This is a genomic window from Burkholderia sp. E168m15, assembly GCF_016586105.1.
Classification (GTDB): Bacteria; Pseudomonadota; Gammaproteobacteria; order Burkholderiales; family Burkholderiaceae; genus Burkholderia; species Burkholderia orbicola.
Genome location: NZ_BCPO01000079.1, coordinates 1 through 55,949, shown reverse-complemented (window position 1 = coordinate 55,949; position 55,949 = coordinate 1). Strand labels below are relative to the sequence as shown.

53 protein-coding genes, 1 tRNA gene and 1 pseudogene (1 of these 55 running past the window's edge) are annotated in these 55,949 nt (G+C 67.7%); 30 read left to right on the top strand and 25 right to left on the bottom strand.

Translation table 11 applies throughout. From position 1 onward, the window contains the following. Positions 1-191: the 5' portion of a LysR family transcriptional regulator gene (locus JMF86_RS13245; RefSeq protein WP_011546133.1), read on the bottom strand. The gene continues 697 nt to the left of window position 1, outside the view; the window shows 191 of its 888 coding nt (coding positions 1-191); the start codon lies at positions 189-191; its stop codon lies off the left edge, out of view. A gap of 584 nt (positions 192-775) precedes the next feature. Here JMF86_RS13245 and JMF86_RS13240 point away from each other — a divergent pair. Next, a complete protein-coding gene (locus tag JMF86_RS13240) occupies positions 776-1,060 on the top strand; it encodes a PAAR domain-containing protein (protein WP_006477906.1) in 285 nt (94 codons plus the stop codon). A 58-nt stretch (positions 1,061-1,118) separates the two neighbouring features. On the opposite strand, the gene JMF86_RS13235 is transcribed toward JMF86_RS13240, so the two are convergent. Both JMF86_RS13235 and JMF86_RS13230 read right to left on the bottom strand, forming a co-directional pair. Beyond that, on the bottom strand, positions 1,119-1,430 hold the full coding sequence (locus tag JMF86_RS13235) for a cupin (RefSeq protein ID WP_011546132.1): 312 nt from the start codon (positions 1,428-1,430) through the stop codon (positions 1,119-1,121). Positions 1,431-1,503: 73 nt separating this feature from the next. Next, entirely contained in the window at positions 1,504-2,187 is a 684-nt protein-coding gene (locus tag JMF86_RS13230; protein WP_011546131.1) for a DJ-1/PfpI family protein, read from the bottom strand. A 114-nt stretch (positions 2,188-2,301) separates the two neighbouring features. Here JMF86_RS13230 and JMF86_RS13225 point away from each other — a divergent pair, with 114 nt between their 5' ends. Further along, positions 2,302-3,276: a GlxA family transcriptional regulator gene (locus JMF86_RS13225; RefSeq protein ID WP_011546130.1), complete on the top strand. Its 975-nt coding sequence runs from the start codon at positions 2,302-2,304 to the stop codon at positions 3,274-3,276. A gap of 176 nt (positions 3,277-3,452) precedes the next feature. Then, positions 3,453-4,427 (top strand): LysR family transcriptional regulator, encoded by a 975-nt coding sequence (locus JMF86_RS13220; protein WP_011546129.1) that lies wholly within the window; start codon positions 3,453-3,455, stop codon positions 4,425-4,427. Positions 4,428-4,535: 108 nt separating this feature from the next. On the opposite strand, the gene JMF86_RS13215 is transcribed toward JMF86_RS13220, so the two are convergent. The 4 genes from JMF86_RS13215 to JMF86_RS13200 form a co-directional block, all read right to left on the bottom strand. Then, positions 4,536-4,612, bottom strand: a tRNA-Met gene (locus JMF86_RS13215). Between the two features lie 161 nt (positions 4,613-4,773). Further along, positions 4,774-6,432, bottom strand: coding sequence for an MFS transporter (locus JMF86_RS13210; protein ID WP_011546128.1), 1,659 nt, complete (start codon positions 6,430-6,432; stop codon positions 4,774-4,776). A 227-nt stretch (positions 6,433-6,659) separates the two neighbouring features. Further along, entirely contained in the window at positions 6,660-8,213 is a 1,554-nt protein-coding gene (locus JMF86_RS13205) for a sensor histidine kinase (protein WP_011546127.1), read from the bottom strand. A 17-nt stretch (positions 8,214-8,230) separates the two neighbouring features. Next, positions 8,231-8,959: a response regulator transcription factor gene (locus tag JMF86_RS13200; RefSeq protein ID WP_006497347.1), complete on the bottom strand. Its 729-nt coding sequence runs from the start codon at positions 8,957-8,959 to the stop codon at positions 8,231-8,233. Between the two features lie 186 nt (positions 8,960-9,145). Between JMF86_RS13200 and recA the strand changes: the two genes are divergently transcribed. The 9 genes from recA (at position 9,146) to JMF86_RS13155 (ending at position 18,344) form a co-directional block, all read left to right on the top strand. After that, a complete protein-coding gene (gene recA / locus JMF86_RS13195; protein WP_011546125.1) occupies positions 9,146-10,216 on the top strand; it encodes a recombinase RecA in 1,071 nt (356 codons plus the stop codon). Next, complete coding sequence (gene recX, locus JMF86_RS13190; RefSeq protein ID WP_011546124.1) at positions 10,216-11,109, top strand: recombination regulator RecX; 894 nt, start codon at positions 10,216-10,218, stop codon at positions 11,107-11,109. Before recA ends, recX begins: the two co-directional genes overlap by 1 nt. Positions 11,110-11,255: 146 nt before the next feature. Further along, positions 11,256-11,864 carry a DUF2889 domain-containing protein gene (locus tag JMF86_RS13185; protein ID WP_011546123.1) on the top strand — a complete coding sequence of 203 codons (609 nt, stop codon included), beginning with the start codon at positions 11,256-11,258 and terminating at the stop codon, positions 11,862-11,864. A 68-nt stretch (positions 11,865-11,932) separates the two neighbouring features. Next, a complete protein-coding gene (gene sucC / locus JMF86_RS13180; protein ID WP_006477915.1) occupies positions 11,933-13,099 on the top strand; it encodes an ADP-forming succinate--CoA ligase subunit beta in 1,167 nt (388 codons plus the stop codon). A 69-nt stretch (positions 13,100-13,168) separates the two neighbouring features. Then, positions 13,169-14,050 (top strand): succinate--CoA ligase subunit alpha, encoded by an 882-nt coding sequence (gene sucD, locus JMF86_RS13175; RefSeq protein ID WP_006477916.1) that lies wholly within the window; start codon positions 13,169-13,171, stop codon positions 14,048-14,050. A 153-nt stretch (positions 14,051-14,203) separates the two neighbouring features. Then, a complete protein-coding gene (locus JMF86_RS13170) occupies positions 14,204-14,908 on the top strand; it encodes a TerC family protein (RefSeq protein ID WP_011546122.1) in 705 nt (234 codons plus the stop codon). 96 nt (positions 14,909-15,004) lie between these two features. Next, complete coding sequence (locus tag JMF86_RS13165; RefSeq protein WP_011546121.1) at positions 15,005-15,601, top strand: pilin; 597 nt, start codon at positions 15,005-15,007, stop codon at positions 15,599-15,601. A gap of 155 nt (positions 15,602-15,756) precedes the next feature. Continuing rightward, complete coding sequence (locus JMF86_RS13160; RefSeq protein WP_011546120.1) at positions 15,757-17,535, top strand: Wzy polymerase domain-containing protein; 1,779 nt, start codon at positions 15,757-15,759, stop codon at positions 17,533-17,535. Positions 17,536-17,993: 458 nt separating this feature from the next. After that, complete coding sequence (locus JMF86_RS13155) at positions 17,994-18,344, top strand: TonB family protein (RefSeq protein WP_041489244.1); 351 nt, start codon at positions 17,994-17,996, stop codon at positions 18,342-18,344. Between the two features lie 103 nt (positions 18,345-18,447). Here JMF86_RS13155 and JMF86_RS13150 read toward each other — a convergent pair whose 3' ends face one another. The 6 genes from JMF86_RS13150 to moaC all read right to left on the bottom strand — a co-directional run bounded on the left by JMF86_RS13150 (position 18,448) and on the right by moaC (position 26,652). Then, positions 18,448-19,647, bottom strand: a complete 1,200-nt coding sequence (locus tag JMF86_RS13150) for a hypothetical protein (protein ID WP_011546118.1) — start codon at positions 19,645-19,647, stop codon at positions 18,448-18,450. Continuing rightward, the gene (locus tag JMF86_RS13145) at positions 19,640-20,989 is read right to left on the bottom strand and encodes a glycosyhydrolase (RefSeq protein ID WP_011694389.1); all 1,350 of its coding nucleotides are present in this window, start codon (positions 20,987-20,989) and stop codon (positions 19,640-19,642) included. Before JMF86_RS13145 ends, JMF86_RS13150 begins: the two co-directional genes overlap by 8 nt. A 189-nt stretch (positions 20,990-21,178) precedes the next feature. Then, a complete protein-coding gene (locus tag JMF86_RS13140) occupies positions 21,179-22,345 on the bottom strand; it encodes a hypothetical protein (protein WP_011546116.1) in 1,167 nt (388 codons plus the stop codon). Between the two features lie 79 nt (positions 22,346-22,424). After that, positions 22,425-23,369, bottom strand: a complete 945-nt coding sequence (locus tag JMF86_RS13135; RefSeq protein ID WP_011546115.1) for a hypothetical protein — start codon at positions 23,367-23,369, stop codon at positions 22,425-22,427. After that, entirely contained in the window at positions 23,362-26,049 is a 2,688-nt protein-coding gene (locus JMF86_RS13130) for a type VI secretion system Vgr family protein (protein ID WP_011694388.1), read from the bottom strand. Before JMF86_RS13130 ends, JMF86_RS13135 begins: the two co-directional genes overlap by 8 nt. 114 nt (positions 26,050-26,163) lie before the next feature. Further along, entirely contained in the window at positions 26,164-26,652 is a 489-nt protein-coding gene (moaC, locus tag JMF86_RS13125) for a cyclic pyranopterin monophosphate synthase MoaC (RefSeq protein ID WP_011546113.1), read from the bottom strand. Between the two features lie 269 nt (positions 26,653-26,921). Here moaC and JMF86_RS13120 point away from each other — a divergent pair, with 269 nt between their 5' ends. Beyond that, a complete protein-coding gene (locus JMF86_RS13120) occupies positions 26,922-28,616 on the top strand; it encodes a M48 family metalloprotease (RefSeq protein WP_054928044.1) in 1,695 nt (564 codons plus the stop codon). A gap of 39 nt (positions 28,617-28,655) precedes the next feature. Here JMF86_RS13120 and JMF86_RS13115 read toward each other — a convergent pair whose 3' ends face one another. The 6 genes from JMF86_RS13115 to JMF86_RS13090 all read right to left on the bottom strand — a co-directional run bounded on the left by JMF86_RS13115 (position 28,656) and on the right by JMF86_RS13090 (position 33,214). Beyond that, positions 28,656-29,243 (bottom strand): DUF2946 family protein, encoded by a 588-nt coding sequence (locus JMF86_RS13115; protein WP_011546111.1) that lies wholly within the window; start codon positions 29,241-29,243, stop codon positions 28,656-28,658. Beyond that, positions 29,236-30,273, bottom strand: coding sequence for a YheT family hydrolase (locus tag JMF86_RS13110; RefSeq protein ID WP_011546110.1), 1,038 nt, complete (start codon positions 30,271-30,273; stop codon positions 29,236-29,238). The genes JMF86_RS13115 and JMF86_RS13110 overlap by 8 nt, the downstream gene beginning before the upstream one ends. 33 nt (positions 30,274-30,306) lie before the next feature. Continuing rightward, positions 30,307-30,753, bottom strand: a complete 447-nt coding sequence (locus JMF86_RS13105; protein ID WP_006477934.1) for a nuclear transport factor 2 family protein — start codon at positions 30,751-30,753, stop codon at positions 30,307-30,309. A 115-nt stretch (positions 30,754-30,868) separates the two neighbouring features. Continuing rightward, entirely contained in the window at positions 30,869-31,906 is a 1,038-nt protein-coding gene (gene waaF, locus JMF86_RS13100; protein ID WP_006477936.1) for a lipopolysaccharide heptosyltransferase II, read from the bottom strand. A gap of 140 nt (positions 31,907-32,046) precedes the next feature. Next, a complete protein-coding gene (locus JMF86_RS13095; protein ID WP_006482499.1) occupies positions 32,047-32,241 on the bottom strand; it encodes a zinc-finger domain-containing protein in 195 nt (64 codons plus the stop codon). Positions 32,242-32,290: 49 nt separating this feature from the next. Next, a complete protein-coding gene (locus JMF86_RS13090; RefSeq protein ID WP_011546109.1) occupies positions 32,291-33,214 on the bottom strand; it encodes a branched-chain amino acid transaminase in 924 nt (307 codons plus the stop codon). A gap of 205 nt (positions 33,215-33,419) precedes the next feature. Between JMF86_RS13090 and JMF86_RS13085 the strand changes: the two genes are divergently transcribed. The 3 genes from JMF86_RS13085 to JMF86_RS13075 all read left to right on the top strand — a co-directional run bounded on the left by JMF86_RS13085 (position 33,420) and on the right by JMF86_RS13075 (position 35,972). Further along, complete coding sequence (locus JMF86_RS13085) at positions 33,420-34,175, top strand: AzlC family ABC transporter permease (protein WP_012329152.1); 756 nt, start codon at positions 33,420-33,422, stop codon at positions 34,173-34,175. Further along, the gene (locus JMF86_RS13080) at positions 34,172-34,495 is read left to right on the top strand and encodes an AzlD domain-containing protein (RefSeq protein ID WP_006477942.1); all 324 of its coding nucleotides are present in this window, start codon (positions 34,172-34,174) and stop codon (positions 34,493-34,495) included. Before JMF86_RS13085 ends, JMF86_RS13080 begins: the two co-directional genes overlap by 4 nt. 280 nt (positions 34,496-34,775) lie before the next feature. Next, the gene (locus JMF86_RS13075; RefSeq protein ID WP_011694387.1) at positions 34,776-35,972 is read left to right on the top strand and encodes a phosphoglycerate kinase; all 1,197 of its coding nucleotides are present in this window, start codon (positions 34,776-34,778) and stop codon (positions 35,970-35,972) included. Positions 35,973-36,129: 157 nt separating this feature from the next. Here the strand turns inward: JMF86_RS13075 and JMF86_RS35295 are convergent, their stop codons facing one another. Then, complete coding sequence (locus JMF86_RS35295) at positions 36,130-36,258, bottom strand: hypothetical protein (protein WP_257785890.1); 129 nt, start codon at positions 36,256-36,258, stop codon at positions 36,130-36,132. Between JMF86_RS35295 and pyk the strand changes: the two genes are divergently transcribed. From pyk to JMF86_RS13045, 6 genes are all read left to right on the top strand, one after another. Further along, positions 36,257-37,693 (top strand): pyruvate kinase, encoded by a 1,437-nt coding sequence (gene pyk / locus JMF86_RS13070; protein WP_054928043.1) that lies wholly within the window; start codon positions 36,257-36,259, stop codon positions 37,691-37,693. The genes JMF86_RS35295 and pyk overlap by 2 nt on opposite strands. A 315-nt stretch (positions 37,694-38,008) precedes the next feature. Continuing rightward, positions 38,009-39,073, top strand: a complete 1,065-nt coding sequence (gene fba, locus JMF86_RS13065; RefSeq protein WP_006481730.1) for a class II fructose-bisphosphate aldolase — start codon at positions 38,009-38,011, stop codon at positions 39,071-39,073. Positions 39,074-39,307: 234 nt separating this feature from the next. Next, positions 39,308-40,198: a phosphoribosylaminoimidazolesuccinocarboxamide synthase gene (locus tag JMF86_RS13060; RefSeq protein ID WP_006477945.1), complete on the top strand. Its 891-nt coding sequence runs from the start codon at positions 39,308-39,310 to the stop codon at positions 40,196-40,198. 16 nt (positions 40,199-40,214) lie between these two features. Further along, on the top strand, positions 40,215-40,736 hold the full coding sequence (gene purE / locus JMF86_RS13055; RefSeq protein WP_006477946.1) for a 5-(carboxyamino)imidazole ribonucleotide mutase: 522 nt from the start codon (positions 40,215-40,217) through the stop codon (positions 40,734-40,736). 90 nt (positions 40,737-40,826) lie between these two features. Beyond that, positions 40,827-42,023, top strand: a complete 1,197-nt coding sequence (locus JMF86_RS13050; protein WP_011546105.1) for a 5-(carboxyamino)imidazole ribonucleotide synthase — start codon at positions 40,827-40,829, stop codon at positions 42,021-42,023. A gap of 11 nt (positions 42,024-42,034) precedes the next feature. After that, positions 42,035-43,063, top strand: coding sequence for an L-threonylcarbamoyladenylate synthase (locus tag JMF86_RS13045; protein ID WP_011546104.1), 1,029 nt, complete (start codon positions 42,035-42,037; stop codon positions 43,061-43,063). A 98-nt stretch (positions 43,064-43,161) separates the two neighbouring features. Here JMF86_RS13045 and JMF86_RS13040 read toward each other — a convergent pair whose 3' ends face one another. From JMF86_RS13040 to dacB, 3 genes are all read right to left on the bottom strand, one after another. Next, positions 43,162-44,301, bottom strand: coding sequence for an SGNH/GDSL hydrolase family protein (locus tag JMF86_RS13040; RefSeq protein WP_011546103.1), 1,140 nt, complete (start codon positions 44,299-44,301; stop codon positions 43,162-43,164). A gap of 95 nt (positions 44,302-44,396) precedes the next feature. Beyond that, positions 44,397-45,311 (bottom strand): sterol desaturase family protein, encoded by a 915-nt coding sequence (locus JMF86_RS13035; protein ID WP_011546102.1) that lies wholly within the window; start codon positions 45,309-45,311, stop codon positions 44,397-44,399. A 333-nt stretch (positions 45,312-45,644) separates the two neighbouring features. Continuing rightward, positions 45,645-47,177 (bottom strand): D-alanyl-D-alanine carboxypeptidase/D-alanyl-D-alanine-endopeptidase, encoded by a 1,533-nt coding sequence (gene dacB / locus JMF86_RS13030; protein WP_011546101.1) that lies wholly within the window; start codon positions 47,175-47,177, stop codon positions 45,645-45,647. Between the two features lie 183 nt (positions 47,178-47,360). On the opposite strand from dacB, the gene JMF86_RS13025 reads away from it, so the two are divergent. From JMF86_RS13025 to JMF86_RS13000, 6 genes are all read left to right on the top strand, one after another. After that, positions 47,361-48,023 (top strand): response regulator, encoded by a 663-nt coding sequence (locus JMF86_RS13025; protein ID WP_006481728.1) that lies wholly within the window; start codon positions 47,361-47,363, stop codon positions 48,021-48,023. Between the two features lie 3 nt (positions 48,024-48,026). Then, positions 48,027-49,373 (top strand): ATP-binding protein, encoded by a 1,347-nt coding sequence (locus JMF86_RS13020; RefSeq protein ID WP_011546100.1) that lies wholly within the window; start codon positions 48,027-48,029, stop codon positions 49,371-49,373. Positions 49,374-49,486: 113 nt separating this feature from the next. After that, positions 49,487-50,968 carry a DegQ family serine endoprotease gene (locus JMF86_RS13015; protein ID WP_006477953.1) on the top strand — a complete coding sequence of 494 codons (1,482 nt, stop codon included), beginning with the start codon at positions 49,487-49,489 and terminating at the stop codon, positions 50,966-50,968. A 104-nt stretch (positions 50,969-51,072) separates the two neighbouring features. Next, positions 51,073-51,510 carry a carboxypeptidase-like regulatory domain-containing protein gene (locus tag JMF86_RS13010; RefSeq protein ID WP_011546098.1) on the top strand — a complete coding sequence of 146 codons (438 nt, stop codon included), beginning with the start codon at positions 51,073-51,075 and terminating at the stop codon, positions 51,508-51,510. Between the two features lie 129 nt (positions 51,511-51,639). Then, positions 51,640-51,999: a DUF427 domain-containing protein gene (locus JMF86_RS13005; RefSeq protein WP_006477955.1), complete on the top strand. Its 360-nt coding sequence runs from the start codon at positions 51,640-51,642 to the stop codon at positions 51,997-51,999. Between the two features lie 28 nt (positions 52,000-52,027). Next, positions 52,028-52,735, top strand: a complete 708-nt coding sequence (locus tag JMF86_RS13000; protein ID WP_011546097.1) for a CoxG family protein — start codon at positions 52,028-52,030, stop codon at positions 52,733-52,735. A 56-nt stretch (positions 52,736-52,791) separates the two neighbouring features. Here JMF86_RS13000 and JMF86_RS12995 read toward each other — a convergent pair whose 3' ends face one another. Next, on the bottom strand, positions 52,792-53,817 hold the full coding sequence (locus JMF86_RS12995) for a helix-turn-helix domain-containing protein (RefSeq protein ID WP_011546096.1): 1,026 nt from the start codon (positions 53,815-53,817) through the stop codon (positions 52,792-52,794). A gap of 152 nt (positions 53,818-53,969) precedes the next feature. On the opposite strand from JMF86_RS12995, the gene JMF86_RS12990 reads away from it, so the two are divergent. Then, entirely contained in the window at positions 53,970-54,635 is a 666-nt protein-coding gene (locus tag JMF86_RS12990) for a cysteine hydrolase family protein (protein WP_011546095.1), read from the top strand. 43 nt (positions 54,636-54,678) lie between these two features. Here the strand turns inward: JMF86_RS12990 and JMF86_RS12985 are convergent, their stop codons facing one another. Next, positions 54,679-55,320 (bottom strand): TetR family transcriptional regulator, encoded by a 642-nt coding sequence (locus tag JMF86_RS12985; RefSeq protein WP_006486802.1) that lies wholly within the window; start codon positions 55,318-55,320, stop codon positions 54,679-54,681. A gap of 400 nt (positions 55,321-55,720) precedes the next feature. Between JMF86_RS12985 and JMF86_RS12980 the strand changes: the two are divergent. Then, a pseudogene (locus JMF86_RS12980) lies at positions 55,721-55,949 on the top strand (efflux transporter periplasmic adaptor subunit); the annotation flags it as partial.

Here is a 55,949-nt window from a genome sequence, read left to right as displayed (position 1 = left end):
AGGTGGCCTGCGTCGGTCAGCGACAGGCTGCGGGTGGTGCGATTCAGCAGGCGTGCGCCGAGCCGGTCCTCGATGCTCATGACGAGGCGGGTGGCCGACGAGTTGGAGATGTTCAGTTCCGTGGCGGCGCGCGCGAAACTGCGAAGTTCGGCGACCTTGACGAATAGTCGCATCGGTAGGAGTTCATCCATTTTTTTATCGATAAACAGAAAGCGTTGATTGAATTCTATCTATCGGCTTGCTTGATTTTAACGGCCTGTTTTCATGAATGTTTATTGTGGAGCCGCGTATTTATCGGGTATGCGAACGGCCGGAGAATGATGGGCTTTGAGATGTGAGGGGCGTCGAATGAATGATTCGAGGCGAATTGCCATTAAAACTTTTTGATGTATTTGTATTTAGTAATTGTACGAAAATCTAGGCTAATTTTTGGGTTAAAGCATCAGACATTATCGATGCGACGGCATGCCGAACCGGATGCGTCCCTGTCGCCATGGCAACGTCGCGCGATCGTGCCGGCACGAGCCTCGACGGAACAGTGGATCGGGTAGCCGCAGGCGATCGGGTTCGGCGCATCGCGGCGCGTGAACACGCCGTGGCGCCGAATCGCCATGCGCGGCGAATACCTGATGGAGCGACCGGCCGATGCGGAAGGCACGTGTCGCGGCCGCGGCGAGCGGTGATATGCTCGCGGGACGCCCGCGACCGACGGGCGGTTTCACGATGCCCGTGCGCGGTTGCGTTGCGCGGCGTTTCCGAGGGAAGAACCGACATCATGAGCCGCAAATTCATTCTGAAGGGCGACACGACCGATCACGGCGGCGTCGTGCTCGAAGGGATCGCCAATTCGTCGTTCGACGGGCGCGAACTCGCGTATCTCGGCGCAGCCGTGTTCTGCGCGGCGTGCAAGTCGCCGGGCGTGATCGTATCGGACGGCGGCGAGCGCACGATGACCGTGATGGGCAAGGTCGTCGCGCTCGAACACGACCTGTGCCAGTGCCAGTGCACGCCGCTACCGAAACTGATCCCCTCGCAGGCAACCGGGACGATCTCGGGGTGACCTTCGCCGCGCGACGGCGCTCGTCAGCCGCGCGACATCGAGACCCCGACGCCCGCCGTCAGACGCTGCCTTCGGTTTCGATCACGAGGATGCGCGCGGCGCCGAGCGGATGCGCGACGTGCTCGGTGCCGACCGTCGCATGGAAGACGTCGCCCGTTTCGAGCACCGTCGCGTGCTCGACGCCCGCTTCGCGGTAGCGCATCTCGACGCGGCCGTCGAGCACCGCGAACACCTCCTCGCCGTCGTTCACATGCCAGCGATACGGCTCGTCGGTCCAGTGCAGCCGCACCGTGATGCCGTTCAGGGTCGCGATGTCGAGGGCGCCCCACGCGCGGTCCGCCGTGAATGCGGCACTCCGGATGATGTTCATCGAGGTGTTCTCCGGCACGCGCGTGCGCTGCTTTCCAGTGATTTTTCCGGCATCCGCATCTCCCGTTCCGCATTCAGCGCGACGTGGCGCGCAGCGCCTGCTCGATGATCTGCTTGCGCTTCGCGAAGCCGGCGGCCGAACGTTCGGTGACGCGCTTCACGACCGCGGCCGGCGCGGTATCGGGCGAGCCCGCGTCGAACGGCGGCGCGGGCGCATATTCGAGTTGCAGCTGGATCGCCTGCGCGGCTTCGTCGCCGACCAGCTCCGCGGCGATCGTCAGCGCGAAGTCGATGCCGGCCGTCACGCCGCCGCCCGTGACGAGGTTGCCGTCACGCACGACGCGCTCGCGCACGGGTATCGCACCCAGCGGTTCGAGCAGCGCGTGGAACGCCCAGTGCGTCGTCGCGCGCCGCCCGCGCAGCAGGCCCGCCACGCCCAGCAGCAGCGAGCCCGTGCAGACCGACGTCACGTAGCGCGCGGTGGCCGCGCGCTGCTGCACGAACGCGATCGTTTCGGCATCGAGCAGCAGTTCGTTGATACCGATGCCGCCCGGGATGCAGATCACGTCGAGCGGCGGGCAGTCGTCGAACGTACAGGTCGGCGCGAGCGCGAGGCCGCTGCTCGACGCGACCGCGTCGCGGGACTTCCACACCAGATGGACGGTTGCGTCCGGCAGCGACGCGAGCACGTCGTGCGGGCCGGTGAGGTCGAGTTGCTGGACGCCCGGAAAGACGAGAAGGCCGATATGCAGGGTCATGCGAAGGCTCCGAGAGGGAAGGGGCGCGCCGTTCGGCACGGGATGGACAGGTCGATTCTAGGCGCGTAGTGTTTGGCGAAATTGCCATATCACCCACGTTTTCAGCCAATCGCCATGCCTGCCGCCGCCCCGCGTTCGATCCTGGTCCTCGCGTTTCCCCGTGCCCAATTGCTCGATGTGACGGGCCCGTTGCAGGTGTTCGCGTCCGTCAACGAGCTCGCGCTGGAGCGCGGGCAGCCGGCGCCGTATGCGCCGCGCGTCGTGGCCGTCGAAGCGGGGCCCGTCGAGACGTCGTCGGGCCTCGTCGTGATGGCCGAGTCGCTGCGCGCGGCCGCGCGCCGTCCCGACACGCTGATCGTCGCCGGCGGCAAGGGCGTGCACGCGGCGTCGAAGGACGCGCGGGTGGTGCGCTGGGTGCGGCAGCAGGCCGGGCGCGCGCGGCGCGTGGCGTCGGTCTGCACCGGCGCGTTCCTGCTCGCCGAGGCCGGCCTGCTCGACGGGCGGCGCGCGGTCACGCACTGGGCGCGCTGCGACGAATTCGCGGCGCGCTACCCGAACGTGCGTGTCGAGCCCGATCCGATCTTCATCCGCGAAGGCGCGCTGTGGACGTCGGCCGGCGTGACGGCCGGCATCGATCTCGCGCTCGCGCTGGTCGAGGAGGACCTCGGGCGGGCGACCGCGCTCGACGTCGCGCGCGAACTCGTCGTATTCCTGAAGCGCCCGGGCGGGCAGGCGCAGTTCAGCACGATGCTGTCGATGCAGCGCACCGCCGACCGGTTCGGCGAGCTGCACGCGTGGATGGCCGAGCACCTGACGGCCGACCTGTCGGTGCCCGCGCTCGCCGAGCGCGTGAGCATGAGCGAGCGCAGCTTCGTGCGCCACTATCGCGCGGAAACCGGCCGAACGCCCGCGCGTGCGGTCGAGCAGATCCGTGTCGAGGCCGCGCAACGCCTGCTCGGCGAAACGACATGGCCCGTCAAGCGGATCGCCGGGCGTTGCGGCTTCGGTTCGGAGGAGACGCTGCGGCGCAGCTTCGTGCGCGTGCTGGGCGTATCGCCGCAGGGATATCGCGAGCGGTTCGTGCGGTGACGTGCGACGAATGAGCGGAGCCGCGGCGGCCGCTACCCGGAACTGAACGGAAACCGGTCGGTTTCCAGTCCGAAGTGTCGAAACTATTCAGGATCGGAGAACAATAGGCGGGGGCTTGTGCCGTGCCCGCCGCGCGCTCTATTCTGTCCCGTTGGCGATTCGAAGGGGGAAGCAGCATGGACCGCATCCAGGCAATGGAGGTTTTTACCCGCGTGGTCGACGCGAACAGCTTCACGCGGGCGGCCGACACGCTCGCGATGCCGCGCGCATCGGTGACGACCATCATCCAGAATCTCGAGGCGCTGCTCGGCGTGCGCCTGATGCACCGGACGACGCGCCGGTTGTCGCTGACGCCGGAGGGCGCCGCGTACTACGAGCATTGCATGAAGATCATCGCGGAGATCGCCGAGGCCGACGCGAGTTTCCAGGCCGGCAACCGCAAGCCGAGCGGCGTGCTGCGCGTCCACATGCCGAGTTCGCTCGGGCGGCGCGTCGTGCTGCCGTCGCTGTCGATCTTCCGGCAGCGCTATCCGGACATCACGCTCGAGCTGGGGCTGTCCGACCGCTACGTCGATCCGGTCGAGGAGGGCATCGACTGCATGATCCGGGTCGGGCCGCTCGAGGATTCGTCGATGGTCGCGCGGCGCATCGGGATGCTCAAGCGCGTGACGTGCGCGTCTCCCGATTACCTCGCCCGTCACGGCGAGCCGAACGAGATTGCCGATCTCGTCGAGCATCACGCGGTGAATTTTCGCTCGAGCCACGGCGCGCGGGCGATTCCGTGGGTGTTCATGATCGACGGCAAGCCGTTCGAGGTGCGGATGAACGGCAGCGTCACGGTCAACGACTCGGATGCCTACGTGACGTGCGGGCTCGAAGGCTTCGGGATGATCCAGCCGACGCTGTTCATGGTGCTGCCGCACCTGCTCGACGGCTCGCTGGTCGAGGTGCTGCCGGACAGCAATCCGAAGCCGAAGCCGATCTCGATCGTCTACCCGCACAACCGGCATCTGTCGCAGAAGGTGCGCGTGTTCGCCGACTGGATCGCGGAGGTGTTCGAGTCGACGCCGGCGCTGGAGGGCGGGGAGAACTGGCGGGGGAAGCTGCGGGCGGAGACGCCGGATACGCAGCGCGGAGCGGTGGTGGCGTAGTCTGGGCGCAGCGCGCGGCCTGAAGGCGGGCAACGCGCGCCGCCGCGTGCGCCCGATGAAGCAATGAAAAAAGCCGCTGTTTCGAAAGAAACAGCGGCTTTTCGCATTTGGTGGCGAATCAGGGATTCGAACCCCGGACCTGCGGATTATGATTCCGTCGCTCTAACCGACTGAGCTAATTCGCCGTGAAGACTTGAATTATGTCGATCGGCCGGTCAGCTGTCAATACCTTTTTCCATCTTTCCCGAAAAAAGTTGCCGACGGTCCGTGCCGGCCTCCATCGCGGGCGGGAGCCGGGCGCCGGAAGGCGATCCTCCGTCGGCCCTCCCCCGCCGCGGACCCGACATCAATCCTGCGCGTAGATGTCCGAGTCCTTCGTCTCCTTGACGAACAGCAGGCCGATCACGAACGTGGCCAGCGCGATCACGATCGGATACCAGAGCCCCGAGTAGATGTTGCCCTTCGCCGCGACGATCGCGAACGCAGTTGCCGGCAGGAAGCCGCCGAACCAGCCGTTGCCGATGTGATAGGGCAGCGACATCGACGTGTAGCGGATTCGCGTCGGGAACATCTCGACCAGCATCGCGGCGATCGGGCCGTAGACCATCGTCACGAAGATCACGAGGATCGTCAGGATCACGATCGTCATCGGCCAGTTGAGTTGCGCCGGGTCGGCCTTCGCCGGGTAGCCGGCCCCCTTCAGCGTCGACGCGAGGGTCTTGTCGAACGCCGCGCCCTGCGCCTTCGCGTCGGCCGCCTTGCCGTCGTAGGTCTGGATCACCGTGTCGCCGACCTTGATTTCGGCCAGCGTGCCGGCCGGCGCCGCGACGTTCTCGTAGTTCAGGCCGGCCTTCGCGAGCGCGCTCTTCGCGATGTCGCACGAGGTGGTGAACTTCGACGTGCCCACCGGGTTGAACTGGAACGAGCAGGTAGCCGGATCGGCGACGACCGTGATCGGCGCCTTCTGCGTCGCGAGTTCGAGCTGCGGGTTCGCGTAGTGCGTGAGCGCCTTGAACAGCGGGAAGTAGGTCAGCGCGGCGATCAGGCAGCCGGCAAGGATGATCGGCTTGCGGCCGATCTTGTCCGACAGCGAGCCGAAGAACAGGAAGAACGGCGTGCCGATCAGGAGCGCGATCGCGATCAGGATGTTCGCGCTGGCGCCGTCGACCTTCAGCGTCTGCGTGAGGAAGAACAGCGCGTAGAACTGGCCCGTGTACCACACGACCGCCTGGCCGGCCGTCAGGCCGATCAGCGCGAGGATCACGATCTTCAGGTTCTTCCACTGGCCGAACGCTTCGGTCAGCGGCGCCTTCGACGTCTTGCCTTCCGCCTTGATGCGCAGGAACACCGGCGATTCGTTCAGTTGCAGCCGGATCCACACCGACACCCCGAGCAGCAGGATCGATGCGACGAACGGCACGCGCCAGCCCCAGTTGCCGAACGCTTCCTCGCCGATGAACGTGCGCACGCCCAGGATCACGAGCAGCGACAGGAACAGGCCGAGCGTGGCCGTCGTCTGGATCCAGGCGGTGTAGAAGCCGCGCCGGTTGGCCGGCGCATGCTCGGCGACGTAGGTCGCCGCGCCGCCGTACTCGCCGCCGAGCGCGAGGCCCTGCAACAGCCGCATCGCGATGAAGATCACGGGGGCGGCGATGCCGATCGACGCGTAGCCCGGGAGGAAGCCGACCACGAACGTCGAGACGCCCATGATCACGATCGTCACGAGGAACGTGTGCTTGCGGCCGACGAGGTCGCCGAGCCGGCCGAAGACGATCGCGCCGAACGGCCGCACCGCGAAGCCGGCGGCGAAGCCGAGCAGCGTGAAGATGAACGCGGCGGTCGGATTGACGCCGGAGAAGAAGCTCTTGCTGATGTAGGCCGCGAGCGAGCCGGCCAGGTAAAAGTCGTACCACTCGAACACGGTGCCGAGCGACGACGCGAAGATCACCTTCTTCTCTTCGCCCGTCATCGGCGAGTGCGAAATTTGCCCGCCTAACGTTGCCATGAATCGTCTCCAAGTCCCTTGATATAGATGTGCGGCCGCCTTGGGAGGGGCGGGCCTGTCGACGATTATTGGCACGGAAACTTACGGCGCACTGACTTGCGCGTACAAAACGACTGCGCGTTAACCCGTGTCGAATCGGTCGCTTCGCGTGTCGATCGTGGCGTGAACGTCCGGTAAAGCGCCGGTTTCTGCGTATTGGCGCCGTGCCGTGGCGGCGCGCGTCAGGGTTAATCCGGGGCGGTATCGGTGAGCGGCAGGCTGATGCGCACCAGCGTGCCGGCGAGGCGCGGCGCGTGCTGGTAGACGTGATCGTCGAGCGTCAGCGTGCCGCCGTGCTGCGTGGCGATCTCGCGCACGATCGCGAGCCCGAGGCCGCTGCCGTCGCCTTCGCGGCCGAGGATCCGGTAGAAACGCTCGACGACGCGCTCGCGCTCGCCGGCCGGGATGCCGGGGCCGGTATCCTCGACTTCGAGATGCACGCGCCGCGCCGCGCGCTCGGCCCGCACGCGCACCGTGATGCGGCCGCCTTCGGGCGTATAGCGGATCGCGTTGTCGACCAGGTTGCCGAGCATCTCGCGCAGCATCACCGGGTTGCCGTCGACCTCGAGCGGCGCATCGTCGTCCGGGCCTTCGTACCCGAGGTCCATGCGTTTCGCGAGCGCGGCCTGCACCCAGTCGCGCACGGTGCGCCGCGCGAGCGAACCGATCTCGACCGGCTCGAACGTCAGCCCGCTCGCGCGGTTCTCGGCGCGCGCGAGCGCCAGCAGTTGCGTGACGAGCCGCGCGGCCTGCTCGGAGCTCGTCGCGATCTGCTCGAGCGAGCGCTGCACGTCGGGCGGCACCGGGTGGCGCAGCGCGAACTCGGCCTGCGTGCGCAGGCCCGCGAGCGGCGTCTTCATCTGGTGCGCGGCATCGGCGATGAAGCGTTTCTGCAGCGCCATGTTTTGTTCGAGGCGCGCGAGCAGGTCGTTGAACGACGTGACGAGCGGCTCGATCTCGGGCGGCGCGCGCTGCGCCTCGACGGGCGACAGGTCGTCGGGCCGCCGCGCGCGGATGTGCGCCTGCAGCGCGTTGAGCGGCGCGAGCCCGCGCGACAGCCCGAACCAGACGAGCAGGATCGCGAGCGGCAGGATCACGAATTGCGGCAGGATCACGCCCTTGATGATGTCGTTGGCGAGCGCATTGCGCTTGTCGAGCGTCTCGCCGACCTGCACGAGCACGGGCTGCGCGCCGCTCGTCTGCGGCAGCGCGACGGTCGTATACGCGACGCGCACGTCGTTGCCGCGCAGCAGGTCGTCGCGGAACACGACGACGCCCGGCGGCGGGCGGTCCTCGTCACGCGGCAGCGGCATGTCGGCCTCGCCCGCGACCAGCTCGCCGCGCGTGCCGAGCACCTGGAAGTAGACGCTGTCGATGTTGTCCGCGCGCAGGAAGTCGCGCGTCTGCTCCGGCAGCGTCAGCTCGGCGACGCCGTTGACCGGATGGATCTGGCGCGCGAGCACGTAGGCGTTGGTCTCGAGCGCGCGATCGAACGGGCTGTTCGCGATCGTCTTCGCGACGAGATAGGTGACGGCGATGCTCATCGGCCACAGCAGCAGCAGCGGCGCGAGCATCCAGTCGAGGATTTCGCCGAACAGCGAGCGCGGGCGCGGCGTTTCGGGCGATTCGGTCTCGTCGGGCGGCGCGAACGGGTTCTCGTAGCGCGCGTCGCGCGCCTCGTCGGCAGCCGACGACGGCGCGCCGGTCGGGTGGCGGGAAGGGGAATGGGCCGGCGTGGCCATCGCGGCGCCGCCCGGCGTCAGCGCAGCGGCGTGCCGGCCGCCGCGGGCTGGGGCGCCGCCGTGTCGGCCGGCGTCGCGGGCGCGACCTTCTCGAGGCAATAGCCGAGGCCGCGCACGGTCGAGATCCGCACGCCGCTCGGTTCGATCTTCTTGCGCAGCCGGTGCACGTAGACTTCGATCGCGTTGTTGCTGACTTCCTCGCCCCATTCGCACAGGTGATCGACGAGCTGTTCCTTCGACACGAGCCGGCCGATCCGCTGCAGCAGCACCTCGAGCAGGCCGAGCTCGCGCGCGGAGAGATCGAGCACGTGATCGTTCGCGTACGCGATGCGACCGACCTGGTCGAACGCGAGCGAGCCGTGGCGCACGACGGTCGGGCCGCCGCCGGCGCCGCGCCGGGTCAGCGCGCGCACGCGCGCCTCGAGCTCGTTGAGCGCGAACGGCTTGGCCATGTAGTCGTCGGCGCCGAGGTCGAGCCCCTTCACGCGTTCGTCGACGCTGTCGGCGGCGGTCAGGATCAGCACGGGGAGATTGGAATTGCGCGCGCGCAGGCGCTTGAGCACGTCGAGCCCGGACATTTTCGGCAGCCCGAGATCGAGGATCAGCAGGTCGAAAGTCTGCATCGACAGCGCGGTGTCGGCGTCGACGCCGCTCTTCACGTGATCGACGGCATAGCCCGATTGGCGGAGTGACCGGGTGAGGCCGTCCGCGAGTATGCTGTCGTCTTCGGCGATGAGAATTCGCATGTTGCTGACCGGTGCCGGCAGGGCGTTCGCGCCGGCGCGGCTGTCTCCGAAGTTATTCGTGCACAACGCTTTGCATTGCGGGCTTGCACAAAACACTGTTTTTTTATACAGTGTCTGCATTCGTGGGCAGCGCTTGAAGCGGGCGCGCCTCCAACAGACGCTGCTCATCATAGCAAAGGACGATTCATGGAAGATAGCAAGAAGGGCTCCGGGATGACCGCCGAGAAGAGCAAGGCGCTGGCGGCCGCACTCGCACAGATCGAGAAGCAGTTCGGCAAGGGCTCGATCATGCGCATGGGCGACGGCGAGGCGGCCGAGAATATCCAGGTCGTCTCCACGGGGTCGCTGGGTCTCGACATCGCGCTGGGCGTCGGCGGCCTGCCGCGCGGCCGGGTGGTCGAGATCTACGGTCCGGAATCGTCCGGTAAGACCACCCTCACGCTGCAAGTCATCGCTGAACTGCAGAAGATCGGCGGCACCGCGGCGTTCATCGACGCCGAGCACGCGCTCGACGTCCAGTACGCGTCGAAGCTCGGCGTGAACGTGCCGGAACTGCTGATCTCGCAGCCGGACACCGGCGAGCAGGCGCTCGAAATCACCGATGCGCTGGTGCGCTCGGGCTCGATCGACATGATCGTCATCGACTCGGTCGCGGCGCTCGTGCCGAAGGCCGAAATCGAAGGCGAGATGGGCGATTCGCTGCCGGGTCTGCAGGCTCGCCTGATGTCGCAGGCGCTGCGCAAGCTGACCGGCACGATCAAGCGCACGAACTGCCTGGTGATCTTCATCAACCAGATCCGGATGAAGATCGGCGTGATGTTCGGCAACCCGGAAACCACCACGGGCGGCAACGCGCTGAAGTTCTATTCGTCGGTGCGTCTCGACATTCGCCGGATCGGTTCGATCAAGAAGAATGACGAGGTGATCGGCAACGAAACCCGCGTGAAGGTCGTCAAGAACAAGGTGTCGCCGCCGTTCCGCGAAGCGATCTTTGACATCCTGTACGGCGAAGGTATTTCGCGTCAGGGCGAGATCATCGATCTCGGCGTGCAGGCGAAGATCGTCGACAAGGCCGGCGCCTGGTACAGCTACAACGGCGAGAAGATCGGCCAGGGCAAGGACAATGCGCGTGAATTCCTGCGCGAGAATCCGGAAATCGCACGCGAGATCGAAAACCGCATCCGCGAATCGCTCGGTGTCGTCAGCATGCCCGATGGCGTAGCCAACGAAGCCGAGGCGTTGGACGAAGAAGAGTAATGGTTGTGCGCCGAGGTCAGGCTGGCGAGCCGGAGGAGAGCGACGTGCCCGAAACGGCGGGTCGCTCCGGCCGGCGAGCCGGTTCCTCGGGCGCCGACCGGCGGGGCGCAGGCGGCAACGCCGCGAACCGCACTGCGACGAGGGCATCCGACGATGCCCTCGTTTCATTTGAGATTGCCGCACCGGACGATCCGTTCGACGACGACGAGTCGTTCGACGCGCATGATCGCTCCCGCCGTCGCGTGTCCGGTGTCCGCTTCCCGGGCGATCGCGCCCCGAGCAATCGCACAGCCGATGCGCCCGCGACGGAAGATGTCTATACGCGCAGCAGCCAGCATCCGCGCCGCACACGCCGCGCAGCCGGTGCGTCTTTCGGCGCATCTTCCAGCGGCGCTGCTTCGAGCGACGCGCCGGGCGCCAGCGAGCGCAAGTCGTCGAAGCCGCCGCGGTCGTTGAAGGGCCGCGCGCTCGGCTATCTGTCGAGGCGTGAATACAGCCGCGCGGAGCTCGCGCGCAAGCTCGCACCCTACGTCGACGAAGGCGAGTCCATCGAACCGGTGCTCGATGCGCTGGAACAGGAAGGCTGGCTGTCCGACGCGCGCTTCGCCGAGAGCCTCGTGCATCGTCGCGCGTCGCGTGTCGGCGTCGCGCGCATCGTCAGCGAGCTGAAGCGCCATGCGGTCGGCGACAGTCTCGTCGAAGAGGTGAATGCCCAATTGCGCGAGACCGAATTGACGCGCGCGCAGGCTGTCTGGCGCAAGAAATTCGGTGCACTGCCGCAAACGCCCGCCGAACGCGCGAAGCAGGCGCGCTTCCTGGCCGCGCGCGGCTTCTCGAGCGCGACCATCGTGAAGTTGCTGAAGGTCGGCGACGATTTCCCGATCGACGACTGAGCCGCCCGGTCGCGCGCGTGGCGCGCGATTTTGCTGCATTGCAACCGCTTCCGGACAGGCGGGAATACCCGCCGTCGCGGCAAACTGTCTCAAATACCCAATATGCTAAAATCCACGGGTTTTCCTCTTCGGCCTCAACCTCCAGCATGCCGCTATCCGAGCCCGTGCCCCGTCAGTTGCGACATCGACGCGCAATCCGAGCGGAAGCCTACGAGCGCGGCGACGGCTTGTGGGACATCGAAGCCTGCCTGACCGACCACAAGCCGCGCGATGTCGCGCTTGCGTCGGGCATCCGGCCCCAGGGTCTGCCGATCCACGAACTCTGGCTGCGCGTGACCATCGATCGTGACCTCAATGTCGTCGACGCCGAAGCGTCTTCGGAATGGGTGCCCTATCCTGGTCATTGTCAATCCGCCCCGCCCACCTATCGGGCCCTCATCGGGCTCAATCTCTTCCGCAATTTCCGCCGCAACGCGAACCGGCTGCTCGCCGGCGTCGCAGGCTGTTCCCATCTCACCGAACTGTGCGCCGTGCTGCCGACGGCCGCGATCCAGGCGTTCGCCGGTGACGTGTGGAACGTGCGCGAGGAGGGCGGCGAAGGGCCGGATCACGACGGCGCGCACGCCGAACCGCCTTTCCAGCTCGGCCGCTGCCGCGCGCTGCGATTCGACGGTGAGGTCGTGCGGCAGTACTACCCGCGCTGGTACGGCCCGATTCGGCCGGATCTGCCCGGTGAAGGCAGCACGAAGGAATGAACGGAAATCATTCGAAGAAGCGTCTTAAGCGACTTTTCATCCAACTCTCAGACTGAAGGGAATCACGCATGAAGATTCACGAGTACCAGGGTAAGGAAATCCTGCGGAAATTCGGAGTCGCGGTACCGCGCGGCAAGCCGGCGTTCTCGGTTGACGAGGCCGTCAAGGTGGCGGAAGAGCTCGGCGGCCCGGTATGGGTCGTGAAGGCTCAGATTCACGCGGGTGGCCGTGGCAAGGGCGGCGGCGTGAAGGTGGCGAAGTCGATCGAGCAGGTCCGCGAATACGCGAACCAGATCCTCGGCATGCAGCTCGTCACGCACCAGACCGGTCCGGAAGGCCAGAAGGTCAACCGTCTGATGATCGAGGAAGGCGCCGACATCAAGCAGGAACTGTATGTCAGCCTCGTCGTCGACCGCATCTCGCAGAAGATCGTGCTGATGGGCTCGAGCGAAGGCGGCATGGACATCGAAGAAGTCGCCGAGAAGCACCCGGAACTGATCCACAAGGTCATCGTCGAGCCGTCGACGGGCCTGCTGGACGCGCAGGCCGACGACCTCGCCGCGAAGATCGGCGTGCCGGCTGCGTCGATTCCGCAAGCGCGCGCGATCCTGCAAGGCCTGTACAAGGCATTCTGGGAAACCGACGCATCGCTGGCCGAAATCAACCCGCTGAACGTCTCCGGCGACGGCAAGGTCACCGCACTCGACGCGAAGTTCAACTTCGACTCGAACGCGCTGTTCCGTCACCCGGAAATCGTCGCGTACCGCGATCTGGACGAAGAAGATCCGGCTGAAATCGAAGCGTCGAAGTTCGACCTCGCGTACATCTCGCTCGACGGCAACATCGGCTGTCTCGTGAACGGCGCGGGCCTCGCGATGGCGACGATGGACACGATCAAGCTGTTCGGCGGCGAACCGGCGAACTTCCTGGACGTCGGCGGAGGCGCGACGACCGAGAAGGTCACGGAAGCGTTCAAGCTGATGCTGAAGAACCCGGACCTGAAGGCGATCCTCGTGAACATCTTCGGCGGCATCATGCGCTGCGACGTGATCGCGGAAGGCGTGATCGCCGGTTCGAAGGCCGTGAACCTGAACGTGCCGCTGGTCGTGCGCATGAAGGGCACGAACGAGGACCTCGGCAAGAAGATGCTGGCCGATTCGGGCCTGCCGATCATCTCGGCGGACAGCATGGAAGAGGCTGCGCAGAAGGTCGTCGCGGCTGCCGCAGGCAAGTAAGCACGCGCTAATGAACACGTAGGGCGGCGCGGTTTGCACGCGACGCCCATCGAACAGAGGTCAAAATACATGTCGATTCTGATCAACAAGGACACGAAGGTCATCACGCAGGGCATTACCGGCAAAACCGGTCAGTTCCATACGCGCGCCTGCCGTGAATACGCAAACGGCCGCGAAGCATTCGTCGCGGGCGTGAACCCGAAGAAGGCCGGCGAAGACTTCGAAGGCATTCCGATCTACGCGAGCGTCAAGGAAGCGAAGGCGGAAACCGGCGCGACCGTGTCGGTCATCTACGTTCCGCCGGCAGGCGCGGCCGCTGCGATCTGGGAAGCGGTCGAAGCCGACCTGGATCTCGCGATCTGCATCACGGAAGGCATCCCCGTCCGTGACATGATCGAAGTGAAGGACCGCATGCGTCGCGAAGGCCGCAAGACGCTGCTGCTCGGGCCGAACTGCCCGGGCACGATCACGCCGGACGAACTGAAGATCGGCATCATGCCGGGTCACATCCACCGCAAGGGCCGCATCGGCGTCGTGTCGCGTTCGGGCACGCTGACGTATGAAGCGGTTGCCCAGCTGACGGCACTCGGCCTCGGCCAGTCGTCGGCAGTCGGTATCGGCGGCGACCCGATCAACGGTCTGAAGCACATCGACGTGATGAAGATGTTCAACGACGATCCGGATACGGATGCGGTCGTGATGATCGGCGAAATCGGCGGTCCGGACGAAGCCAACGCCGCCGAGTGGATCAAGGACAACATGAAGAAGCCGGTGGTCGGCTTCATCGCGGGCGTCACGGCGCCTCCGGGCAAGCGCATGGGCCACGCCGGCGCGCTGATCTCGGGCGGTGCGGATACGGCCGAAGCGAAACTGGAAATCATGGAAGCGTGCGGCATCACCGTCACGCGCAACCCGTCGGAAATGGGCCGTCTGCTGAAGAAGGCGCTGTAATCATTTCCATTGGGCTCGTCCTGCAAAAAACGCGCTTGCGGCGTTTTTTGTTATGCTCCCGCAATGAATTCGTAAGCACCGGGCATGCGTTCTGCATGCGCCTACGATGAACCGGGCCGCCCGCGAGGCGGCCGTTGTCCTTTCCTCTCCGCTATGCTCGAATTCCTGACCTCGCTGCACTGGGGCGCCATTCTCCAGATTGTCATCATTGATATCCTGCTCGGCGGCGACAACGCGGTCGTGATCGCGCTTGCGTGCCGCAACCTGCCGGCGAACCAGCGGCTGCGCGGCGTCGTCTGGGGCACTGCGGGGGCGATCCTGCTGCGTGTCGCGCTGATCACGTTCGCGGTCGCGCTGCTCGACGTGCCGTTCCTGAAGCTCGGCGGCGGCCTGCTGCTGCTGTGGATCGGCATCAAGCTGATGGCGCCGGCCGCCGACGCGCACGACAACATCAAGCCGGCCGACCGGCTGTGGGACGCCGTGAAGACGATCGTGATCGCCGACGCGGTCATGAGCCTCGACAACGTGATCGCGATCGCCGGCGCGGCCGAGCAGGCCGATCCGTCGCACCGGATCGCGCTCGTGATCTTCGGGCTCATCGTCAGCGTGCCGATCATCGTGTGGGGCAGCACGCTGGTGCTGAAGCTGCTCGACCGTTTCCCGGTCGTCGTGGCATTCGGCGCCGGGCTGCTCGGCTGGATCGCGGGCGGCTTGATCGTGAACGACCCGGTCGGCGACCGCTGGCCGGTGCTTGATGCGCCGGAAGTGGTCTACGGCGCGAGCATCGTCGGCGCGTTGTTCGTCGTCGCGATCGGTTATGCGCTCAGGAAACGCCGCAGCGTGCCGCACGCGCACTGACTGGCCATCCGGCTGACTGCCGGCTTCGCGGCCCGCTGGCTACGATCGAGACGCCTGCCTGTATCGGCAGGCGTTTTTCGTTTCCGGAGCCTGTTCATGTTCGAAGCCTTTTCCGTTTCCCTGTTCCGTCGCGTTGCCGCCGATCTGCGGCACGCGAACCGGCCGTCGTCGCGCTGGCGGCTGGCCGGCTTCACGCTGATCGAACTGATGATCGTGCTGGCGATCGTCGGGGTCGTCGCGGCCTATGCGATTCCCGCGTACCAGGATTACCTCGCGCGCTCGCGCGTCGGCGAGGGGCTGGCGCTCGCGTCGTCCGCGCGGCTCGCGGTCGCCGACAACGCCGCGAGCGGCGCGAGCCTCGACGGCGGCTACAGCCCGCCGGCCGGGACCCGCAACGTCGAATCGGTCGCGATCGACGGCGCCACCGGCCAGATCACGGTTTCCTTCACCACCCGCGTCGCCGCGGCCGGCACCAATACGCTGGTGCTCGTGCCGTCCGCGCCCGACAAGGCCGAGGCGCCCACCGCGCGCGTGCCGCTCAAAAAGGGCGCGATACAAGCGGGCGCGATCGCGTGGGAATGCTTCGCGGCCGGCAAGGACGCGTCGTCGCTGCCGGCGCCTGGAGCGGGGCCGTTGCCGGGTAACGCCGCGACGCTGCCCGCGAAATATGCGCCCGCGGAGTGCCGCGCATAAGGCTGGCGGAGAAGCAGGGCGGCGGCGCCTGCGGCCTGCCGGTCGCCGCTTCGGCCGGCGGGGCCGCAGCCCGGCGCCGGCTCCCGGAGCGACGGCCCCGCACAGAGCAGGGAAAGTTTTGTATAGTGCGCCGGTTGCTGACATCCGGTTCGCTCATGCCTTCTACTTTTTCCCGTTCGTTGTCGCTCGTTGCGCTGGCTGTCGCCCTGATCGTGCCGTACGCGATCACGAATCACACGTATCCGATCCCGACCTTCTATTCCGAGTTTTCCGCGCTGGTGCTGTATCTGCTGGTGGGCGTGTCCGTCGTGCTGCTCGCGCGCACCGGCCGTCCGGCCGAGCCGTTTGCCGCGCCGGCCGCGTTCGTCGTCCCGCTCGGTTTTGCGGCGGTGCTGATCGCGCAGGTCGCGCTGATCCCGCTCAAGGTGCCGTCGATGAACTGGCTGGCGGTCGGTTATCTCGCGGCCGCGCTGGTCGCGATGCAGGCTGGCTACGCGCTCGCGCGCGACGGGATGGCGGAAACCGTGTCGCGGATGATGGCCGGCGCGCTGCTCGTGGGCGGCGTGTTCGCGGTCGGTACCCAGATCGTGCAGCTGTTCCACCTCGAAGCGGCCGTCTCGCCGTTCGTCGTCGTGTACAACATCGCGGTCGACCGTCGTCCGTACGGCAACATGGCGCAGGCGAACCACCTGGCCAGCTACATCGCCTTCGCGCTCGCGGGCGCGCTGTATCTGGTCCAGACACGCCGGCTCGCGGTGTGGGCCTGGCTCGCGTTGTCGCTCGTACTGTCGGTCGGTCTCGCGCTGACGGTGTCGCGCGGGCCGTGGCTGCAGGTGGCGGTGATGGTCGTCGCGGGCTTCTGGATGGCGTGGGTCGAATCGCGCCGCACGCCGGGCAATGCGCGTGCGTGGCTGATACCGGTCGTGCTGGCGGTCGCGTTCATCGCGGTGAACGTCGCGGTGCGCTGGGCCAACGTGCACTATCACCTGAATCTCGCGGAGTCGGCCGCCGACCGGATGCGCGACGCCGGGCAGATCGCGCCGCGCCTCGCGCTGTGGAAGTACGGGCTCGCGATGTTCCGCGAGCATCCGCTGCTCGGCGTCGGCTGGGGCGAATTCCCGTCGCACCAGTTTGCGCTCGTGCGCACGCTCGGCGGCGTCGAGATCGCGAACAACTCGCACGACATCTTCATCGACCTGCTCGCGAAGTCCGGTCTCGTCGGGCTCGGCGTGCTCGCCGTCACGCTCGTCATGTGGTTCGTGCGCACGGTGCGGGCGCCGCAGTCGAGCATGCGCGTGTTCGGCTTCGCGCTGATCGGCATCCTGCTGATGCATGCGCTGGTCGAGTATCCGCAGCAATACATGTTCTTCCTGCTGCCGGCGATGTTCGTGATCGGGCTGCTCGAGGTGAAGCCGCTGCGCATCCTGCCGGGGCGTGCGGCATTCGGGCTGTTCGCGGTGCTGTCGTTCGGCGGCGTGCTGGCGGCGGTGCCCGTGCTGCGCGACTACCAGCGCGCGGAAGTGCTCTATTACGGCAGCAGCCCGGCCGCGCAGTATCGCGATGCGCCGTCGCTGCTGTTCGGCGCGTGGGGCGATTACGGTGCGGCGACGCTGCTGACCATTTCGCCGGACAACCTGCCGCTCAAGCTCGCCGCGCACGAGCGCGCGATCGCGCTGCTGCCCGGCGAGACGGTGCTGCGCCGCTATGCGGTGCTGCAGGCGCTGGCCGGCCGCGAAGCCGACGCGCTCGATACCGTCGCGCGCCTGCATGTGTTTGCGAAGGAGTTGAAGGACTGGCCGCAACAGCTGGCCGCGTTGTACAAGCTGTGCGGCGATGAGCCGGCGCTGAAGACGTTCAGGGCGGCCGTCGTCGCGAAATACGGGGAAGCGCCGGCCGACGAGGGCGACGACTCGGACGACGACGATTCGGATTGACGCGTGTCGTGCGCGCCGGAACGGGGAATTCCGGCGTTTGTCTGGCCGTGATGAAAGCGGGCTGACGTCGTCGGCGCAACATGGCCCGGCGCATCACGCGCTGAGCCGATCGGCTATCGATTACGTCGCGGATCGCTTGGATTCGGGTCGAAGGGGCGGCGATTCGCGTCAACCATTGTCAAATCGCCGCCTGCTGACCGGGCGGCGCGGGCACAATGCGCGAAAGGGCTCGCGTGCGCGTCGGCGTGGGGCGCAGGCGGTGCCAATACGGCACACTTCCCGGTTATCCGGGGATTGCGCCGAGCAGGATCGCGGCCGGGCATCGCTCGGCCGTGCGGCCGTAACGGGGCGCCGGTCCGATGGCCGCGGCGCAGTGCGACACACGCGATGCGGGCGGGGGAAGGCCTCGGCTGCGCGGCGCGTGTGCCCAGAACAGTGCTGAAGAACGATATTCGACCATGGCCATTCGCTCGACCTACCTGACCCTGCCCGCCGTCGCGATGCTGTTTTCCGGCTGCGCGATGCTGTCGTCGTCGCAGGAAAGCAAGCTGACCTGCCACATTCCGCGTGCCGTCTATCCGGATACCGCGAAGCCGCTCACGCGCCCGGCGACCGTGCTCGTGCGCGCGCTGATGACGACGTCCGGCGAAGCGCAGAACGTCACCGTGACGACGAGCAGCCGCAACGCGGCGGCCGATCGCGCGGCCGTCGAAGCGATGACGCACGCGAGCTGCGTGCAGACCGGCGCGACGGCGAATCCCTTCTTGCTCACGCAACCGTTCGTGTTCGAGCCGCGGCGCGCCGAATGACGCACGGTCGGTGCGGGCGATCGCGCCGTGCCGCCACGCCCCAGTCACTTGTCGTTGTCGGCTGTCCGGCGCGATTTCACCGCTGCGCCACGCGGCTGACGGCTCAGTGCCGCGGCATCAGATCCGCGCCGCGACACGCGGGCTCGGACGCGTTGCGCAGCCCGAGCATCGTGAAGCCGTTGCGCTCCTGGCGGATCAGCGCGTAGCGCCGCGCGACCGTTTCTCCACCCTTGCCCGTCAGATCCAGTTCGACCTGGAAGCGATCCTTGCTGTCGGAACAGCCGCGTACCGGGCCGTATGCGAAGCCGATATCGGGCGCCTTGCTTTCCGCGTTGAACGTCTGCCGGGCTTTCAGCGCGGTCCCGGCGGCCTCGGGTTCGCTCCATTCGCGCGCGAGCACGTCGTCCACCTTCAGCCACTCGTCGACGAAATCGCGGCCGTTGGCGGCGGCCGGCTGCACGCGTTGCACGGTGTCGCCGTCGACGCGATAGCGGAAGATACCTGGCCGCGTCATCACGTCGCCGTCGAGCGAGCCGACCGTCGTGCGCAGCTCGAAGCCGTCGGCGCGCACCTTGAAGCGGATCGAATCGTCGTCGATCACGTAGCCGTGCGCGGTGTGGAACAGCGTGCGTTGCGCGGCCGACCCGTTGGCCGGCGCGATCACGTCCGCGCCGAACCGGCTCCAGCGCGACGAGCACCACGGTGTGCCGTGGACGACCGCCACCTGTCCGCCCGGCAACGCGCCGAACCAGAAGCCGCCGCCGTATGCGCCGCCGATGTCCTTGTATTCGTCGGCTTGCCAGCGCAGCACGCGCTGCCACCGACCGTTTTCCCACGCGTACGCGGTGAGCAGGTTGTCGTCGCCGCATGCGATGTCGAAGCCGGCGCGTACGAACAGCAGCGGGCGCGACGTGCCGTCGCGCGTGACGTCGACGTCCGGGTTGCGGCCGAACGCCGATTCGCCGGTTTTCGGCTGTGCCGGCTGCGCGGGGACGCCGAGCGTTGCCGCGAGCGTGCGTTTCAGTGCGACCGCTTCGACATGTTCATCGCTGCATACGAGGCGCGCGTCGATCGCGCCGACGAGCGCTTGCTTGTAGGCGCGAAGCGCGTCGCGCAAAGGCGGCGAAACCTCGACGGTGCCGGCGCCGTCGCTTTCCGGGTTGGGCGCGCGTTGCACGCGGTGTTGCGCGTCGAGCGCGGCGCGTGCAGCGGTGTCGGCGGCGGGGCAGGGGCTGGCGGCGAAGGCGGCGGGCGATGTGGCAACGCATAGCGCGAGTGCGGCGCGACGCGGTGATTTATTCATCGAATTGAGTCTTCCGTCGTAGCAACGGGATTCGGTCTTGTAAGGCACGGTTATTTCGGACCGGGAACGACAGTTTCCTCAGTCTTTCATCGAGCAACGAGTACAGCGTGTTCGTATCCTGATTGAAATACCGATTGTGATAGACGATCCCGTCGACATTCTGCTTCCAGGTCTTGCCTGCGTCAGTGCTGCTGATCATCAGGGGGATCGGTGGATCATCGATTGCGTGCCCGGGGTCGGTCGCATAGACGAGCAACAGGCCATCGCGGCCCACGTCGAGGCCGCTCAGGATGAGCTTCCTGTCAAACGTCGTCACTTGCCGGACTCGCTCCGGGCGCGTGTTCGCCCACGTCGAAAGCACACCGGTCCGGCGTGCGCGATCCGGTGCAGTATCGTCGCCACTCTCATGGTCGAGGAGAGACAGCGTGTAAAGCGCGTAGCCGCCAGCCGTGGCAGGCGCAGACACGAGTCGAGTGACGGTCTGGTTAGGCAGGACGGTATCGAGAGCGAACGCCCGCTGATTTGGCGCGAGTCGGTATACGACGCTGCGGGCAGGGGCCGTAGCCGACCGGTCGACAGGGTAAGCCACTCGCAGGGTGCCGTCGGGGCCAAGATTTACTCCTGCGAAGCTGCGCCCGGGAGCACCGCCGACGGCTGCATCCGGTGGTAGTGCGATCCGCTGCCAGGACACGCCGCCGTCGGATGTTCGCCGGACCGCCGGGCCCCGACCGATCGCATAACCGCTCCGCGCGTCGATGAAGAGCAACTGATCGATATCCTCGTGCTCGGGCCAGTCGAGCTGCGACCAGTGCCGGCCGCCGTCGAGCGATTTCCAGACACGGGTTTGCTGCGAGACGAGGCCGTCTGCCGGATGTGGCGCCGTGTAGCTGGTCCGGCCGACGCCGATGACCTGGACCTGACCGTCCCGCGAATGCCACCACGCCGTGTGTTGGCCCGGCGCTTGCAAGAAGCGCTGCAGTCCCTGATCGAGGGTGCCACGGAAGAAATTTACGGTCCGCCGATTGAGGGTTTCTGCTGCGTTGTTCATCCACGCTTCGGTGGGTTCGGCGACCATTGGATTCTTCCACTCGCCGGGAGGCTTCAGCATCACCACAGGGTCGGCGACCGTGAGCGACATGATTTCGTTGCCGACGACGTAGAAATCACCGACGCCAGCCAGTGGGACGGGCCACGTCACCTTCGACGAAACGGTTTCCCATCGAGAGCCGGTATTTTCGACCAGCAGTATCAATGCGATGCTGCCGATCGCGATGGCGGCCAGCCGCTTTAGGCGGGAGTGGTTGCGCATCGGGTTGGCTGAAGTCAATGGAGAAGAGGGCATGAGGCCGATCGTGCCGGGGGCGTCGTCCGATTCTGCGGACTCGGCCCACGGCAAATGCGTCTGGCAGCGATCAGAATTGCCGTTTCCGAAGTGTGTAGGCGAACACCGGATGGAGCGTATCGGTGCTTGCCGTCCTGATCCGGTTTTCGCGACGATGCGCCAATTCCTCGGCGACCGTCATGCGCGCGATCAGAAAGTCCGCTTCTTCAGCGTATAAGCGTGCAGCCAGTACAGCGTGTTGGTCTGCGCGTCGAAGTAGCCGCCTTGTGCAACCTTGTCGGCTGTTTGATCCCACGACTTGCCGGCGTCGGTACTGGTGAACGTCAGGTCGATCGGGGCACCGCCGCGACTGCCGGAGTTCGGGTCGGTCGCGTAGACGAGCAGGAGGCCGTTACGACCGACGCTCAGGCTGTCGAGCCGGAGCGTCTCGTCGAACGTGCGCAGTTGGTGCACGGACTCGGGATGGTCGTTCGTCCACGTGGAAATCGCGCCCGCCCGGCGGCTGTTGTCGCGACTCTCGCCGCTTTGCGGCTTGTCGAGACGTGACAGCGCGTACAGCGAATAGTGTGCTGCCGGTCCCGGCGTGGTATCGAGCGCGGTGACGACCTGGCCCGGCAGTTCGGTCTCCGTCACGAATGCGTGCCGCTCCCAGTCGAGCCGGTCGATCACACTGTGCGACGGCGCCTCTGCAGTCCGAGCGGCGGAGTAGGCGACGCGCAGTACACCGTCAGGGCCGAGACTCACCGCATTGAAATTCTTGCGCGTCTCGTCGGCGACGCGTGCATCGGTCGGCACGTCGATCGTCTGCCACGTGTTACCGCCGTCCGCGGTCCGCCACACTCTCGGCCCCCAGCCGATCGCGTAGCCGCGCTGTGGATCGACGAAGAGCAACCGGCCAATGTTCTGGTTTTCGGGCCATTGCAGTTGAGACCACGTTTGGCCGCCGTCGAGCGACTTCCACAGCTTCGTGGTTTGCGGTGCATCGCCGCCGCGTGCCTCCGGGGCCTTGTAGTCCATCCATGAGGTGCTGAGGAACTGAACCGACCAGTCCGGGGAGTACCACCACGCGGCGTTCTGGCCGACCTGCTGGAACTGGCGTTTCATCCCGCCGTCGATGGTTCCGCGGAAGAAGCTGATCGTCATGCGGTTCAGCAACTCGCCCGTGTCGTTCATCCATGCTTCGGTCGGCTCGGGCCGCTGCGGTTCCGTCGATTCAGCCGTGGGCTTGAACGTCACCACGGGATTGGCCAGCTTGACGCTCATCACGTCGTTGCCCTTGATGCGGAAGTTGCCGCCGCCATACGGCGTGTCGTTCCGCATGAAGTTTGTCGAAATTGTTTCCCAACCCGTCGCCATATTTACGTACCCGTATGTTGCAATGGCCAGGACAACAAGACCCCCGGCGATCCATTTCCAGCGTTTGAGTTTTGGCATGTCACTTATTTAGCAAACGATCCAGCGCCCGGCTGACTTCGTCGGACGTGTCCGAACCCCACTCGCGTGCTTTTTTAGCCGCGTCCGAGCCCCATTCACGGACCTGATCGACCGCGTCCGAGCTCCAGTCGTGCGCCTTTTGTTTGGCGACGGGGATACCCGCGTCCCACGCTTGCTTGAGCGTCCGTCCATCGCCCCATTCCTGAAGATTTGGCCGCATGCCGATCTTGGTCAGATCCGAGACCGGTAGACCGGCCAGCCCTCCGTCCAGATAAGCCAACGGATGCGTGACGAACGCGAAGGTCTTGAACGTCTCTCCGTTGTTTTCGAGCTCCAGTTCGTATCGTTTCACTTGCATCGAAAGCTCACCGTTGCCCGGCTTCGCACTGCTGAATGCGATCTGGTCCCCCTGCATGTTTTGCTGCAGCCCAATTTCGATGTAGCGCTGCAGCCACCACCGGGCGGTTTCCAGCCATTTCTTTCCTTTTGCCGTGAGAGTGGGATACAGATTCTGGCCGTAGTCCGAACAATAGTAATAGCCGTAGCTCACGTAGTAATCGGGCGGTTTGTGGCCGCAACCGATATGGCGCATCATGAAATTGCCGTGGCGCGACCAGTCGGAATCCGTGCTCTTCAGTTTGATCAACTCTTCCCGCCGATGCAGCAGACGGCGCGCGACTTCCTTGTCTTTCCACGGGTCCCACGAGGTCGCGAATTTCTTCACGGTTTCCCATGCGCTCGATTTGCTGACTTTTTCGACCGTCTCCCAGTACTCGCCGTGCAGCGGCTGGTAGTAGAACGGACACGTGCCGACGATCGAATCCGCAGCCGGCGTCACATGCTTGTCGCAGATGTTGATCTGCACCTTCGGCCGATCCTGGTATCCCGTCGGGGTCAGCATCCCCGCACCGGTCCCGAGCACCTTGTCCTGTTGTCCGTCAGCCATTCGATTTCCCTAGAAACTTGACCACGACGTCGTGCGGCACGTGGCTCTGCGTGAGCCCGGTTTCGCCTGCCGCGTTGGTGACGCCTTCCGAGAGCAGCTTGCCGTTCGAGAACATCTGGTACCGCGTGTTCGCGACCGGAATGTCGGTGCCGGCCCAGTGCGCGATGAATGCCTGGTCGTAGTTGCCGTTGGAGTTCGGCAGCGTCGGCATCGTTTGCGACAGGTGGGTGGGGCCGCTGAACGCATGCTGCGCGCCCTTGATGTCGATCTTGCCGGGCGCGTGCACCTCGATGTTGCCGTCCGCGATGCGGATATAGGCGCCGCCGGACGTCAGCAGGATCTCCTTCGCCGCGGCGCCTTCGATCGATTGCGTGACGGCGATCAGCTTCAGCGCCTTCTGCGCGGTCAGCTCGATGTTGTCCGCCTGCGCCTGCACTTCGACCTTGCCCTTGCCGGCGAACAGCTTCATCCCCGCGTTCTGCGCGAACAGGCTGATCCGGTCGAGGACACTGGCGATCAGCGATTTCCCGGCGGCGACGTGCGTGCTTTGCCCGCTGACGAGGTTGATGTGCTGGTCCGCGGAAAATTGCGCGGACTGCTGCGTGGACATCCCGATGCCGGCCGGGCTGCCGAACAGCATCACGGGCTCCTTGAACGCGTTGGCGTTGCCGGTTCCGCCGCCGGCGGTCCGGCCGCCCGACGCGTTGCCGCTCACGCTGTTCTGCGTCGCGTCGCTGAACTGCTTCAGCGCCGTGTGGCCGGGGTCGAGCGACTCGCCCTGATGCTGCGCGCTGACCTGCGACATGGCGTCGATCAGCCCTTGCGCGCGCACGAGCTGCTCCCGGGTCTCGTCGACGTCGAGCGGCTGGCTGGCCGCCTGCTTGGGATGCGTCGTGACGTACAGCCCGCGGTTCGCGCGCACGGCGCCGTAGGCGTCCGAGCGCAGGTCGAAGCCACTGCCGAGATAGCTGCCGCGGTTGTTGCCCGTGTGGTCGATCAGGTAGCCGAGATGCAGATGTGCGTTGGTCTGGCTGCTGTACAGGTGCACGCGGTTCTGCGCGGTCGCGTCGTCGAGCACCAGCTGGTTGTAGCCGGCGCCCGCGTATTCCTTGGAGCGGTACCCGGACAGGATGCCGTTGCTGTGCCATTGCGGGCTCGTCGCGCCGTTGTAGACCTTGCCGACGATGATCGGACGATCGCAGTCGCCGCCGAGGAAGTCGACCAGCACTTCCTCGCCGCTGCGGTGCGGGTGGACGGCACCGTAGCCATTGCCCGAATCGGACGCCGTGGCACGCAGCCAGCACGACGCCTTTTCGTCGCCGTCGTTCAAGCGGTCCCAGTGAAAGCGGACCTTGACGCGGTTGAGCTCGTCCGTATGGACTTCTTCGCCTTGCGGCGCGACGACGGTCGCCGATTGCAGGTGCATCGGCGGCTTCGCGTGCTCGAACGGGCTGCGGAACGGCACCGTCGTGCGCTGCGCCTCGATGCGGATCTGAAAGAAGCCCTCGCTGCCGTCGGGATGACGCACGCGCGACCGGTCCGTATCGGTGGCCTGCATGATGCTGCCGATCTCGGCCTGCAGGCTGTGCGGGAAAACGGCCGGCTCGTCGGCCACGGGCAGGTTGTTGACGATGACCCACGCCGTCTCGATCACGGCGAATTCGCGCTGGCCGGCATCGTCCTTGTCGTGTTCGGGGTGTTCCGCGAACTCGAACACGCGTCCGGCGTCCATGCGCCGCACACCGCCGACACCGTGAAAGCGCTTCGCGTGCGATTCCTGCTCTTCCATCCAGATCTTCGACAGATGGTCGCCGCGTGACTGCTCGGGATACGTGTAGGCACCCGTGTATTCGTAGACTTCGAGCTGCTGCGGCAGATCGCCCTGGTTCGCGATCGTCGGCGTATGGGTGGCCTTCGGATTCGACGCGGTGGGCGGCTGCTTGTAGTCGAACGTGCGCGTGGTGCGTGCGACGCTGCGCAGCGTGCGTGTACCGCTGAACTGGACGAGCGTGTCGGCTTCGTCGCCCGTGCCCGCGTGATGAAAGCGCACGGTTCGCGGCGACAGCGCGGGCAACGCGTCGATGCGATCGACGATGACGAGCCGGTGCGACTTGCCGTCGCTGTCCTGTTCCCAGAAACCGTACAGGCCTTCCGATTCCATTAGGCGATGGACGAAATTCCAGTCGTCCTCGTATTGCATGCAGAACGAGCGCGGCGGCAGCGGCTGGTAGAGCTTGAACGTGAAGCGGCCCTTGGCCTGCGGATGCTGGTTCAGCACGTCGGCGATGATGTCGTCCGCCGACCGGTCCTGCCAGATGCGCTGATCGCGGCGGAACTTCAGGAAGTGCAGGAACGACGCAAAGACGATCTGATGGTGCGTGACGCCGCTGTCCGACCCGAGCCGGCGGGCCGCATGCACGTAGCCGTGGTGCGGCGCGTACGATTGGTCGGCCTGCTGGATCCACAGCGTCACCGGCTGCGCGATCAGTTTCTTGAGTTCGAGGTCGTCGGATACCGACACGGTATCGACGGTGAACTCGAAATGGCGTCCGAGGCGCGATCGTCCCGTGACGCGCTGCGGCAACAGGACGTCGGGGCCGAGCGGGGTATCCAGTTTGATCAGGCGCTCATGCTGAACCGGTCCGGCCAGCAACGCGCTTCTTAACGCTTGCGAATTCATCACCAGTGCTCGCTTTTGTTGTGCTGGTTCGCACGCTCTCTCGTGCGGAATCCGGTAATTGTATGAGATAAAACGGTTTTATCTCGAATTGGCGGGCCGGTGGTGCCCGGGTATTCACCCCGCCGCGTCTTCCGCCTTCCAGTCCCCCGACTTCCCGCCGCGCTTCTCCCGTACGCTCACGTCGGTGATCACCATCCCGCGATCGACCGCCTTGCACATGTCGTAGACGGTCAGCAGCCCGACCTGGACGGCCGTCAGCGCTTCCATCTCGACGCCGGTCCGCCCGAACGTCTCGACCTGCACGACGCAATGCACGCCCGGCAGCGCGTCGTCGAGTTCGAACTCGACGGCCACGCGCGTGAGCGCGAGCGGGTGGCACAGCGGAATCAGGTCGGCCGTGCGTTTGGCGCCCTGGATCGCCGCGATGCGCGCGACGCCGAGCACGTCGCCTTTCTTGGCCTTGCCGTCGCGGATCAGCGCGAACGTGGCCGGCAGCATCCGGATCGTGCCCCGCGCGATCGCGATGCGCCGGGTTTCCTGCTTGTCGCCGACGTCGACCATATGGGCGTGGCCGGCGGCATCGAAATGGGTGAGTCCTGACATGTCTTCCTCTAGTGGAACGGAGTGCGCGCGCACGTCCCTCGATCCTGCCGCGCGACCGGCCGGGCACCGCATCCCGTACCGGCGCGACGAACCGATCCAACCTCGCAACGGGCGCTTATCATAGCAGCGGCGTTCGCGTTGCCGGAGGCGCAGATGACGCTCGCGCGGCACGGGACAGTCGTCGCGGCGCCGGTACAATGACCCGAATATTCAGACCAAACGCCGCGATGCGCGCCGCGCGCGCGGGACGGCGTCGTTTTCATCCTGCCATGCGTGTCAAACAGTTGCTTGCCGTGTCGCTGTCGGCGGCGCTCGCGCTGCCGCCGGGCGGTCATGCGCAGAGCGCATCCGCGCCGCCGCTCGAGCCGGCGGCAGGCGGCCCGACGTCGATTTCCACCGTGCCGTCCGGCATCGCGACCGGCGTATTCGGCACGTACGGCGGCGCGGAAAGCCGGTTCTCGGGCGCGGCCGGTGCGTCGGCGCCGGTCGCGAGCCTGCGCGCGCCGCTGCGGGCGCTGGAGCTGCCCGATCTCGGCGACGGCTCCGGCGGTTCGCTGACGCCGCGCGCCGAGCGCCGGCTCGGCGAGCGCGTGATGCGCGAGGTGCGGCGCGATCCCGACTATCTCGACGACTGGCTGGTGCGGGACTACCTGAACGCGATGGCGGCGCGGCTCGCGGCCGCGGCGGCGGCGCGCTACATCGGCGGCTACACGCCCGACTTCGACCTGTTCCCGGTGCGCGATCCGCAGATCAACGCGTTCTCGATGCCGGGCGGGTTCATCGGGATCAACAGCGGGCTGGTGGTCACGACGCAGACGGAGTCGGAGCTGGCTTCGGTGGTCGGCCACGAGATGGGCCACGTGCTGCAGCGGCACATCGCGCGGATGATCGGTGCGAGCGAGAAGACCGGCTACACGGCGCTCGCGACGATGCTGCTCGGCGTGCTGGCCGGCGTGCTCGCGCGCAGCGGCGATCTCGGCAGCGCGATCGCGATGGGCGGACAGGCGTATGCGGTCGACAACCAGCTGCGCTTCTCGCGGTCGGCCGAGCGCGAGGCCGACCGCGTCGGCTTCCAGCTGCTCGCGGGGGCCGGCTACGACCCGTACGGAATGCCCGGCTTCTTCGAGCGGCTCGACCGCGCGTCGATGGGCGATGCGGGCGTGCCGGCCTATGCGCGCACGCACCCGCTGACCGGGGAGCGGATTGCCGACATGGAGGATCGCGCGCGCCGCGCGCCGTACCGGCAGCCGCGCCAGTCGGCCGAGTACGGGTTCGTGCGGGCACGGCTGCGCGTCCTGCAGAACCGGGCGCCGACCGACATCGCGGCCGAGGCGCGCCGGATGCAGCTCGAGCTCGACGATCACACGGCGCCGAACGTCGCGGCGAACTGGTACGGCATCGCGCTCGCGAATACGCTGCTCGGCCAGTACGACGCGGCCGACAACGCGCTCGCGTCGGCCCGCGCTGCATTCGATGCGCGCGAGCGCCGCGAGGACGACCCGGCGACCAGCTCGCCGAGTCTCGACGTGCTGGCCGCCGACATTGCCCGCCGCGCGGGCCGGACCGACGACGCGGTGCGGCTCTCGGCGCTCGCGCAGCGGCGCTGGCCGGCGTCGCACGCGGCGATCGTCGCGCACCTGCAGGCGCTGATCGCCGCGCGCCGCTTCGCCGAAGCGCAAACCCTCGCACGGGCGCAGGCGAAGGCCGACCCCGAACAGCCGGACTGGTGGGATTACCTCGCGAAGTCGAGCGACGGCAAGGGCGACGTGCTCGCGCGGCGCCGGGCGCTGGCGGAGAAGCTGGCGCTCGATGGAGCGTGGCCGTCGGCGATCCGGCAACTGAAAGAGGCGCGCGACGCGAAGGACGTGTCGTTCTACGAGCAGTCGATCATCGGCGCGCGGCTGCTGGAATTCGAGGCGCGCTACAAGGAAGAGCGCGACGACGAGAAGAACGGCCGCGGGTAGCGGCCGGCGCGCGGCGAACGCAGCCGGCGCCGCGGCGGGTCAGTGGCCGCTGTCGGCCGCGTCGCGTGCGTGGCGCGCCGGGCTGGCGACGTAGCCGAACCGGCCCGGCACGTCGGCGCACGCGATACTGCCGAGCGGCAGCGTGCGGCCGTCGCGCCAGCGCAGCACCGGCGGCTCCGCGTCGAAATCCGCGTGATCGGCGAACAGCCCGAGGTCGTGATCGTGCAGCGCCGCGATGCGCGCAGGCGTGCCGGCCTCGCGAAACAGCACGCCGCCGCCGTCGTCGAGCCAGGCCGCATCCGGTTCGAACGGGGCGCCGGTCTGGTCGGTGAGCGCAAGCTGCCCGTCGCGCTCGGCGAGCCGCACGACCCACGGCGTATAGGCGAGCTCGACGTACACGCGCTGCGGCCCGTTCTGGAAGAACCACCGACCTTGCGCGTCGCAGGCGTAGTTGCGGCCGATGAATGCGTTCAGCGCCTCATGCCGGATCGGCGAGCCGAGCTCGCCGGCCGCCTGCGCGGCGTCGTCGCGCAGCCGCCATGTGCCGCGCCGGTCGAGCAGCAGCCAGCCGGTGCAATCCGGCACGTTCGGCCATTTGGCGAGCGCCTGCCTGACGATGTCATCCATGGTCGACGAATTTCGAGCAATAGCCGAACACCCGCGCCGACAGCCAGTCGAGGCGGCCGGGGAACGGCCCGGTCATGAAGCCCGCGTGGCCGCCGTGCGCGGGCTGGTCGAGCTCGACGGCCGGCGACACGTCGGCCGGGCCCGGCAGCGCCGACTCGGGCAGGAACGGGTCGTTGCGGGCGTTGAGGATCAGCGTGGGTACGTCGATCGCGCGCAGCAGCGGCCGCGTGGTTGCCTTCGTCCAGTAGTCGTCGGCGTTCGCGAAACCGTGCAGCGGCGCGGTCACGACCTCGTCGAAGTCGCGCATCGTCACGGCCCGCAGCATCGCGTCGCGGTCGAACAGCCCCGGGTACTGTTCGAGTTTCGCGAGCCCCTTGCGCTTGAGCGTCTTCAGGAAGCTGCGCGTGTAGACCATCGCGAACCCCTGCGACAGCGCGCGGCCGCCCGCGTGCACGTCGATCGGCGTGGAGATCGCGGCGGCGGCGCGCACGATCGACGTGTCGCTGCGATGCTCGCCGAGCCAGCGCAGCAGCACGTTGCCGCCGAGCGATACGCCGGCCACGACCAGCGGCCCGCGATGCTGTGCGGCGAGCCGGCGCAGGATCCAGTCGACCTCGGCGCTGTCGGCGAGATGGTAGAAGCGCGGCTGGCGGTTGATCTCGCCGCTGCAACTGCGGAAGTGCGGCACGACGGCGTGCCACCCGTTCGCGCGCGCGGTGGCCATCATCGCGAGCGCGTAGTGCGAGCCGGAGCTGCCTTCGAGGCCGTGGAACAGCACGAACAGCGGCGCGTCGGGCGCCGGCGCCGCGCTGTCGAGGTGCGCGACCCAGTCGAGGTCGATGAAGTCGTGGTCGGGCGTTTCCCATCGCTCTCGCCGATAACCGACGACCGGCCGCCGCGCGAACAGCGCGGGCACGATGGTTTGCACATGGCTGTTGGGCAGCCAGCGCGGTGCGCGATAGCGCAATGAATCGTCGTCGGGGGCCGGGGGCCCGGTCAGCGGCGAGGTGGGCGGAGAAGCCGTACTCATGATCGCCCCGCTAATGCGTTGCTTCGTTCTTCGTCAGTGCAGCGGACCCTGCCCGTGACGGATCTTCGCGGCGAATTGTCCGGCCGCTTGTTCAGGAATCGGGCTCGCGTGGATGTGCGCGATGCGCCATTCGCCGCGTTCGTGGATCATCACGTACGTCGCGAAAACCATGTCGGGTTCGGCCGTCAGGTCGGCCTGCTGATGCGCTTCGGCGATCGTATAGACGACCGTGCCGAGGCTGTCGTACACGCGGATGTCGAGCGGCTCGATCGTGACCGGGCGCGTCGCGAGCCGGTTGGCGAGCCCGCCGCGGATCTGGTCGAGGCCGTGCAGATGCTCGCCGTCCGCCCATACGCAGCTGGCGAAATCCTCGTCGATCCACAACGCCAGCAGCGCGTCGAGATTGGCATCCGCGACGGCCTGGTAGTAGGCGTTCAGCGTATCGGCAGCGGCTTCGAAGAGGCGGGCAAAACGTGGCATCGGGGTGGTCTCTCGCGCGCATCGCGCGCCGTATTCAGCACGGCGGCCCGGATCGAGCCGCCGCACACCGGTGAATCGGATTGCCCGGCGCGCCGTGCGACGCTGCCGGTCAGGGTCAGCGCTGCCCGACGAGCATGCCGCGCAAATCGCCGAATACCTGCTCCGGACCGAGTTCGCGCAGGCACTTCAGGTGGCCGAGCGGGCACTCGCGTTCGAAGCAGGGACTGCATTCGAGATGCAGCCATTGTACCTTCGCCAGGTCCGACAGCGGAGGGGTGTGGCGCGGATCGGTCGATCCGTACAACGCGACGAGCGGCCGGCGCAACGCGGCGGCGACGTGCATCAGCCCCGAATCGTTGGTGACGACCGCGTTCGCGCGCGCGATCAGCGCGCATGCCTCGGACAACGACGTCTGTCCGCACAGGTTGCGCACGTTCGGCGCGTGGTCGGCGATCGCCTGAGCGGCCGCGGCATCCTTCTGCGAGCCGAGCGCGACGATCTGCGTATACGGGAACGACTGGTGGACGATGGTCGCGAGCGTCGCGAAGTGCTCGGGCGGCCAGCGCTTGGCCGGGCCGTATTCGGCGCCGGGGCAGAACACGACGAGCGGCTTGCGCGTATCGAGATTGAAACGTGCGGACACGCGGGCCGTCTCGTTCAGGTCGGCGTCCAGGCGCGGGGCGGGCAGCGTCTTCATCGACTCGGGCAGCTTCGCGCCCGGCGCGTACGCAAGCGCCGCGTAGTGAGTCGTCATCGGCGGCCGCTCGCCCGACTTGTCGGGGTTCGCGTGCCGCACGTTCAACAGCCCGTAGCGGTGCTCGCCCGTGTAGCCGATCCGCAGCGGGATGTTCGCGAGCCACGGGATCACCGCGGATTTCAGCGAGTTCGGCAGCACGTACGCCGCGTCGTAGCCGACGTCGCGCAGGTCGCTCGCGAGCTGCCAGCGGCGCAGCAGCTGCAGCTTGCCGTGCGCGAGATCGGTCGCGTAGACATCGTGGATCTCGGGCATCCGCTCGAGCACGGGCGCGACCCACGAGGGTGCGACGGCATCGATCGCGATGCGGGGATGGAGTTTCTTCAGCAGCGCAAAAAGCGGCTGCGCCATCAATGCGTCACCGATCCAGTTCGGTGCGATAACCAGCGCTCGACGCATCAGGTCGACTTCCGATGTCGTAATGAAGCACGGCGCTCGGGCGCCGCGTTCGGGTTGCCAGAATGGAGACGGGCGGCGCGCCGGACTCCCGGCTGCGCCGCCTTGCGGGACGGTGGGCCTTCAGGCCCGGCCGCCGGGGCTCAGTGGCCCTTGACGACCTCGCCGTCGCGCAGCTTGTAGCGCGTGCCGCAGTACGGGCAGCGCGCCTCGCCGTGCGACACGTCGATGAAGACGCGCGGGTGGGCATTCCAGCGCGTCATGGCCGGGTTCGGGCAATAGGCGGGAAGATCCTTGGCCGTCAGCTCGACGAGCGGCATTTCCTTGATTTCACTCATGAGACTTTCTCTTATCACTCTTGTGTGGGGCGGTCGGGGCGCGGCGCGCTCAGACCTTCGTCAGCCAGTGCGCGTACTTCGCGTTCTTGCCCGACACGATATCGAAAAACGCCGACTGGAGCTTTTCCGTGACGGGGCCGCGCGCGCCGCTGCCGATCGTGCGGTTGTCGAGTTCGCGGATCGGCGTGACTTCGGCGGCCGTGCCGGTGAAGAACGCTTCATCGGCCGTGTAGACCTCGTCGCGCGTGATGCGCTTCTCGATGACCTCGATGCCGGCGTCCTTCGCGAGCGTGATGACCGTGTCGCGCGTGATGCCGTCGAGGCACGACGACAGGTCGGGCGTGTACAGCTTGCCGTTGTTCACGAGGAAGAAGTTCTCGCCGGAGCCTTCCGACACGTAGCCGTCGACGTCGAGCAGCAGCGCCTCGTCGTAGCCGTCGGCCGTCGCTTCCTGGTTCGCCAGGATCGAGTTCACGTACCAGCCCGACGCCTTCGCGCGCACCATCGACACGTTCACGTGGTGGCGCGTGAACGACGACGTCTTCACGCGGATGCCCTTCGCGAGGCCGTCCTCGCCGAGGTACGCGCCCCACGGCCATGCGGCGATCGCGACGTGGATCGTGTTGCCCTTCGCGGCCACGCCGAGCTTTTCCGAGCCGACCCAGATGATCGGGCGCAGGTAGCACGACTCGAGCCGGTTCTCGCGCACGACCGCGAGTTGCGCGGCTTCGAGCGTTTCGCGGTCGAACGGCACGTCCATCTGGAAGATCTTCGCGGAGTTCAGCAGACGTTTGGTGTGCTCGCGCAGACGGAAGATCGCGGTGCCGCCGTCGGCCGTCTTGTACGCGCGCACGCCCTCGAAGACGCCCATGCCGTAATGCAGCGTGTGGGTCAGGACGTGGATCTTGGCGTCGCGCCAGTCGATCAGCTTGCCGTCCATCCAGATCTTGCCGTCGCGGTCGGCCATTGACATACGATTCTCCTGGAAGCGGTGGTGTGCTGCGGGTTGTGCAGCGTTGAGCCGGAAAGACGCTTATTTTAGCGTCATTTGGGGGCGATCCGGTCGGCCGGCGCGGGGCCGGCGCTATAATCGTCCGGTACCGATTCCAATAACGATGGGTCGCACCGGCAGGAGGCGCCGGCGTCCCGACGAACCGCCCGCTGCGGCCCGCTTTCCGATGCTCGCTCGATTGTCCGCCACCGACCGCTTCGCGCTGATCCAGGGCGCACGCGACTATTCCCCGACACTGATGGCGATCCTGTCCTGGGGGCTCGTCACCGGCATCGCGATGAGCAAGTCCGTGATGACGCTCGGGCAGGCGAGCGCGATGTCGCTGTTCGTCTACGCGGGCTCGTCGCAGCTCGCGGTGCTGCCGCTCCTCGCGGCGAAGCTGCCGATCTGGACCGTGCTGCTCACGGCCGCGATGGTCAACATGCGCTTCGTGATCTTCAGCGCCGGGCTGGCGCCCCATTTTTCCTACCTGCCGCTGTGGCGGCGCCTCGCGATCGGCTATTTCAACGGCGACGTGATCTACCTGCTGTTCCAGAAACAGGGCTTCGCGTACGGCCGCGTGCCGGGCAAGGAAGCGTATTTCTGGGGGATGGCGCTCGCGAGCTGGGCGTCGTGGCAGGTGTCCTCGCTCGCCGGCATCCTGCTCGCGAGCGTCTTTCCGGCGAGCTGGGGGCTGGAGCTGGCCGGCACGCTCGCGCTGATCCCGATCATGGTGTCGGCGGTCGCGAACCGCTCGACGCTCGCGGCCGTCGCGGTCGCCGGGATCGTGTCGCTCGTCGCGTTCGACCTGCCGTACCGGCTCGCGCTGCCGATCGCGGTGCTCGCCGCGCTCGCGGCCGGCTGCACAGCCGATTTCTTCGTCGAGCGGGCCGACTGGCGGCGCATCCGTACCGAAACCGTGCACGAAAAGGACATGGAATGAGCGCGACCGAGATCTGGATCGTCATCGTCGGGATGACGATCGTCACGGCCGTCACGCGCGCGCTGTTCCTGATCGGCGGCGAGCGCACGGTCTTGCCCGAACGCGCGCAGCGCGCGCTGCGCTACGCGCCGGCCGCCGCGCTGGTCGCCGTCGTGCTGCCCGACGTGCTCGAAACGCCGGCCGGGCTGTCGTTCGCGCTGTCCAACCATCCGTTCTACGCGGCGCTCGCCGGCCTCGGCTGGTTTTTGTGGCGGCGCAGCATGCTCGGCACGATCGTCGTCGGCATGCTCGTGTTCACCGCGCTCCGCCTGATCTTCTGATGGGCCGCCGTTCCGGCCTGGCCGGCGCCGCCCGGTTGCGCGCGCGTATTGCTGCACTGCCGCAATGCGTCCGTGCCGGCGCGCGATCCCAAATAGGCGGAATTCGCCGCCGCACGGGTCAGTCTGCCGGGTGGATCGGCTAGAATGCCCGTTCGAGATTTTTTACCCGTGCGCGTCATGCGAACCGCCAGCCACGGCCGCATCCGGCGCCCTTTCGCGGCAGCCCGCGCACGTCCAGCGTGAACCCCCTTTCCCCATCCACTACTTCAATCTGTTCAACATGAGCCAAGTCAAGCGTCTTACCGACCTGATCGCCGCCGGCCAGCTCGCCGGCAAGCGGGTGTTCATCCGCGCCGACCTGAACGTCCCGCAGGACGATCACGGCAACATCACCGAGGACACCCGCGTGCGCGCGTCCGTGCCGGCCATCCAGGCCGCGCTCGACGCCGGCGCGGCCGTGATGGTCACGTCGCACCTCGGCCGTCCGACCGAAGGCGAATTCAAGCCGGAAGACTCGCTCGCGCCGGTCGCCAAGCGTCTCGCCGAACTGCTCGGCCGCGACGTGCCGCTGGTGTCGAACTGGGTCGAGAACGGCGTGAACGTCGCGCCGGGCCAGGTCGTGCTGCTCGAGAACTGCCGCGTGAACAAGGGCGAGAAGAAGAATTCGGATGAGCTCGCGCAGAAGATGGCGAAGCTCTGCGACGTGTACGTGAACGACGCGTTCGGCACCGCGCACCGCGCGGAAGCGACCACCCACGGGATCGCGAAATACGCGCCCATCGCGTGCGCGGGCCCGCTGCTGGCGGCCGAACTCGACGCGCTCGGCAAGGCGCTCGGCAACCCGGCCCGCCCGCTGGTGGCGATCGTCGCCGGCTCGAAGGTGTCGACCAAGCTGACCATCCTGAAGTCGCTGGCCGGCAAGGTCGACCAGCTGATCGTCGGCGGCGGCATCGCGAACACGTTCATGCTCGCGGCGGGCCTGTCGATCGGCAAGTCGCTCGCGGAAGCCGATCTCGTCGCCGAGGCGAAGGCGATCATCGACGAAGCGCGCGAGCGCGGCGCGTCGGTGCCGATCCCGACCGATGTCGTCACCGCCAAGGAATTCTCGCCGACGGCCGCGGCCACGGTGAAGCAGGTCGCCGACATCGAAGCGGACGACATGATCCTCGACATCGGCCCCGATACGGCCAAGGCACTCGCGAGCCAGCTCGAGAAGGCCGGCACGATCGTGTGGAACGGCCCGGTCGGCGTGTTCGAGTTCGACCAGTTCGGCAACGGCACCAAGACGCTCGCCGAAGCGATCGCCAAATCGTCCGCGTTCTCGATCGCGGGCGGCGGCGACACGCTCGCGGCCATCGCGAAGTACGGCATCCACGACCAGGTCAGCTACATCTCGACGGGCGGCGGCGCCTTCCTCGAGTTCCTCGAGGGGAAGAAGCTGCCGGCGGTGGAAGTGCTCGAAACGCGGGCGGCCTGAGCGTGGCGGCGCGCGCAGGGGTGACGAAGGCCGCGCGCTCCGCGAAAGCGGAGCAGCCGGCCGGCGCGGGCAAGCGCAAACGCGCGCCCGCGCGGGCGAACACCGCCCCGCGCGCACCGGCGGCCGCCGGCGACGCGGCCGTGCAGCACCACGAATTTCAGAACAAAGCGATGCCGGGCACCAGCACCGGCACGCTCCCCGGAGCGGCGGCCGCTGGGCCTGCCGCTTCCGGCTCTCGCAGCGTTTCACCCAGCGCATCCACCTTGATCCAGATGAGGAGTTTCATGCAGCGCGCCACCAAGATAGTCGCCACGATCGGCCCGGCATCCAGTTCGCCGGAGATTCTGCTGCAGATGATGCAGGCGGGCCTCGACGTCGTGCGGCTCAATTTTTCGCACGGCACGGCCGACGATCACCGCCAGCGCGCCGAAATGGTGCGTGAGGCCGCCCGCAAGGTCGGGCGCGAGATCGCGATCATGGCCGACCTCCAGGGCCCGAAGATCCGCGTCGGCAAGTTCGAGAACGGCAAGACCACGCTCGTGCCGGGGCAGCCGTTCATTCTCGATGCGGGCTGCGAACTCGGCAACGACGAGCGCGTCGGCCTCGACTACAAGGAGTTGCCGCGCGACCTGAAGCCGGGCGACCTGCTGCTGCTGAACGACGGCCTGATCGTGCTGACCGTCGAGCGCGTGCTCGGCGACGAGATTCACACGACCGTCAGGGTGGGCGGCGAGCTGTCGAACAACAAGGGGATCAACCGCCAGGGCGGCGGCCTGTCGGCGCCGGCGCTGACCGCGAAGGACATGGAAGACATCCGTACCGCGATGTCGCTCGGCGCGGACCTCGTCGCGGTGTCGTTCCCGAAGAATGCGACCGACATGGAAATGGCGCGCCAGCTCGCGAACATCGCGGGCGCGCCGTACGGCATCAAGCCGAAGATGATCGCGAAGATCGAGCGCGCTGAGGCGATTCCGGCGCTGCAGAGCATCCTCGACGCGTCCGACGGCATCATGGTCGCGCGCGGCGACCTCGCGGTGGAAGTCGGCAACGCGGCCGTGCCGGCGCTGCAGAAGCGGATGATCCGGATGGCGCGCGAGTCGAACAAGCTCGTGATCACCGCGACGCAGATGATGGAATCGATGATCTACGCGCCGGTGCCGACCCGTGCGGAAGTATCGGACGTCGCGAACGCGGTGCTCGACGGCACCGACGCGGTGATGCTGTCGGCCGAGACGGCCGCCGGCAAGTATCCGGTCGTCACGATCGAGACGATGGCGGCCGTGTGCGTCGAAGCGGAAAAGTCCGAAGAAGTCGAGCTGGACAAGGATTTCCTCGACCGCACGTTCACGCGGATCGACCAGTCGATCGCGATGGGCGCGCTGTTCACCGCGTATCACCTGGGCGCGAAGGCGATCATCGCACTGACCGAATCGGGCGCGACCGCGCTGTGGATGTCGCGTCACTACACGCACGTGCCGATCTTCGCGCTGACGCCGCGCGTCGGCAGCGAGCGCACGATGGCGCTCTATCGCAACGTGACGCCGCTGCACGTCGACTTCAACAGCGACCGCGATTCGGCGCTGCAGGCGGCGCTCGAGATCGTCGTCAAGCAAGGTTACGTGCAGCATGGCGACATGGTCGTGCTGACCGTCGGCGAGCCGATGGGGCAGGCGGGCGGCACCAACACGCTGAAGATCGTGCGGGTCGGCGAGCACTATTGAGCGCCGGCTAAGCCGCATCGAGCCGGCCCGCGGTCGGCTACCCGGATCGGCCGAAGCTGATCCGTCACCGTTTTTGCACAAAAGCCGCGCGGGGTCCGAAGCCCCGCGCGGCTTTTTTTCTCCTTTTTGGCCGCATTGTGCCGTGCGAACGTAACAAATTGCGAGCGGGGCCCTCCGGGCGGTCGGAATCGGAGGCGCTTCGCGATAAAATGCGGCTATTCGACGCTCAGCCGCGCCGCGCCGTCCCGGTTCAGAGGGGAGCGAGCGCCGCGCCGGCGTCAGGGCGCACCGGTTTTCATTCCAAGGAGTTCCACAATGCCTCTCGTATCAATGCGTCAATTGCTGGACCACGCGGCAGAGCACGGTTACGGCCTGCCGGCCTTCAACGTGAACAACCTGGAGCAGGTCCAGGCGATCATGGCGGCGGCGGATCAGGTCGGCGCGCCCGTGATCATGCAGGCATCGGCCGGCGCGCGTAAGTATGCGGGCGAGCCGTTCCTGCGCCACCTGATCGAAGCGGCGGTCGAATCGTATCCGCACATCCCGGTCGTGATGCACCAGGATCACGGCCAGTCGCCGGCCGTCTGTACGGCCGCGATCCGCAGCGGCTTCACGAGCGTGATGATGGACGGTTCGCTCGAAGCCGACGGCAAGACGGTCGCATCGTACGAGTACAACGTCGACGTATCGCGCAAGGTCGTCGAGATGGCGCACTCGATCGGCGTGACGGTCGAAGCCGAACTCGGCGTGCTCGGCTCGCTCGAGACGATGAAGGGCGACAAGGAGGACGGCCACGGCGCGGAAGGCACGATGACCCGCGAGCAGCTGCTGACCGATCCGGAGCAGGCCGCCGACTTCGTGAAGCTCACGCAGTGCGACGCGCTCGCGATCGCGATCGGTACGTCGCACGGCGCGTACAAGTTTTCGAAGAAGCCGACGGGCGACATCCTGTCGATCCAGCGCATCAAGGAAATCCACGCGCGCATCCCGAACACGCACCTGGTGATGCACGGTTCGTCGTCGGTGCCGCAGGAACTGCTGGCCGAGATCCGCGAATTCGGCGGCGACATGAAGGAAACCTACGGCGTGCCGGTCGAGGAAATCCAAGAAGGCATCAAGCACGGCGTGCGCAAGATCAACATCGACACCGACCTGCGTCTGGCGATCACCGGCGCGATCCGCCGCTACCTGTTCGAGAACCCGGGCAAGTTCGATCCGCGCGACTACCTGAAGCCCGCGCGCGAAGCCGCGAAGAAGGTGTGCGTCGACCGTTACCTCGCGTTCGGCTGCGAAGGCCAGGCCGGCAAGATCAAGCCGGTGTCGCTCGACAAGATCGCCGAGCAGTACAAGTCGGGCGCGCTCGCACAGGTCGTGCGCTGAGACTGTAGTACGATTTGCCCCGCCTGGTTCTGCCGCCGGGCACGGGCTGGCCGCCCGGTCGGCCGGATTCGATCCGGCCCCGGCAGCCGTTCCGTCCGGCCGAACGAGGGCCGGCCGGCAGCCGCCCGGGCGTTGCGCCCGCCGGTTCGCCGACGTATTGCAAGACCGCCGTTCCCGCCTGCCGCGGGGAACGGCGTTTCCCTTTTTGTTTGGCTCCTTATCTGCGAAAAGACGATGTCTACCCTTTACGAATCCACGCTCCGCTCGCTGCCGCTCCTCGGTCGCGGCAAGGTTCGCGATAACTACGCGGTCGGCAACGACAAGCTCCTGATCGTCACGACCGATCGCCTGTCGGCGTTCGACGTGGTGATGGGCGAGCCGATTCCGAACAAGGGCCGCGTGCTGAACCAGATGGCGAACTTCTGGTTCGACAAACTCGCGCACATCGTGCCGAACCATCTGACGGGCGACGCGCCGGAAGCGGTCGTCGCGGCCGACGAGGTCGAGCAGGTGAAGGGCCGCGGCGTGGTCGTCAAGCGCCTCGAGCCGATCATGATCGAAGCGGTCGTGCGCGGCTACCTGGCCGGCAGCGGCTGGAAGGAATACCAGGCGTCGGGCGCCGTGTGCGGCGTGCAGCTGCCGGCGGGCCTGCAGAACGCGCAGAAGCTGCCCGAGCCGATCTTCACGCCGGCCGCGAAGGCCGAGATGGGCGAGCACGACGAGAACATCACGTTCGAGGAAACCGAGCGCCGCATCGGCACCGAGCTGGCCGCGACGATCCGCGACATCTCGATCAAGCTGTACAAGGAAGCGGCCGACTACGCGGCGACGCGCGGCATCATCATCGCCGACACGAAGTTCGAATTCGGCCTCGACAACCACGGCAAGCTGTACCTGATGGACGAAGTGCTGACCGCCGATTCGTCGCGCTTCTGGCCGGCCGACCAGTACGAAGTCGGCACCAATCCGCCGTCGTTCGACAAGCAGTTCGTGCGCGACTGGCTCGAGGCGCAGCCGTGGGGCAAGACGGCGCCGGCGCCGGCGCTGCCGGCCGACGTCGTCGAGAAGACGGCCGCGAAGTACCAGGAAGCGCTCGAGCGCATCACCGGCCAGTCGCTCGCCTGATCGAGGTACCGACGACATGAGCGAAATCCAGACTGCCCACACGCACAGCGCGCCGCTCATCGGCGTGCTGATGGGTTCGAGTTCCGACTGGGACGTGATGAAGCACGCGGTCGCCATCCTGCAGGAATTCGGCGTGCCGTACGAAGCGAAGGTCGTGTCCGCGCACCGGATGCCCGACGAGATGTTCGACTATGCGGAGAAGGCGCGCGAGCGCGGGCTGCGCGCGATCATCGCGGGCGCCGGCGGCGCCGCGCACCTGCCCGGCATGCTGGCCGCGAAGACCACGGTGCCCGTGCTCGGCGTGCCGGTCGCGAGCAAGTACCTGAAGGGAGTCGATTCGCTGCACTCGATCGTGCAGATGCCGAAGGGCGTGCCGGTCGCGACGTTCGCAATCGGCGAGGCCGGCGCCGCGAATGCCGCGTTGTTCGCGGTGTCGATCCTGTCCGGCAACTCGGTCGACTACGCGAACCGGCTCGCCGCGTTCCGCGTGCGCCAGAACGAAGCCGCGCACGCGATGGTGCTGCCGCCGCTGGAATGACGGCATGGCGCGCGGCCGCACGACGCGGCCGGCGCCGGATTTTCCCACTGCGGCGGGCCGTTCCGCGTTCCGCCGCAACCGACCACTGACATGACCGCAACTCCTGATTCCGTTTCCCCGATCCTGCCCGGCGCGTGGCTGGGCATGGTCGGCGGCGGCCAGCTCGGCCGCATGTTCTGCTTTGCCGCCCAGTCGATGGGCTATCGCGTCGCCGTGCTCGATCCCGATCCGGCGAGCCCCGCCGGCGCGGTCGCCGATCGGCACCTGCGCGCGGCGTACGACGACGAAGCCGCGCTTGCCGAACTGGCCGACCTGTGCGAGGCCGTATCGACGGAGTTCGAGAACGTGCCGGCCGCGAGCCTCGATTTCCTCGCGCGCACGACGTTCGTCGCCCCGGCTGGCCGCTGCGTCGCGGTCGCGCAGGACCGGATCGCGGAGAAGCGTTTCATCGAGGCGTCGGGCGTGCCGGTCGCGCCGCACGTCGTGATCGAATCGGCGGCGGCGCTTGCCGCGCTCGACGATGCGGCGCTTGACGCGGTGCTGCCGGGCATCCTGAAGACGGCCCGCCTCGGTTACGACGGCAAGGGCCAGGTGCGCGTCGCCACCGCGCAGGAAGCACGCGACGCGCATGCCGCGCTCGGCGGCGTGCCGTGCGTGCTGGAGAAGCGCCTGCCGCTGAAATACGAAGTGTCGGCGCTGATCGCGCGCGGCGCGGACGGCCGCTCGGCTGCGTTCCCGCTCGCGCAGAACGTGCACCACAACGGCATCCTCGCGCTGACGGTCGTACCGGCGCCGGCCGCCGATGCGGCCCGCGTCGAGGAAGCGCAGCAGGCGGCGATCCGGATCGCCGATACGCTCGGCTACGTCGGCGTGCTGTGCGTCGAGTTCTTCGTGCTGGAGGACGGCTCGTTCGTCGCGAACGAAATGGCGCCGCGCCCGCACAACTCCGGCCACTACACGGTCGATGCGTGCGCAACGAGCCAGTTCGAGCAGCAGGTGCGCGCGATGACGCGCATGCCGCTCGGCAATCCGCGCCAGCATTCGCCGGCCGCGATGCTGAACATCCTCGGCGACGTGTGGTTCCCCAACGGGGCGGCGGCTGACGCCGTCACGCCGCCGTGGGACACGGTCGCCGCGATGCCGGCTGCCCACCTGCACCTGTACGGCAAGGAAGAAGCGCGCGTCGGCCGCAAGATGGGCCACGTGAACTTCACGGCCGAGACGCGCGACGAAGCCGTCGCGGCGGCCACCGCATGCGCGCAGCTGCTGCGCGTGCCGCTCGACTGAGGCGCGGGCCGATGTCCATCGATCTCCCGACGCACGTGACGCCCGCGCAAATCGACGCGGCCGCCGCGCTGCTCGATGCGGGCCAGCTCGTCGCGTTTCCGACCGAAACCGTCTACGGGCTCGGCGGCGATGCAGCGAACCCCGAGGCCGTCGCGCGCATTTACGCGGCGAAGGGGCGGCCCGCGAATCATCCGGTGATCGTGCATCTGCCGCCCGGCGGCGATCCGGGCTACTGGGCCGACGATCTGCCGGCCGACGCGCACGCGCTGATCGAGGCATTCTGGCCGGGGCCGCTCACGCTGATCCTGAAGCGCCACGCGCGCATTCCGGATGCCGTGAGCGGCGGGCAGGATTCGGTCGGGCTGCGCTGTCCGTCGCATCCGGTCGCGCAGGCGCTGCTGGCCGCGTTCAGCGCGCGGCGCGGCGGCCATGGCGGCGTGGCCGCGCCGTCCGCGAACCGGTTCGGCCACGTGAGCCCGACGACCGCGCAACACGTGCGCGACGAATTCGGCGATACCGTGCACGTGCTCGACGGTGGCGCATCCGAAGTCGGCATCGAATCGACGATTCTCGACCTGTCGCGCGGCTTCCCGGCGCTGCTGCGCCCGGGCCACGTGACGCCGCAACAGATCGCCGATGTGCTCGGCCGCGCGCCGAAGCTGCCGGACGGCAGCGATGCGACCGCGCCGCGCGCATCGGGCACGCTGAAAGCGCATTACGCGCCGCGTACGCCGCTCGCGCTGCTGCCGTTCGACGCGCTCGAGCCGTTGCTCGCGGCCGCGCAAACCGACGGCGAACGCGTCGCGCTCGTCGCCCGCGCGTCGCGGGCCGGGCACTGGGCGCAGGCCGACGGCGTGCATTTCATCGCGGCGCCGGAAGATCCGCAGGCCTATGCACGCGACCTGTACGGGATGCTGCGGGCGCTCGACCGCGCGCAGGTCGCGCGCATCCTCATCGAGAAGCTGCCCGAGACCGTCGAATGGATCGCGGTCAACGATCGCCTCGGCCGCGCGGCGGCCGCATTCGAAGCGCGCGACTGACGCATCCGTCCGCATCCGTTCATATCCATCCGCACCAACGAAAAACGCCCGACCGGCGAACCGGTCGGGCGTTTTCGTTTGGGCGCGTGGCCGGCGGCTTACTTGCCGACGCCCGATTTCGCGATCTGCTGCTGGACGTACTGCGCGAACAGCGCATGCAGGTGCGTCGTCGGGTGGACCGTATCGGCGAACATGTAGGTCTGGTCCGCGTTCGCGACCGTGTAGGTCTGCGGCGAGCAGAACAGCGACGAGCCGAACGCGGTCGCGTTCGCGACGCCGTACTGCGTGGCGGCCTGGACCATCGCCTTCAGGTTGCACGCGGTGTCGGTATTCGACACGCTGAAGCCGTTCGCCTGGTAGTTGGCCGCGATGCCGTCCTGCCACGTGAACGCATCGACCACCACATACTTCGTCGGGTCGACCTTCAGCGCGGCGAGCGTGCCGACCAGCGTCTTGTTGAACAGCCCCGACAGTTGCGTGAACGCGGCCTGCGTGCCGCCCTGCAGCGCGAGCGGCGTGCCGCCGATGTCCGGCACGTTCGAGACGAACACGTGCGTCGCGCCTGCCGCGACGATCTGCTGGACGATCCCGCCGAGCTGCTGCGCGGCCAGGCCGATCGCCTGCGCGGCCGCGAGCTGCGCGGCCGGCGTGTTGCCTTGCGCCTGTGCGACCTGGGCCTGGTAGAAGATGTCGTTCGCGCCGCCGTTGATCAGCACGATCTGGCCGGCGTTGAAGCTGCCGTGCTGCGTCAGGTACTGCTTGACCTGGTCCGCGATCGGCGTGGTGGTCGCCTGTGCGTAGTCGGGGTTCGGCACGCTGGCGTCCGCATGGCCGATGCCCGGCTGCAGCGTCACGCGCGAGCCGCCCTGCGCGTAGCCGAGGCCGCCGGTGGCCTGCAGCGGAATGCCGAAGCCGCCCTGGTTCGCGGGCTGCAGCGTGTCGCCGTAGTACTGCGCGACGTCCTGCGTCCAGACCTGGCCCGGGTTGGTCGTGAAGCGGCCGCCGCCGAAGCCGAGCTTGATCTGCGAGTAGGTGCCGACGTCGGACAGGCTGTCGCCGAACGACACGACCTGCATCTTCACGCCCGACGGCGGCGTGTTCGACGCGCTGCTGCCGTTGTTGTCGTCACCGCCGCCGCATGCGGCGAGCAGCGCGAGCGCGGCGCCGGCGATCGCGACCTGCGCGGTGCGCAGCATGCGCAGCCGGCTGCGGGAAGGTGCGTGTTGTTGTGTCTGCATCGTTCGATCTCCTCGTAGATATGGCCTGATGTGTTTCTCATCTGCCGCGTGCCTGCTCGGTTCCGGGCTGCGCGGCGGCCGTTGGCTGAAACGGTTTATCGATCGCGCGCAGCCGCCAGCGGCTCGGTGCGCGGACCCTGGTTCGCGGCCTCGGCAATCTGCGCATGATAAGCGCTCGCCCATTCGGGCGGGCCGAAAATCGCGCGCAGCTTGTTGCGCCATCCGTCGACGCGCAACGCGTCGGACGCCATCGACACCCACTCGTGAAACGTCGCGACGAACGGGTTGTTCGAGCCGAGCCGCTCGACGATGCCGTACTGCGGCGGATCGTCGGGCGTTTCCTCGACATAGCTGCCGAACAGGCGATCCCAGATCACCAGGACGCCTGCGTAATTACGATCGATGTAGCGCGCGTTGCGCGCATGGTGCGCACGGTGGATCGACGGCGTGTTGAGCACGTATTCGAGCCAGCCGAGCTTGCCGATCGCCTGCGTGTGCACGAAGAACTGGAACGCGAGGTTGATCAGCACGATGCCGACGACCTGTTGCGGCGGAAAGCCGGCGAACGCGAGCGGCAGCCAGAACAGCCACATGCCCGCGACCGGGTACATCAGGCTCTGGCGGAAGGCGGTCGAGAAATTCATCCGCTCGGACGAGTGGTGCACGACGTGCGCGGCCCACAGCCAGCGCACGCGATGGCTCGCGCGATGGAATACGTAGTAGAGGAAGTCCTGCGCGACGAACAGCACCGCGAACGACAGCCAGCCGTCGTGCCACGTGTAGACGCGATAGTGCCGGTAGCAGTACGCATAGACGGGAATCACGAACAGCCACGCGAGCTTGTCGGCGCCCTGGTGCATCAGCGCGAGCGCCGCGTTGCACAGCGTGTCGCGCCACGCATAGATGCGGTCCTGCGCACGGGTGCGGGCGAGGTGCCAGGCCTCCCACGCGATGCAGAGCAGGAAGACGGGCGCCAGCGCGAGCAGAAGCAATTCGACGTCGAATCGCATGGGCGTGTGTCTCCTTCGTTCCCCTGCAAGCCATCAGGCCGGGCGTGTGGCCCGTTGTAGATATCGTCAGGCCAACAGCCTACGCAATCGCTACGCGCTAGGCGAGGGGGCAGCGTAGAGGGTTCCCTCTGAGGACAGGGTTTCTACGGAATCCGTACTGCACGGGGCCGGGCGGTGCGGCCCTGCTTTGTGGGAAGGGTGCGCGCGCGGCGCGGCGCGCGAAAGTGACGGGGGCGTTTCAAACCGCGCGGCGCAGGATTTCGCGGGCGGCGCGGTGCGGGAAGTCGCACGGGCCGCCCTGTCAGAGCGGCCCGATGCACGGTGCGCGCACCGTCAGTGCGCGCCCGCGTAGACCCACTCGAGCAGCGTGTCGTGCGCGGCGCGCGCGCCTTCCGCGTGATCGTTGTTGATGAAGCTGACGACGATGTAGCTCTGGCCGTCGGCGCCGGCGACGTAGCCGGCGATCGCCCGCACGTCGCGCAGCGTGCCGGTCTTGATGTGCGCGTTGCCGAGCACGCCCGCGTTGGTGAGGCGGTTCTTCATCGTGCCGTCGATGCCGGCGATCGGCAGCGAATCGACGAACGCCTGCGCGACGGGGCTCGCATTCGCGGCCTGCAGCAGCGCGGCGAGCGACAGCGCGCTCACGTGCTCTTCGCGCGACAGCCCCGAGCCGTTCTCGAGCACGAGGTCGGGCATCGCGATGCCGTTCTTCTGCAGGAACGCCTGGATCGCGCGGCTCGACTGCTCGGGTGTCGCGGGCGGCTTGCCGCTGACCGCGCCGATCGTCAGGAACAGGTTGCGCGCCATCACGTTGTTGCTGAACTTGTTGATGTCGTAGACGATGCTGCCGAGCACCGGGCTGTGATGCACGGCGAGCGGCCGCGCGGTGGTCGGCACCTTGCCTTCGCTCACCGGCCCCGCGATCGTGCCGCCGTCCTGCTGCCACAGCGCGAGGAAGCCGCGCGCGAAGAAGGTCGTGTGATCGAGGATCGCGAGGTTGGTCGTGTGCGCGCCGCAGCGCAGCGGGTAGTCGCCGGCGAACGACGCGGTCATGATCCCGCCGCCGGCCGTCAGCGTCGGGCGCGCGGCCGCCGCGGCCGCGCTGCACGAGCCCGAGCCTTCGACGAGCTGGTTGTCGATCGACAGATCCGCGAGCGGCGGCAGCACGTCGACGGCGACCTTGCCGTCCTCGCCCGGCGTGACCGTGAACGACACGGCCTTGAACGCGTACAGCAGCGGATCGGGGCCGACGTTGTACGGCGCGCTGGCATCGTCGTCGAACGACGGCAGGTCGCGCGTCGACGCCGCGAAGTAGCTCTTGTCGAGCACGAGGCCGCCGGCCACGCGCTTGACGCCGGCCTTGCGCAGCTTGTCGACGAGGTCGATCAGCTCCTCGGGCACGAGCTTCGGATCGCCGGTGCCCTTGATGTACAGGTTGCCCTGCAGCGTGCCGTCGGGGTCGATCGTGCCGTCCGTGTACGCGGTGGTGCGCCAGCGGTAGTCGGGGCCGAGGATCGACAGGCCCGAGAAGGTCGTCACGAGCTTCATCGTCGAGGCCGGCAGCATCGGCCGGCTCGCATTCCATGCGATCAGCGGTTGCGGATCGCCGACGCGCTCGACCACGACGCTCATCGCCGATGCCGGCACCTTCGCGCGCTGCAGCGCGACGAGCACGGAGGCCGGTAGCCCGGCCGCGCGCGCGGCGGGCGACACGACGGCGGTCTTGCGCGCTTCCTTGTGGGATTTCTTGCGGGCCTGCGCGGACGGCGCGAACGCGAGGGCCGTGCAGGTGGCGACGACGGCGGCCGCCCGCAGGCAGGCGCGGGCGCGAGGGACGAACCGGGCGGAAAGATCGGAAATCGGCATGGGCGAATACGGGAAAAGCAGGGGCTCGGGCAGGACGCGCGGGGGCGCCGAAGCGCACATTGTAGAGACAAGTCGGGGCAGGCCCCTTGCAATCCGCCTTACTGTTGCATTGCACGCCGCGCACGCGATTCGCGGCGCTACAATGGTCGCCGTGTTTGACTCGCCCCATGGATGCGTGGCCCGATGCGGATTCTGCTTGTCGAAGATGATCGAATGATTGCCGAGGGCGTGCGCAAGGCGCTGCGCTCGGACGGCTTTGCGGTCGACTGGGTGCAGGACGGCGACGCCGCGCTCACCGCGCTCGGCGGCGAGACGTACGATCTGCTGCTGCTCGATCTCGGCCTGCCGAAGCGCGACGGCATCGACGTGCTGCGCACGCTGCGCGGGCGCGGGCTCGCGCTGCCGGTGCTGATCGTCACCGCGCGCGATGCCGTCGCCGATCGCGTGAAGGGGCTCGACGCGGGCGCCGACGACTACCTCGTCAAGCCGTTCGATCTCGACGAGCTGGGCGCGCGGATGCGCGCGCTGATCCGCCGCCAGGCCGGGCGCAGCGAGTCGCTGATCCGCCACGGCGCGCTGACGCTCGATCCCGCGTCGCACCAGGTGACGCTCGACGGTGCGCCCGTCGCGCTGTCCGCACGCGAGTTCGCGCTGCTCGAGGCGCTGCTCGCGCGGCCGGGCGCGGTGCTGTCGAAGAGCCAGCTCGAGGAAAAGATGTACGGCTGGGGCGAGGAGATCGGCAGCAACACGGTCGAGGTCTACATCCACGCGCTGCGCAAGAAGCTCGGCTCGGACCTGATCCGCAACGTGCGCGGGCTCGGCTACATGGTCGTCAAGGAAAGCTGACGCGTGCGGTCGATTCGTCATCAATTGCTGATCTGGCTGCTCGCGATCGTCGTCGCGGGCGTGGGCATGGCGGGCTGGCTCATCTACCGGCAGGCGCTCGCGGAAGCGAACGAGCTGTTCGACTACCAGTTGCAGGAAATCGCCGCGGCGCTGCCGTCCGAACCGTTCTCGCAGGTGTTCGGCTCGCGCACCAACGGCGACGAAGGCATCGTGATCCAGATCTGGAACCGCAACGGCGTGCTGATGTACTTCTCGCATCCGCGCGCGCCGATCGCGCCGCGCGCGGAGCTCGGCTTCTCGACTGAGCGCACCGATCGCGGCGAATGGCGCGTGTACGGGGCGATCGTCGGCGACAACGTCGTGCAGCTCGCGCAGCCGCTGTCGGTGCGCAACCGGCTGGCGGCGAACGTCGCGCTGCGCACGCTGTGGCCGCTGATCGTGCTGCTGCCGTTCCTCGGCGCGGCCGTGTGGGGAATCGTCGGGCGCGGGCTCGCGCCGCTCGGCCGCGTGACGCGCGCGGTCGAGGCGCGCCGGCCGGAAGCGCTCGATTCGCTGCCCGACGCGCGCCTGCCGCTCGAGGTGCAGCCGCTCGTGCGGGCGCTGAACGGGCTGCTCGCGCGGCTGGCGGCGGCGCTCGACACGCAGAAGGCGTTCGTCGCCGATGCCGCGCACGAGTTGCGCACGCCGCTCGCGGCCGTGCAGATCCAGGCGCAGCTCGTCGCCCGCGCGAAGGACGACGCATCGCGCCGCGAGGCGATCGCGGATCTCCAGGACGGCGTGTCGCGCGCGACGCGTCTCACCGAGCAACTGCTCGCGCTCGCGCGCGCCGAACCGGACGGCGCGACGATGCGCGAACCGGTCGACCTGCAGGCGCTGCTCGCCGAATGCGTGGCCGCGCATGCGCCGCTCGCGCAGCGGCACGACATCGATCTCGGCTTCGAGGAAACCCGCGCGGCGAGCGTCGTCGCGGACGTCGGCGCGCTGCGCGTGATGTTCGGCAACCTGCTCGACAACGCGGTGAAGTACACGCCGGACGGCGGCCGCATCGACGTGTCGCTGACGCGCGACGCGGCTGGCCGCGCGTGCGTGCAGATCGCCGACAGCGGGCCGGGCATTCCGGCCGACGAGCGCGAGCGCGTGTTCGACCGCTTCTATCGCGACAGCTCGGCGCGGGCACGCACCGACGTGTCGGGCAGCGGGCTCGGGCTCGCGATCGTCAAGCGCGTGGCGGCGCAGCAGGGCGCGACGGTGTCGCTCGGCGATGCAGCCGCGGGCGGCCTGCTCGTCAGCGTCGTGTTCCGCGATGCCGAGATGCCGGCCCCGGCCCCGCAGCCTTCCGAATCTGCCTGAAGGGCGGTGTGCCGGCCGGATGCCGGCAGCCGCTTAAGCCCCGCTTAAGGCTGATTAAGCCTCCTTTAAGTCAGGGTCGTTACGCTGCGTCCTAACAACGAGGAGGTCCTACGATGAACACCCGATTCCTTGCGCGCGGCACCGTCGCGGTCGCCGTGGCGGCCGCCCTGTCGGCAGGCTATTTCGCCGGTACCCGCCGCGCCGATCCGCAGATCATCACGCCCGCGCAGGCCGCGATGATGCCGGCCGAAGCCGCGGCCAAGACCGGCATTCCCGATTTCTCCGGGCTCGTCGAGACGTACGGCCCGGCGGTCGTGAACATCAGCGCGAAGCACGTCGTGAAGCAGGTGTCGCGGCGCGCGCCGCAGCCGCAACTGCCGATCGATCCGAGCGACCCGTTCTACCAGTTCTTCAAGCACTTCTACGGCCAGGTGCCGGGCATGGGCGGCGACGCGCAGCCGGACGACCAGCCGAGCGCGAGCCTCGGGTCGGGCTTCATCGTCAGCGCCGACGGGTACATCCTCACCAACGCGCACGTGATCGACGGCGCGAACGTCGTCACGGTCAAGCTGACCGACAAGCGCGAATACAAGGCGAAGGTCGTCGGCTCCGACAAGCAGTCCGACGTCGCCGTGCTGAAGATCGACGCGAGCGGCCTGCCGACCGTGAAGATCGGCGACCCGGCGCAGAGCAAGGTCGGCCAGTGGGTCGTCGCGATCGGCTCGCCGTACGGCTTCGACAACACGGTCACGTCGGGCATCATCAGCGCGAAGTCGCGCGCGCTGCCGGACGAGAACTACACGCCGTTCATCCAGACCGACGTGCCGGTGAACCCCGGCAACTCGGGCGGCCCGCTGTTCAACCTGCAGGGCGAGGTGATCGGTATCAACTCGATGATCTACTCGCAGACGGGCGGCTTCCAGGGCCTGTCGTTCGCGATCCCGATCAACGAGGCGATCAAGGTGAAGGACGAGCTCGTGAAGACGGGCCACGTGAGCCGCGGCCGTCTCGGCGTGGCCGTGCAGGGGCTGAACCAGACGCTCGCGAGCTCGTTCGGGCTGCAGAAGCCGGACGGCGCGCTCGTCAGCTCGGTCGACCCCAACGGCCCGGCCGCGAAGGCCGGCCTGCAGCCGGGCGACGTGATCCTGTCGGTCAACGGTTCGCCGGTCGCCGATTCGACGTCGCTGCCCGCGCAGATCGCGAACCTGAAGCCGGGTTCGAAGGCCGACCTGCAGATCTGGCGCGACAAGTCGAAGAAGTCGATCAGCGTGACGCTCGGCGCGATGGCCGATGCGAAGCTCGCGTCGAACGACGGCGGGCCGGTGGAGCAGGGGCGCCTGGGTGTCGCGGTGCGGCCGCTGTCGCCTCAGGAGCGCACCGCCGACAACCTGTCGCACGGCCTGATCGTGCAGCAGGCCGGCGGGCCGGCCGCCAACGCGGGCATCCAGCCGGGCGACGTGATTCTCGCGGTCAACGGCCGCCCGGTCACGAGCCCGGAGCAATTGCGCGACGCGGTGAAGGGCGCGGGCAACAGTCTTGCTCTGCTGATCCAGCGCGATAATGCACAGATCTTCGTGCCGGTCGACCTGAGCTGACCGGCCACGGCCGACGGCCGGCCTGGCCGGCCGCGGCGGGCGCCGCCGCCGTTCGATCGCGCGACGCCGCGCCCCGTATGTGTTCCGACCCCAAGGAGAGAGCCATGCAATATCTACGCAACGTGTCCCGATTTGCCGTTGCCGCGGCGCTGACCGCCGGCCTCGCAGCCGGTGCGACCGGCGCGTATGCGCAGTCGGACGGCTTGCCCGCCGCGCGCCAGCAGGGCGATGTCACCTTCGTGTCCGGCGGCGTCGGGCAGGACGAATCGACGGCGTTCCAGCGCAGCGAGTCGCAGTGGCCGCTGGCGCTGCGCTTCACCGGCAAGGGCGGCGAGTTCCTGGCCGACGTGCATGTCCGGATCGTCGACGGCAAGGGCGCCGAAGTGCTGAAAACCGATGCGCGCGGGCCGTACATGCTCGTGAAGGTGCCGCCGGGGCGCTATACGGTGCATGCGTCGTACCAGGGCAGCGACGAATCGCGCGCCGTCACGGTCGGCGCGAAGGGCGGCGCGAAAGCCGCGTTCCAGTGGAGTGCGCAGTAGCCCGCCGCGTGCGGCCGGGCCCCCGGTCGCGCAATCGGACGAAGTTTCGCCCATAATGAAAGCCACGGCATGCGTGCCGTGGCTTTTTCGTTTCCTGCCCCGGCCAGGCGGCCGCCCGAAGGAGAAACGATGTCCGATGCAGCCGATCCTCGACTCGAAATCGTGCCGAACCGTCATCGCGTGCGCGTGATCCATCGCGGCATCACCTATGCCGATTCGCACGGTGCGCTGACCGTGCGCGAGGCGGGGCTCCCGGACATCCATTACCTGCCGCGCGGCGACGTCAACATGCGCCGGCTCGTGAAATCGGGCGTCACGACGGCCTGCCCGTTCAGGGGGCAGGCCGTGCATTTCGACTTGCAGACGGAAGACGGCGTGATCGAGAACGCCGCATGGAGTTACGAAGAACCGAAGGAGGCGGCGGCCGTGCTTGCGCACTACGTCGCGTTCGATGTCGCGCGGGTCGACAGTCTCGTCGAGACGTCCTGATGCGACGCGCGTTCATCGGGGAGGTGTCATGGAACTGAACGACACGTTACGCGTACCGCTCGCGCCGCCTGTCGTGCGGGATGCGCTGGAGGATCTCGCGCTGCTGCGGGCGAGTTTCGATCATTGCGAATCGTTCGTGAAACTCGCGCACGGCGAGTTCGCGTTGACCATCACCGTGCCGCTCGGCCCGCTGCGCGCCCGCTACGACGTGCGCGCGCATGCGGCCGCCGAGCAGGGCGACGCCGAAGGTCAGCCGCGCCGCGTGCTCAACTTCAAGGCGCGGGCCGACGGCCTCGGCGCGCTGCGCGGCCAAGTCGAACTCGTGCTGATGCCGGATGGCGACGCGAGCGCCACGCGAATCGAGTACGTGGTCTGGGCGACGGCGAGCGGGCCGCTCGCCGAACTGCCGGGGCGGCAGATCGACAATGCGCTGCGCGAATGGACCGACACGTTCTTTCGCGAGTTCTGCGCGGTCGTGCAGGCGAAACACGGTCTCGCGCCGAATCGCGCGAGCGCCGCCGCGCCGCGCCGCCAGCATGTATTTCTGCGGCCGGCATCGCTGGTGGCCGCGACGAAGCGTTCGCTGCCGCATCATCTCGGCGGCGCGCTGAGCGGACGTGCCGCGAGCGCGCTCCCGCATCGCGATTCCGGCACGGTGCCCGTGTGGGCCTGGGCGGCGATGATCGTGTTCGTCGCGCTGCTGCTGTACGCGGCGCGCTGGATCAACGGCGGCTGATCGGCGATCGGCCGCCCGGTTCCGCTTCCCGGCCTGTTCGCGGCCCGCAGCGGGCGTCACTGCGCCGCGTCGGCACCGGCTCCGGCGCCGCGAAATTCCCTTCGATACGCAGACGGCGACGTGCCGAGCGCGCCCGCGAAATGCTGGCGCAGCGACACGCTCGAGCCGTAGCCGGCTGCCTGCGCGATCGCGTCGATCGATTGTCCGGTGGTTTCGAGCAGATGCTGCGCGCGCGCGAGCCGCTCGGCCTGCAGCCATGCGGTGACGGTCGTGCCCGTCGCCTGGCGGAAGTGGCGCGTGAACGTGCGCCGGCTCATGAGCACGCGTTCGGCGAGCGAATCGACGCTGTGCGCGGCGTCGAGATGGGCGCGCACCCAGTCGAGCAACCCCGCGAGCCGCGCGTCGCGCGGATGCGCGGCGACTGGCTGCGGCACGTACTGGGCCTGTCCGCCCTGGCGGTGCGGCGGGATCACGAGGCGGCGCGCGATCCGGTTCGCGGCGTCCGAGCCGAAGCGCCGCCGCACGACGTGCAGGCAGCAGTCGAGGCCTGCCGCCGTGCCGGCCGACGTCATCAGGTTGCCGTCGTTCACGTACAGCACGTCGGGATCGAGTTTCACGCGCGGAAAGCGCCGGGCGAAATCGTCGGCCCACGCCCAGTGCGTGGTGGCCGGGCGGCCCTCGAGCAGGCCGGCCGCGGCGAGCACGTAGGCGCCGAGGCACAGGCCGACGAGCTCCGCGCCGCGCGCGGCGACCGCGCGGACCGCATCGAGCAGCGCGTCGGGCGGCACTTCGTCCGGGTCCCGCCAGGAAGGCACGATGACGATGTCTGCATCGTCGAGCGCATCGAGCCCGTACGGTGCGGTGATCGTGAAGCCACCCGTCGTCGCGAGCGGGCCGCGCTCGGCCGAGCAGACGCGGAACTCGAATGCGGGCGACGCGGCCGCGTCGCGTTCCTTGCCGAACACGACCGACGGCACCGACAGATGGAACGGGCTGATGCCGTCGTACGCGATCACGGCGACGACGGTCGGTACGGACGGGGCGGATGGGGTGGATGGCGTGAACGGGGCGGTGGCGAGCATGACGGGCTCCGGCAAGGCGATGGCCCGATTCTATCGAAGAATGGCTATCGGGCCACTATCGGCACAAGCCGCCCGGCTCGACAATGCATCGCATCGCACTGCTGGCCGCCCCGCTCCGGGGCGGGGCAGCGCCTCCCGACCAGGAGCCCGCCATGTCGACCGCCGTTCCGCATTCCACTTCCCGTCCTGTTGCCCGCCGTGCACTGATCGTGATCGACGTGCAGAACGAATACGTGACGGGCAACCTGCCGATCGAATATCCGCCGCTCGACGTGTCGCTCGCGAACATCGGCCGCGCGATCGACGCCGCGCACGCGACCGGCGTGCCGGTGATCGTGGTTCAGCACGTCGCGCCGGCCGGCGCGCCGATCTTCGCGCCCGGTAGCGATGGCGTCGCGCTGCACGCGGTGGTGGCCAGCCGGCCGTACGCGCACCTGATCGAGAAGGCGCAGGCGAGCTCGTTCGCCGGCACCGATCTCGCCGCGTGGCTCGACGCGCACGGAATCGACACGCTCGCGGTGGCCGGCTACATGACGCACAACTGCAATGCGTCGACGGTCTATCACGCGGCGCATGCGGGGCTGAAGGTCGAATACCTGAACGACGCGACGGGCGCGCTGCCTTACGAGAACGAAGCGGGAGCGGTAAGCGCCGAAGAGATTCACCGCGCGTATGGCGTGGTGTTCCAGTCGAATTTCGCGGCGGTGATGTCGACCGACACGTGGATCGCGGGGCTGGCCGGCGCGCCGATGCCGGCGCGCGATTCGGTGGCCGCGTCGAACCGGCGGGCCCGCGCGCAGCGCGCGAAGGCGGCCTGACGCGGCACGGTGACGGCGGCGGGGCGCGCCATGCGCCGGGTGGTCAGTCGCGATCCTTCAGCATCGCCGGGCTGTAGCGCAGCATGTCGAAGCAGCCGTCGACGAGTTTTTCCGCATGCTGCTCGGCGTCGATCTCGTCGGGCAGCATCAGCATGTCGCGCACGAACCCGCTGACGAGCGTGTGCAGCATCAGCGTCGCGCGCCACGTGTCGAGCCGCTCGGGCAGCAGCTTGAGCCCCACGGCCACCGCGAGATCGGCGTCGATCATGTGCAGCGCCTCGCTCATCCCCGCGCGGTTGCGCTGCAGCAGCGGCTCCATGTCCGCGACGTATTCGCACTTCATGAACAGGATGCTGAACACGCGGCGCAGCTGCGGGTCGCGCTGCACGCCGAGCAGGCACCAGATCAGGATCTGGCGCACCTTCTCGAGCGGATTGCCGCCCGGCGCGTCGAGCGGCATCCGTTTCAGTTCGTCGATCGGCAGGAACACGCGGTCGAACATCGCATCGAACAGTTCGCTCTTGTTCGCGAAATGCCAGTAGATCGCGCCGCGCGTCACGCCGGCGTGCTGGGCGATGTCCGCGAGCGACGTGTGCGACACGCCTTTCTCGAAGAACACGTGTTCGGCGGCGTCGAGAATGCGGTTGCGCGTCTCGAGCGCCTCCTCCTTGGTACGTCTGACCATGTGCAGGCCTGATTGGATCGATCTTGAGTGAATATGGGGTCCGCAACCCCTCGTCACCGTCATGCAGACAGGCTATGCTTGCTGCGGGTAACAATCTGTAAGACTGGGCCGCGGGCGGAATACAAACGGGCTTTTTACATACATTCGTGAATGTATATACAATACCACCCTACGATCGAATGACCCAAGTGGCAATCAGTTAATATCCCACTCTGCTGATTCCCGCCCTAGTACCAGTCCGCAGTTCGCGGCATCCCCGTCGGCACGGAGGTCTCGTGCCGACGTGCTGTATCTGGCAGTCCAGTAATTCAGGTGTTCGATCAGCGCCGCGAGGCGCATCCGTGTTGCGCTCGGGTCGGGCGCGGCACTTATTCCATTGGTTATACACAGAGGTCGCTCCATGCGCGTCGAACGGGTTCCATACCGCTTAATCACTGTCGCGACGGCCGCCGTTTTCCTGGCCGCGTGCGGGAAAAAAGAATCGGCACCGCCGCCGCAAACGCCGGAAGTCGGCGTCGTCACCGTCCAGCCGCAAGCCGTACCGGTCTTCACCGACCTGCCGGGCCGCACCAGTGCATTCCTCGTCGCGCAAGTGCGTGCGCGGGTCGACGGCATCGTGCTGCGCCGTG

Bases quoted from the DNA above. Each gene is read 5' to 3' on its own strand.
- JMF86_RS13240 (WP_006477906.1), top strand. From the start codon at position 776: ATGAGCCGCAAATTCATTCTGAAGGGCGACACGACCGATCACGGCGGC.
- JMF86_RS13235 (WP_011546132.1), bottom strand. From the start codon at position 1,430: ATGAACATCATCCGGAGTGCCGCATTCACGGCGGACCGCGCGTGGGGC.
- JMF86_RS13230 (WP_011546131.1), bottom strand. From the start codon at position 2,187: ATGACCCTGCATATCGGCCTTCTCGTCTTTCCGGGCGTCCAGCAACTC.
- JMF86_RS13225 (WP_011546130.1), top strand. From the start codon at position 2,302: ATGCCTGCCGCCGCCCCGCGTTCGATCCTGGTCCTCGCGTTTCCCCGT.
- JMF86_RS13220 (WP_011546129.1), top strand. From the start codon at position 3,453: ATGGACCGCATCCAGGCAATGGAGGTTTTTACCCGCGTGGTCGACGCG.
- JMF86_RS13210 (WP_011546128.1), bottom strand. From the start codon at position 6,432: ATGGCAACGTTAGGCGGGCAAATTTCGCACTCGCCGATGACGGGCGAA.
- JMF86_RS13205 (WP_011546127.1), bottom strand. From the start codon at position 8,213: ATGGCCACGCCGGCCCATTCCCCTTCCCGCCACCCGACCGGCGCGCCG.
- JMF86_RS13200 (WP_006497347.1), bottom strand. From the start codon at position 8,959: ATGCGAATTCTCATCGCCGAAGACGACAGCATACTCGCGGACGGCCTC.
- recA (WP_011546125.1), top strand. From the start codon at position 9,146: ATGGAAGATAGCAAGAAGGGCTCCGGGATGACCGCCGAGAAGAGCAAG.
- recX (WP_011546124.1), top strand. From the start codon at position 10,216: ATGGTTGTGCGCCGAGGTCAGGCTGGCGAGCCGGAGGAGAGCGACGTG.
- JMF86_RS13185 (WP_011546123.1), top strand. From the start codon at position 11,256: ATGCCGCTATCCGAGCCCGTGCCCCGTCAGTTGCGACATCGACGCGCA.
- sucC (WP_006477915.1), top strand. From the start codon at position 11,933: ATGAAGATTCACGAGTACCAGGGTAAGGAAATCCTGCGGAAATTCGGA.
- sucD (WP_006477916.1), top strand. From the start codon at position 13,169: ATGTCGATTCTGATCAACAAGGACACGAAGGTCATCACGCAGGGCATT.
- JMF86_RS13170 (WP_011546122.1), top strand. From the start codon at position 14,204: ATGCTCGAATTCCTGACCTCGCTGCACTGGGGCGCCATTCTCCAGATT.
- JMF86_RS13165 (WP_011546121.1), top strand. From the start codon at position 15,005: ATGTTCGAAGCCTTTTCCGTTTCCCTGTTCCGTCGCGTTGCCGCCGAT.
- JMF86_RS13160 (WP_011546120.1), top strand. From the start codon at position 15,757: ATGCCTTCTACTTTTTCCCGTTCGTTGTCGCTCGTTGCGCTGGCTGTC.
- JMF86_RS13155 (WP_041489244.1), top strand. From the start codon at position 17,994: ATGGCCATTCGCTCGACCTACCTGACCCTGCCCGCCGTCGCGATGCTG.
- JMF86_RS13150 (WP_011546118.1), bottom strand. From the start codon at position 19,647: ATGAATAAATCACCGCGTCGCGCCGCACTCGCGCTATGCGTTGCCACA.
- JMF86_RS13145 (WP_011694389.1), bottom strand. From the start codon at position 20,989: ATGCCCTCTTCTCCATTGACTTCAGCCAACCCGATGCGCAACCACTCC.
- JMF86_RS13140 (WP_011546116.1), bottom strand. From the start codon at position 22,345: ATGGCGACGGGTTGGGAAACAATTTCGACAAACTTCATGCGGAACGAC.
- JMF86_RS13135 (WP_011546115.1), bottom strand. From the start codon at position 23,369: ATGGCTGACGGACAACAGGACAAGGTGCTCGGGACCGGTGCGGGGATG.
- JMF86_RS13130 (WP_011694388.1), bottom strand. From the start codon at position 26,049: ATGAATTCGCAAGCGTTAAGAAGCGCGTTGCTGGCCGGACCGGTTCAG.
- moaC (WP_011546113.1), bottom strand. From the start codon at position 26,652: ATGTCAGGACTCACCCATTTCGATGCCGCCGGCCACGCCCATATGGTC.
- JMF86_RS13120 (WP_054928044.1), top strand. From the start codon at position 26,922: ATGCGTGTCAAACAGTTGCTTGCCGTGTCGCTGTCGGCGGCGCTCGCG.
- JMF86_RS13115 (WP_011546111.1), bottom strand. From the start codon at position 29,243: ATGGATGACATCGTCAGGCAGGCGCTCGCCAAATGGCCGAACGTGCCG.
- JMF86_RS13110 (WP_011546110.1), bottom strand. From the start codon at position 30,273: ATGAGTACGGCTTCTCCGCCCACCTCGCCGCTGACCGGGCCCCCGGCC.
- JMF86_RS13105 (WP_006477934.1), bottom strand. From the start codon at position 30,753: ATGCCACGTTTTGCCCGCCTCTTCGAAGCCGCTGCCGATACGCTGAAC.
- waaF (WP_006477936.1), bottom strand. From the start codon at position 31,906: ATGCGTCGAGCGCTGGTTATCGCACCGAACTGGATCGGTGACGCATTG.
- JMF86_RS13095 (WP_006482499.1), bottom strand. From the start codon at position 32,241: ATGAGTGAAATCAAGGAAATGCCGCTCGTCGAGCTGACGGCCAAGGAT.
- JMF86_RS13090 (WP_011546109.1), bottom strand. From the start codon at position 33,214: ATGTCAATGGCCGACCGCGACGGCAAGATCTGGATGGACGGCAAGCTG.
- JMF86_RS13085 (WP_012329152.1), top strand. From the start codon at position 33,420: ATGCTCGCTCGATTGTCCGCCACCGACCGCTTCGCGCTGATCCAGGGC.
- JMF86_RS13080 (WP_006477942.1), top strand. From the start codon at position 34,172: ATGAGCGCGACCGAGATCTGGATCGTCATCGTCGGGATGACGATCGTC.
- JMF86_RS13075 (WP_011694387.1), top strand. From the start codon at position 34,776: ATGAGCCAAGTCAAGCGTCTTACCGACCTGATCGCCGCCGGCCAGCTC.
- pyk (WP_054928043.1), top strand. From the start codon at position 36,257: ATGCAGCGCGCCACCAAGATAGTCGCCACGATCGGCCCGGCATCCAGT.
- JMF86_RS35295 (WP_257785890.1), bottom strand. From the start codon at position 36,258: ATGAAACTCCTCATCTGGATCAAGGTGGATGCGCTGGGTGAAACGCTG.
- fba (WP_006481730.1), top strand. From the start codon at position 38,009: ATGCCTCTCGTATCAATGCGTCAATTGCTGGACCACGCGGCAGAGCAC.
- JMF86_RS13060 (WP_006477945.1), top strand. From the start codon at position 39,308: ATGTCTACCCTTTACGAATCCACGCTCCGCTCGCTGCCGCTCCTCGGT.
- purE (WP_006477946.1), top strand. From the start codon at position 40,215: ATGAGCGAAATCCAGACTGCCCACACGCACAGCGCGCCGCTCATCGGC.
- JMF86_RS13050 (WP_011546105.1), top strand. From the start codon at position 40,827: ATGACCGCAACTCCTGATTCCGTTTCCCCGATCCTGCCCGGCGCGTGG.
- JMF86_RS13045 (WP_011546104.1), top strand. From the start codon at position 42,035: ATGTCCATCGATCTCCCGACGCACGTGACGCCCGCGCAAATCGACGCG.
- JMF86_RS13040 (WP_011546103.1), bottom strand. From the start codon at position 44,301: ATGCAGACACAACAACACGCACCTTCCCGCAGCCGGCTGCGCATGCTG.
- JMF86_RS13035 (WP_011546102.1), bottom strand. From the start codon at position 45,311: ATGCGATTCGACGTCGAATTGCTTCTGCTCGCGCTGGCGCCCGTCTTC.
- dacB (WP_011546101.1), bottom strand. From the start codon at position 47,177: ATGCCGATTTCCGATCTTTCCGCCCGGTTCGTCCCTCGCGCCCGCGCC.
- JMF86_RS13025 (WP_006481728.1), top strand. From the start codon at position 47,361: ATGCGGATTCTGCTTGTCGAAGATGATCGAATGATTGCCGAGGGCGTG.
- JMF86_RS13015 (WP_006477953.1), top strand. From the start codon at position 49,487: ATGAACACCCGATTCCTTGCGCGCGGCACCGTCGCGGTCGCCGTGGCG.
- JMF86_RS13010 (WP_011546098.1), top strand. From the start codon at position 51,073: ATGCAATATCTACGCAACGTGTCCCGATTTGCCGTTGCCGCGGCGCTG.
- JMF86_RS13005 (WP_006477955.1), top strand. From the start codon at position 51,640: ATGTCCGATGCAGCCGATCCTCGACTCGAAATCGTGCCGAACCGTCAT.
- JMF86_RS13000 (WP_011546097.1), top strand. From the start codon at position 52,028: ATGGAACTGAACGACACGTTACGCGTACCGCTCGCGCCGCCTGTCGTG.
- JMF86_RS12995 (WP_011546096.1), bottom strand. From the start codon at position 53,817: ATGCTCGCCACCGCCCCGTTCACGCCATCCACCCCATCCGCCCCGTCC.
- JMF86_RS12990 (WP_011546095.1), top strand. From the start codon at position 53,970: ATGTCGACCGCCGTTCCGCATTCCACTTCCCGTCCTGTTGCCCGCCGT.
- JMF86_RS12985 (WP_006486802.1), bottom strand. From the start codon at position 55,320: ATGGTCAGACGTACCAAGGAGGAGGCGCTCGAGACGCGCAACCGCATT.